General features: G+C 71.4%; 53 protein-coding genes, 1 tRNA gene and 1 pseudogene. 28 read left to right on the forward strand and 27 right to left on the reverse strand.

Features of this window, described 5'->3' with window-relative positions; all coding sequences use genetic code 11:
- A pseudogene (locus ACFYZL_RS17240) lies at positions 1-97 on the forward strand (lytic transglycosylase domain-containing protein); the annotation flags it as partial.
- Positions 98-232: 135 nt separating this feature from the next.
- On the opposite strand, the gene ACFYZL_RS17245 reads toward ACFYZL_RS17240, so the two are convergent.
- Positions 233-1,402, reverse strand: coding sequence for a steroid 3-ketoacyl-CoA thiolase (locus ACFYZL_RS17245; protein WP_384595042.1), 1,170 nt, complete (start codon positions 1,400-1,402; stop codon positions 233-235).
- A 242-nt stretch (positions 1,403-1,644) separates the two neighbouring features.
- Here ACFYZL_RS17245 and ACFYZL_RS17250 point away from each other — a divergent pair, with 242 nt between their 5' ends.
- Positions 1,645-2,889 carry a cytochrome P450 gene (locus tag ACFYZL_RS17250; protein WP_384752649.1) on the forward strand — a complete coding sequence of 415 codons (1,245 nt, stop codon included), beginning with the start codon at positions 1,645-1,647 and terminating at the stop codon, positions 2,887-2,889.
- A 279-nt stretch (positions 2,890-3,168) separates the two neighbouring features.
- Complete coding sequence (locus ACFYZL_RS17255) at positions 3,169-4,584, forward strand: FAD-binding oxidoreductase (protein WP_388679726.1); 1,416 nt, start codon at positions 3,169-3,171, stop codon at positions 4,582-4,584.
- Here ACFYZL_RS17255 and ACFYZL_RS17260 read toward each other — a convergent pair.
- Together ACFYZL_RS17260 and ACFYZL_RS17265 are read right to left on the reverse strand one after the other, a co-directional pair.
- The gene (locus tag ACFYZL_RS17260) at positions 4,571-4,990 is read right to left on the reverse strand and encodes a hypothetical protein (RefSeq protein ID WP_384746185.1); all 420 of its coding nucleotides are present in this window, start codon (positions 4,988-4,990) and stop codon (positions 4,571-4,573) included. The two genes, ACFYZL_RS17255 and ACFYZL_RS17260, sit on opposite strands and share 14 nt — an antisense overlap.
- 249 nt (positions 4,991-5,239) lie before the next feature.
- On the reverse strand, positions 5,240-7,258 hold the full coding sequence (locus ACFYZL_RS17265) for a bifunctional glycosyltransferase 87/phosphatase PAP2 family protein (protein WP_388679730.1): 2,019 nt from the start codon (positions 7,256-7,258) through the stop codon (positions 5,240-5,242).
- Between the two features lie 133 nt (positions 7,259-7,391).
- Here ACFYZL_RS17265 and ACFYZL_RS17270 point away from each other — a divergent pair, with 133 nt between their 5' ends.
- Positions 7,392-7,721: an antibiotic biosynthesis monooxygenase gene (locus tag ACFYZL_RS17270; protein ID WP_365179898.1), complete on the forward strand. Its 330-nt coding sequence runs from the start codon at positions 7,392-7,394 to the stop codon at positions 7,719-7,721.
- A gap of 93 nt (positions 7,722-7,814) precedes the next feature.
- Here ACFYZL_RS17270 and ACFYZL_RS17275 read toward each other — a convergent pair whose 3' ends face one another.
- Positions 7,815-8,210 (reverse strand): nuclear transport factor 2 family protein, encoded by a 396-nt coding sequence (locus tag ACFYZL_RS17275; RefSeq protein WP_384595026.1) that lies wholly within the window; start codon positions 8,208-8,210, stop codon positions 7,815-7,817.
- Between the two features lie 105 nt (positions 8,211-8,315).
- Between ACFYZL_RS17275 and ACFYZL_RS17280 the strand changes: the two genes are divergently transcribed.
- Positions 8,316-8,813, forward strand: coding sequence for a GNAT family N-acetyltransferase (locus ACFYZL_RS17280; protein ID WP_384746184.1), 498 nt, complete (start codon positions 8,316-8,318; stop codon positions 8,811-8,813).
- Between the two features lie 55 nt (positions 8,814-8,868).
- Here ACFYZL_RS17280 and ACFYZL_RS17285 read toward each other — a convergent pair whose 3' ends face one another.
- The gene (locus ACFYZL_RS17285) at positions 8,869-10,938 is read right to left on the reverse strand and encodes a DHA2 family efflux MFS transporter permease subunit (protein WP_388679735.1); all 2,070 of its coding nucleotides are present in this window, start codon (positions 10,936-10,938) and stop codon (positions 8,869-8,871) included.
- A 226-nt stretch (positions 10,939-11,164) separates the two neighbouring features.
- On the opposite strand from ACFYZL_RS17285, the gene ACFYZL_RS17290 reads away from it, so the two are divergent.
- Together ACFYZL_RS17290 and ACFYZL_RS17295 are read left to right on the forward strand one after the other, a co-directional pair.
- On the forward strand, positions 11,165-12,346 hold the full coding sequence (locus tag ACFYZL_RS17290; protein WP_388679738.1) for a peptidoglycan-binding protein: 1,182 nt from the start codon (positions 11,165-11,167) through the stop codon (positions 12,344-12,346).
- 165 nt (positions 12,347-12,511) lie between these two features.
- Positions 12,512-13,204, forward strand: a complete 693-nt coding sequence (locus ACFYZL_RS17295; protein ID WP_388679741.1) for an HAD-IA family hydrolase — start codon at positions 12,512-12,514, stop codon at positions 13,202-13,204.
- 735 nt (positions 13,205-13,939) lie between these two features.
- Here ACFYZL_RS17295 and ACFYZL_RS17300 read toward each other — a convergent pair.
- Entirely contained in the window at positions 13,940-14,521 is a 582-nt protein-coding gene (locus tag ACFYZL_RS17300; RefSeq protein WP_388679744.1) for a TMEM165/GDT1 family protein, read from the reverse strand.
- A 496-nt stretch (positions 14,522-15,017) separates the two neighbouring features.
- Here ACFYZL_RS17300 and ACFYZL_RS17305 point away from each other — a divergent pair, with 496 nt between their 5' ends.
- From ACFYZL_RS17305 to ACFYZL_RS17320, 4 genes are all read left to right on the forward strand, one after another.
- Positions 15,018-15,662 (forward strand): HNH endonuclease family protein, encoded by a 645-nt coding sequence (locus tag ACFYZL_RS17305; protein WP_388680005.1) that lies wholly within the window; start codon positions 15,018-15,020, stop codon positions 15,660-15,662.
- 105 nt (positions 15,663-15,767) lie between these two features.
- A complete protein-coding gene (locus ACFYZL_RS17310; RefSeq protein WP_388679747.1) occupies positions 15,768-17,435 on the forward strand; it encodes an alkaline phosphatase D family protein in 1,668 nt (555 codons plus the stop codon).
- Between the two features lie 161 nt (positions 17,436-17,596).
- On the forward strand, positions 17,597-18,220 hold the full coding sequence (locus tag ACFYZL_RS17315) for a DedA family protein (protein WP_384746179.1): 624 nt from the start codon (positions 17,597-17,599) through the stop codon (positions 18,218-18,220).
- A gap of 272 nt (positions 18,221-18,492) precedes the next feature.
- Positions 18,493-19,068 carry a hypothetical protein gene (locus tag ACFYZL_RS17320; protein ID WP_388679750.1) on the forward strand — a complete coding sequence of 192 codons (576 nt, stop codon included), beginning with the start codon at positions 18,493-18,495 and terminating at the stop codon, positions 19,066-19,068.
- 517 nt (positions 19,069-19,585) lie between these two features.
- On the opposite strand, the gene ACFYZL_RS17325 is transcribed toward ACFYZL_RS17320, so the two are convergent.
- Both ACFYZL_RS17325 and ACFYZL_RS17330 read right to left on the reverse strand, forming a co-directional pair.
- A complete protein-coding gene (locus ACFYZL_RS17325) occupies positions 19,586-19,819 on the reverse strand; it encodes a DUF2277 family protein (protein ID WP_384746177.1) in 234 nt (77 codons plus the stop codon).
- 7 nt (positions 19,820-19,826) lie between these two features.
- Complete coding sequence (locus ACFYZL_RS17330; protein ID WP_384746176.1) at positions 19,827-20,498, reverse strand: hypothetical protein; 672 nt, start codon at positions 20,496-20,498, stop codon at positions 19,827-19,829.
- A gap of 95 nt (positions 20,499-20,593) precedes the next feature.
- Between ACFYZL_RS17330 and ACFYZL_RS17335 the strand changes: the two genes are divergently transcribed.
- A complete protein-coding gene (locus ACFYZL_RS17335; RefSeq protein ID WP_388679754.1) occupies positions 20,594-21,844 on the forward strand; it encodes a TerD family protein in 1,251 nt (416 codons plus the stop codon).
- 46 nt (positions 21,845-21,890) lie between these two features.
- A complete protein-coding gene (locus tag ACFYZL_RS17340) occupies positions 21,891-21,965 on the forward strand; it encodes a 50S ribosomal protein bL37 (RefSeq protein WP_099895366.1) in 75 nt (24 codons plus the stop codon).
- Positions 21,966-22,037: 72 nt separating this feature from the next.
- Here the strand turns inward: ACFYZL_RS17340 and ACFYZL_RS17345 are convergent, their stop codons facing one another.
- The 3 genes from ACFYZL_RS17345 to ACFYZL_RS17355 form a co-directional block, all read right to left on the reverse strand.
- Positions 22,038-22,457: a DUF6578 domain-containing protein gene (locus ACFYZL_RS17345; protein WP_384746174.1), complete on the reverse strand. Its 420-nt coding sequence runs from the start codon at positions 22,455-22,457 to the stop codon at positions 22,038-22,040.
- 62 nt (positions 22,458-22,519) lie between these two features.
- Complete coding sequence (locus ACFYZL_RS17350) at positions 22,520-22,948, reverse strand: hypothetical protein (protein ID WP_384746173.1); 429 nt, start codon at positions 22,946-22,948, stop codon at positions 22,520-22,522.
- A 120-nt stretch (positions 22,949-23,068) separates the two neighbouring features.
- Positions 23,069-23,143: transfer RNA gene (locus tag ACFYZL_RS17355), tRNA-Val, on the reverse strand.
- Between the two features lie 65 nt (positions 23,144-23,208).
- Between ACFYZL_RS17355 and ACFYZL_RS17360 the strand changes: the two genes are divergently transcribed.
- The 3 genes from ACFYZL_RS17360 to ACFYZL_RS17370 all read left to right on the forward strand — a co-directional run bounded on the left by ACFYZL_RS17360 (position 23,209) and on the right by ACFYZL_RS17370 (position 25,649).
- Positions 23,209-24,501, forward strand: a complete 1,293-nt coding sequence (locus tag ACFYZL_RS17360; protein WP_388679758.1) for a hypothetical protein — start codon at positions 23,209-23,211, stop codon at positions 24,499-24,501.
- A 309-nt stretch (positions 24,502-24,810) separates the two neighbouring features.
- Entirely contained in the window at positions 24,811-25,350 is a 540-nt protein-coding gene (locus tag ACFYZL_RS17365; protein WP_384746189.1) for a DUF4383 domain-containing protein, read from the forward strand.
- Positions 25,351-25,427: 77 nt separating this feature from the next.
- A complete protein-coding gene (locus tag ACFYZL_RS17370) occupies positions 25,428-25,649 on the forward strand; it encodes a zinc ribbon domain-containing protein (protein WP_376659775.1) in 222 nt (73 codons plus the stop codon).
- Positions 25,650-25,671: 22 nt separating this feature from the next.
- On the opposite strand, the gene ACFYZL_RS17375 is transcribed toward ACFYZL_RS17370, so the two are convergent.
- The 4 genes from ACFYZL_RS17375 to ACFYZL_RS17390 are packed head-to-tail and all read right to left on the reverse strand — an operon-like array spanning position 25,672 to position 30,861.
- Positions 25,672-26,334 (reverse strand): O-methyltransferase, encoded by a 663-nt coding sequence (locus tag ACFYZL_RS17375; protein ID WP_388679761.1) that lies wholly within the window; start codon positions 26,332-26,334, stop codon positions 25,672-25,674.
- The gene (locus ACFYZL_RS17380; protein WP_384746170.1) at positions 26,331-27,152 is read right to left on the reverse strand and encodes an HAD family hydrolase; all 822 of its coding nucleotides are present in this window, start codon (positions 27,150-27,152) and stop codon (positions 26,331-26,333) included. The genes ACFYZL_RS17375 and ACFYZL_RS17380 overlap by 4 nt, the downstream gene beginning before the upstream one ends.
- Positions 27,149-29,677, reverse strand: a complete 2,529-nt coding sequence (locus ACFYZL_RS17385; RefSeq protein ID WP_384746169.1) for a phosphoribosyltransferase — start codon at positions 29,675-29,677, stop codon at positions 27,149-27,151. Before ACFYZL_RS17385 ends, ACFYZL_RS17380 begins: the two co-directional genes overlap by 4 nt.
- A gap of 8 nt (positions 29,678-29,685) precedes the next feature.
- Positions 29,686-30,861: an HpcH/HpaI aldolase/citrate lyase family protein gene (locus ACFYZL_RS17390; RefSeq protein ID WP_388679765.1), complete on the reverse strand. Its 1,176-nt coding sequence runs from the start codon at positions 30,859-30,861 to the stop codon at positions 29,686-29,688.
- Between the two features lie 194 nt (positions 30,862-31,055).
- On the opposite strand from ACFYZL_RS17390, the gene ACFYZL_RS17395 reads away from it, so the two are divergent.
- A complete protein-coding gene (locus ACFYZL_RS17395; RefSeq protein ID WP_388679768.1) occupies positions 31,056-31,802 on the forward strand; it encodes a TerD family protein in 747 nt (248 codons plus the stop codon).
- A 51-nt stretch (positions 31,803-31,853) separates the two neighbouring features.
- Here the strand turns inward: ACFYZL_RS17395 and ACFYZL_RS17400 are convergent, their stop codons facing one another.
- From ACFYZL_RS17400 to ACFYZL_RS17425, 6 genes are all read right to left on the reverse strand, one after another.
- Positions 31,854-32,594 carry a Tellurium resistance gene (locus ACFYZL_RS17400; RefSeq protein ID WP_384579683.1) on the reverse strand — a complete coding sequence of 247 codons (741 nt, stop codon included), beginning with the start codon at positions 32,592-32,594 and terminating at the stop codon, positions 31,854-31,856.
- Positions 32,595-32,693: 99 nt separating this feature from the next.
- Positions 32,694-33,815, reverse strand: a complete 1,122-nt coding sequence (locus ACFYZL_RS17405; RefSeq protein ID WP_384746166.1) for a DUF475 domain-containing protein — start codon at positions 33,813-33,815, stop codon at positions 32,694-32,696.
- Positions 33,816-33,840: 25 nt separating this feature from the next.
- Positions 33,841-34,416 carry a TerD family protein gene (locus tag ACFYZL_RS17410; RefSeq protein ID WP_384579681.1) on the reverse strand — a complete coding sequence of 192 codons (576 nt, stop codon included), beginning with the start codon at positions 34,414-34,416 and terminating at the stop codon, positions 33,841-33,843.
- Positions 34,417-34,624: 208 nt separating this feature from the next.
- Positions 34,625-35,200: a TerD family protein gene (locus tag ACFYZL_RS17415; RefSeq protein ID WP_384579680.1), complete on the reverse strand. Its 576-nt coding sequence runs from the start codon at positions 35,198-35,200 to the stop codon at positions 34,625-34,627.
- Positions 35,201-35,302: 102 nt separating this feature from the next.
- The gene (locus ACFYZL_RS17420) at positions 35,303-35,761 is read right to left on the reverse strand and encodes a peroxiredoxin (protein WP_384746165.1); all 459 of its coding nucleotides are present in this window, start codon (positions 35,759-35,761) and stop codon (positions 35,303-35,305) included.
- Between the two features lie 160 nt (positions 35,762-35,921).
- Complete coding sequence (locus tag ACFYZL_RS17425) at positions 35,922-36,350, reverse strand: DUF3052 domain-containing protein (RefSeq protein ID WP_384579678.1); 429 nt, start codon at positions 36,348-36,350, stop codon at positions 35,922-35,924.
- Between the two features lie 459 nt (positions 36,351-36,809).
- On the opposite strand from ACFYZL_RS17425, the gene aceE reads away from it, so the two are divergent.
- A complete protein-coding gene (gene aceE / locus ACFYZL_RS17430) occupies positions 36,810-39,542 on the forward strand; it encodes a pyruvate dehydrogenase (acetyl-transferring), homodimeric type (protein ID WP_384746164.1) in 2,733 nt (910 codons plus the stop codon).
- A 70-nt stretch (positions 39,543-39,612) separates the two neighbouring features.
- Positions 39,613-40,392, forward strand: coding sequence for a potassium channel family protein (locus ACFYZL_RS17435; RefSeq protein ID WP_388679775.1), 780 nt, complete (start codon positions 39,613-39,615; stop codon positions 40,390-40,392).
- On the opposite strand, the gene ACFYZL_RS17440 is transcribed toward ACFYZL_RS17435, so the two are convergent.
- Both ACFYZL_RS17440 and ACFYZL_RS17445 read right to left on the reverse strand, forming a co-directional pair.
- Positions 40,389-40,769 carry a peptidase inhibitor family I36 protein gene (locus tag ACFYZL_RS17440; RefSeq protein WP_384746162.1) on the reverse strand — a complete coding sequence of 127 codons (381 nt, stop codon included), beginning with the start codon at positions 40,767-40,769 and terminating at the stop codon, positions 40,389-40,391. The genes ACFYZL_RS17435 and ACFYZL_RS17440 overlap by 4 nt on opposite strands.
- A 209-nt stretch (positions 40,770-40,978) precedes the next feature.
- Complete coding sequence (locus ACFYZL_RS17445) at positions 40,979-42,571, reverse strand: MFS transporter (protein ID WP_384746161.1); 1,593 nt, start codon at positions 42,569-42,571, stop codon at positions 40,979-40,981.
- A gap of 119 nt (positions 42,572-42,690) precedes the next feature.
- Between ACFYZL_RS17445 and ACFYZL_RS17450 the strand changes: the two genes are divergently transcribed.
- The 3 genes from ACFYZL_RS17450 (at position 42,691) to ACFYZL_RS17460 (ending at position 45,891) form a co-directional block, all read left to right on the forward strand.
- Complete coding sequence (locus ACFYZL_RS17450; protein ID WP_384746160.1) at positions 42,691-43,344, forward strand: TetR/AcrR family transcriptional regulator; 654 nt, start codon at positions 42,691-42,693, stop codon at positions 43,342-43,344.
- 391 nt (positions 43,345-43,735) lie between these two features.
- Positions 43,736-44,965, forward strand: a complete 1,230-nt coding sequence (locus ACFYZL_RS17455; RefSeq protein WP_384746188.1) for an alpha/beta hydrolase — start codon at positions 43,736-43,738, stop codon at positions 44,963-44,965.
- Positions 44,966-45,054: 89 nt separating this feature from the next.
- A complete protein-coding gene (locus tag ACFYZL_RS17460) occupies positions 45,055-45,891 on the forward strand; it encodes a DUF4429 domain-containing protein (RefSeq protein ID WP_388679780.1) in 837 nt (278 codons plus the stop codon).
- A 343-nt stretch (positions 45,892-46,234) separates the two neighbouring features.
- On the opposite strand, the gene ACFYZL_RS17465 is transcribed toward ACFYZL_RS17460, so the two are convergent.
- Together ACFYZL_RS17465 and ACFYZL_RS17470 are read right to left on the reverse strand one after the other, a co-directional pair.
- Entirely contained in the window at positions 46,235-47,269 is a 1,035-nt protein-coding gene (locus ACFYZL_RS17465) for an aldo/keto reductase (protein WP_384746158.1), read from the reverse strand.
- The gene (locus ACFYZL_RS17470) at positions 47,266-47,649 is read right to left on the reverse strand and encodes a MerR family transcriptional regulator (RefSeq protein ID WP_384746157.1); all 384 of its coding nucleotides are present in this window, start codon (positions 47,647-47,649) and stop codon (positions 47,266-47,268) included. The genes ACFYZL_RS17465 and ACFYZL_RS17470 overlap by 4 nt, the downstream gene beginning before the upstream one ends.
- Before the next feature lie 79 nt (positions 47,650-47,728).
- On the opposite strand from ACFYZL_RS17470, the gene ACFYZL_RS17475 reads away from it, so the two are divergent.
- Positions 47,729-48,547 (forward strand): serine hydrolase domain-containing protein, encoded by an 819-nt coding sequence (locus ACFYZL_RS17475; RefSeq protein WP_384746187.1) that lies wholly within the window; start codon positions 47,729-47,731, stop codon positions 48,545-48,547.
- A gap of 15 nt (positions 48,548-48,562) precedes the next feature.
- Here ACFYZL_RS17475 and ACFYZL_RS17480 read toward each other — a convergent pair whose 3' ends face one another.
- A complete protein-coding gene (locus ACFYZL_RS17480) occupies positions 48,563-49,219 on the reverse strand; it encodes a pirin family protein (RefSeq protein ID WP_384746156.1) in 657 nt (218 codons plus the stop codon).
- Positions 49,220-49,299: 80 nt separating this feature from the next.
- Here ACFYZL_RS17480 and ACFYZL_RS17485 point away from each other — a divergent pair, with 80 nt between their 5' ends.
- From ACFYZL_RS17485 to fabF, 5 genes are all read left to right on the forward strand, one after another.
- Positions 49,300-50,520 (forward strand): PucR family transcriptional regulator, encoded by a 1,221-nt coding sequence (locus ACFYZL_RS17485; RefSeq protein ID WP_384579598.1) that lies wholly within the window; start codon positions 49,300-49,302, stop codon positions 50,518-50,520.
- 89 nt (positions 50,521-50,609) lie between these two features.
- Positions 50,610-51,527, forward strand: coding sequence for an ACP S-malonyltransferase (locus tag ACFYZL_RS17490; RefSeq protein ID WP_384746155.1), 918 nt, complete (start codon positions 50,610-50,612; stop codon positions 51,525-51,527).
- Positions 51,528-51,545: 18 nt separating this feature from the next.
- On the forward strand, positions 51,546-52,550 hold the full coding sequence (locus ACFYZL_RS17495) for a ketoacyl-ACP synthase III (protein WP_384746154.1): 1,005 nt from the start codon (positions 51,546-51,548) through the stop codon (positions 52,548-52,550).
- 56 nt (positions 52,551-52,606) lie between these two features.
- Positions 52,607-52,855 (forward strand): acyl carrier protein, encoded by a 249-nt coding sequence (locus ACFYZL_RS17500; RefSeq protein ID WP_376660493.1) that lies wholly within the window; start codon positions 52,607-52,609, stop codon positions 52,853-52,855.
- Positions 52,856-52,934: 79 nt separating this feature from the next.
- Positions 52,935-54,200: a beta-ketoacyl-ACP synthase II gene (gene fabF, locus ACFYZL_RS17505; RefSeq protein WP_384746153.1), complete on the forward strand. Its 1,266-nt coding sequence runs from the start codon at positions 52,935-52,937 to the stop codon at positions 54,198-54,200.
- A 72-nt stretch (positions 54,201-54,272) separates the two neighbouring features.
- Here fabF and ACFYZL_RS17510 read toward each other — a convergent pair whose 3' ends face one another.
- Positions 54,273-54,767, reverse strand: a complete 495-nt coding sequence (locus ACFYZL_RS17510; RefSeq protein WP_384746228.1) for a DUF3145 domain-containing protein — start codon at positions 54,765-54,767, stop codon at positions 54,273-54,275.
- Between the last annotated feature and the right edge of the window lie 156 nt (positions 54,768-54,923).

Below are 54,923 nucleotides of genomic sequence, written 5' to 3' on the forward strand. Positions count from 1 at the left end.
GGCCACCCAGATCAAGTGGGGCCTGGACTACATGAACTCCCGCTACGGCAGCCCCGTCGAGGCCTGGAACTTCTGGTCCGCCAACCACTGGTACTGAGCCGCCACAAGCAAATGCGCCACGCGGCAGCAGACATACGAAGGCCCCGGTGGCCGGCCTCCCCAGGTCCGGCCCCCGGGGCCTTCTGCATCCCATCCCACAGGGTTCGAGTGGCCCGCTCGCGGGCTCAGGCGCTCACAGCCGCTGGATGATCGTCCCGGTCGCGAGCGCACCGCCCGCACACATGGTGATCAGCGCGAATTCCTTGTCGCGGCGTTCCAGTTCGTGCAGCGCGGTGGTGATCAGCCGGGCGCCGGTGGCGCCGACGGGGTGGCCGAGGGCGATGGCGCCGCCGTTGACGTTGACCTTCTCCAGATCCTGGTCGAAGACCTGGGCCCAGCTGAGGACGACGGAGGCGAAGGCCTCGTTGATCTCGACGAGGTCGATGTCCTTGAGGGACATCCCGGCCTTGCCGAGCACGGCCCGTGTGGCGTCGATCGGCCCGTCCAGGTGGTAGTGCGGGTCGGCGCCGACCAGGGTCTGGGCGACGATGCGGGCGCGCGGCTTGAGCTTGAGGGCGCGGGCCATCTTGCGGGAGGCCCACATCACGGCGGCGGCGCCGTCGGATATCTGCGAGGAGTTCCCGGCCGTGTGCACGGCGGTCGGCATGACCGGCTTGAGCCGGGCCAGGCCCTCCATGCTGGTGTCGCGCAGGCCCTCGTCGCGGTCGACCAGGCGCCACATGCCCTGCCCGGCGGCCTGCTCCTCCTCGGTGGTGGGCACCTGCACGGCGAAGGTCTCGCGCTTGAAGCGCTCCTCCGCCCAGGCGGTGGCGGCCCGCTCCTGCGAGAGCACTCCGAGGCGGTCGACGTCCTCGCGCGTCAGGCCCCGGTTGCGGGCGATGCGCTCGGCGGCCTCGAACTGGTTGGGCAGGTCGACGTTCCACTCGTCCGGGAACGGCTTTCCGGGCCCGTGCTTGGATCCCGAGCCCAGCGGGACGCGGCTCATGGCCTCGACCCCGCAGGCGATGCCGATGTCCATGACCCCGCCGGAGATCATGTTGGCCACCATGTGGTTGGCCTGCTGGGAGCTGCCGCACTGACAGTCCACGGTCGTCGCGGCGGTCTCGTACGGGAGGCCCATGGCGAGCCAGGCGTTGCGGGCGGGGTTCATCGACTGCTCGCCGGCGTGGGTGACGGTGCCGCCGACGATCTGCTCGACGCAGTCGGGCTGGATTCCGGTTCGGGCGAGCAGTTCGCGGTACGTCTCGCCGAGCAGGTAGGCGGGATGGAGGTTGGCGAGCGCGCCCCCGCGCTTGCCGATGGGGGTGCGTACGGCTTCGACGATGACGGGTTCCGCGGCCATGAGCTCGTCCTCTCCTGCACTGTGCCGGCGCGGCGGGCCGTCCCGGCGGCCCCGCCCGAACTAGTACGCGTTCTAGTTCTCCCCGCAGTTTTATGACCTGCGGCCCCTCCACGCAAGGGTCTTGCACGCGGCCTGCACGGATTCCACACGCAACAGGTGCTGCGCCAAGCCTTGTCACTTCTAGAACTCGTTACTACCTTCAAGCCAACATCTGATGGGCCGTCAGACTTTGGAGTCGCCCGATGTCCTGCCCCGCGCTGCCCGAAGGCTTCGACGCCACCGACCCCGACCTGCTCCAAAGCCGGGTCCCGCTGCCGGAGTTCGCGGAACTGCGGCAGACCGCACCGGTGTGGTGGTGCCCGCAGCCCCGCGGCGTCACCGGTTTCGACGACGAGGGCTACTGGGTCGTGACCCGGCACGCGGACGTCAAGTACGTCTCCACGCACCCGGAGCTCTTCTCCTCGACCATCAACACGGCGATCATCCGGTTCAACGAGCACATCCAGCGTGATGCCATAGATGCCCAGCGTCTGATCATGCTGAACATGGATCCGCCGGAACACACCCGTGTACGTCAGATCGTGCAGCGCGGATTCACCCCGCGCTCCATCCGCGGCCTGGAGGACGCCCTGCGTGACCGGGCCCGGAAGATCGTCGAGGAGGCGGTGGCGGCCTCGGCGGACGGCAGCTTCGACTTCGTCACGCAGGTGGCCTGCGAACTCCCGCTCCAGGCCATCGCCGAGCTGATCGGCGTGCCGCAGAAGGACCGCGCCAAGATCTTCGACTGGTCGAACAAGATGATCGCGTACGACGACCCGGAGTACGCGATCACCGAGGAGGTCGGCTCCAACGCGGCGGTGGAGCTGATCGGTTACGCCATGAACCTCTCCGCCGAGCGCAAGGAGTGCCCCGCCCAGGACATCGTCACGCAGCTCGTGGCGGCCGAGGGCCAGGGCAACCTGGGCTCCGACGAGTTCGGCTTCTTCGTGCTGCTGCTGGCGGTCGCGGGCAACGAGACCACCCGCAACGCCATCAGCCACGGCATGCACGCCTTCCTCACCCACCCCGAGCAGTGGGAGCTGTACAAGGCGACCCGGCCGTCCACGGCCGCGGAGGAGATCGTGCGCTGGGCCACCCCGGTGGTGTCGTTCCAGCGCACCGCCACCCAGGACACCGAACTGGGCGGCCAGAAGATCAAGGCGGGCGACCGGGTGGGGATGTTCTACTCCTCCGCCAACCACGACCCCGAGGTCTTCGAGAACCCGGACGTCTTCGACATCACCCGCGACCCGAACCCGCACCTGGGCTTCGGCGGCGGCGGTCCGCACTTCTGCCTCGGCAAGTCCCTGGCCGTCCTGGAGATCGACCTGATCTTCAACGCGCTCGCCGACGCCCTGCCCGACCTGCGCCTTACCGGTGACGCCCCGCGGCGACTGCGCGCGGCGTGGCTGAACGGCATCAAGGAGCTCCGGGTCAGCCACGGCTGACCCGTGAACCAGGACGGCAGGGGCCTCCTCCTCCCACGCCCCGGCCCCTGCCGTCCGTCGGCACCGCGATCCGCACCGGCTCCGGAATCCGCTTCGACTGCGGAATCCGCTTCGACTCCGGATCCGCGCCCGCCCCCGAGTGGCGGCGCCGTCACGACCGGCGGATCCTGACAGCACGCGGCGATCCACCGACGGGGTGCCGGGGCGGACTGCCAGTCGCCCCGGCACCCCGTCGGCGTTCGGCCGCCACCCGCCGTCACTCCAGGCGAGGGAGCCGCCATGTCAGCCGTCATCTCCAACACCGCGTACGACGAGCTCGCCAAGGCCTTCCGGGGACCGCTCGTGCGGCCCGGCGACGACGGTTACGAGGAGGACCGCCGGGTCTGGAACGGCTCCGTTGACCGCCGTCCCGCCCTCATCGCCCACTGCACCGGCGCCGCCGACGTGATCGCCGCCGTCCGGTGCGCCGGCCCCTCCGGACCCGCGGCCGGACTGCCCCTGGCGGTGCGCAGCGGCGGTCACAGCTTCCCGGGGCAGTCGGTGTGCGACGACGGCATCGTCATCGACCTGTCCCTGATGAAGGGGATCCGGGTCGATCCCGAGGCCCGGACGGTGCGGGCCCAGGCCGGGGTGCTGCTCGGCGAACTGGACCACGAGACGCAGGCCTTCGGGCTGGCCGTGCCCGCCGGGATCGTCACCCACACGGGGCTGGCGGGACTCACCCTCGGCGGCGGCATCGGCTGGCTGATGCGCAAGTACGGCCTCACCATCGACCAGTTGCTCTCCGTCGACCTGGTCACCGCCGACGGCACCCTCTTGAAGGCGAGCGCGGACGTCGACCCGGACCTCTTCTGGGGGGTGCGGGGCGGCGGCGGCAACTTCGGCATCGTCACGGAGTTCGAGTTCCGGCTCAACCCGGTCGGGCCCGTCGTACTGGCCGGCCCCGTCGCCTGGCACATGGCGGATTCGGCGCGCCTGCTGCGCTTCTACCGCGAGTGGATCACCGACGTACCGGACGACCTGACCACGGCGGTGGTGCACCGCAAGGCGCCGTCGCTGCCGTACGTCCCGCCCGAGCTGCACGGGAAACCGGTGGTCATGGTGGTGTGCTGTTACGCCGGGCCGGTGGAGGAGGGCGAGCGGGTGCTGCGGCCGCTGCGCGCGTGGGGGCCGCCGCCGGTGCTGGACCTGTGCGCGCCGAAGCCGTTCGTCCAGCACCAGGCGATGTTCGACCCGTCGTTCCCGCACGGCCGCTGGTACTACTTCAAGTCCTGCGACGTGGACCGGCTCGGCGACGAGGTCATCGACGTCACCGCCGAGCACGCGGCGCGGATCGTGTCTCCGCTGACCGCCTTCCCGATCTTCCAGCTGGGCGGAGCGATCGGCCGCGTCGGCGAGGAGGAGACGGCCTTCGGCAGGCGCACCGCCGGCCACACGTTCAACATCAACGGAACGTGCGAGGGCGCCGAGGGCTTCGAGCGGGAGCGGGAGTGGGCGCGCGGCCTGTGGTCGGCGCTCGCCCCGCACCAGACCGGCGTGTACGCGAACTTCCTGATGGAGGAGGGCGAGGACCGGGTGCGCGAGGCGTACGGGCCCGAGAAGTACCGGCGGCTGCGGGAACTCAAGCGCCACTACGACCCGGGCAACCTCTTCCGCCTCAACCAGAACATCCCGCCGGCCGTCAGGGGCAGTTGACGGGCGGGTTGCCGGAAGCCACCCGGCACAGGTCGATCCCGGTTCCGCCGTCGACGAGTCCGGCGTTCGGGCCGACGCGGACGAGGTCGTTGTCATCGCCGCCGAGGACCTGGCCGGTCGGGGCGACACCGATGTCGGCCGTGATGTGGTCGCTGCCCGCACCACCGGCCACGGTGCCCGCGACGGTGCCGGTGATGACGATGTAGTCACTGCCGCCCAGGCCGTCGACCCGGTCGCCCGGAGCGAGGGCGCCGCAGCGGATGAGGTCGGCCCCGGCGGTCCCGAGGACGGTCGTACCGGTCACGGGACGGCCGTTGACCGTGCAGGAGGCCACGGCGTGGGCGGGCGTCACGGTCAGGGCGAGGGGAGCGATCGAGAGGGTGGCGGCGCAGAACGCACGCGTCATGTGTCTGATCATGCGATGAGTGACACACGGTTGCCATGCGGTCGCAATCCGGCACGGGCGACGACTCTTCCGACGGGGTCGACAAGCCACCCGGACGGGCCACGGGCCCGTGCCCTCGCCCGGGCCTGCCCTCGCCCGGGGCACGGGCACGGGCCCCGGACGCCGCACGGGTCCGGCCGTCCGTTGCCCGCACCGTCACCGAACGGCCCCCAAACCTCGTGCCCCCGGCACCGGCGCCCGGCCAGAGCACTAGCTCCGGGCGGCGGCCTTGACCTGCGTATCCGTACCTTCCAACGCTCCGGTCCGCTGCGCCGGCACCGTCAGCTGGAGCCGGCGCGGCCCCGACAGCACGTACACGAGCCCGAAGCCCGCGCAGACCACGACCGCGCCGCCCACGGCGTCCAGCACCCAGTGGTTGGCCGTGGCCACGATCGCGCACACCGTGATCAGCGGGTGCAGCACGCCGAGCAGCTTCTGCCAGCCCTTCGGCGCCAGCACCACGATCACGATCCCGCACCACAGCGACCAGCCGAAGTGCAGCGAGGGCATCGCCGCGTACTGGTTGGAGATCGCGGTCATCGCCCCGTACGACGGGTTCGCGAGGTCCTGCGGCCCGTGCACGGTGTCGATGAAGCCGAGCCCGGGCATGAGGCGCGGCGGTGCGAGCGGGTAGAGCCAGAAGCCTATGAGCGCGAGGACGGTGGCGAGGCCGAGGGAGGCCCTGGCCCAGCGGTAGTCCCCGGGGCTCCGCCAGTACAGCACCGCCAGGATCGTCAGCGGGATCACGAAGTGGAAGGAGGTGTAGTAGAAGTTGAAGAACGCCTCCAGCCAGGGCGTGTTCACCACGGCGTGGTTCACGGCGTGCTCGATGTCGATGCCGAGCGCCTTCTCGATGCCGTGGATCTGGCTGCCGTTGCCCTCGGCGAGCGAGCGGCTCGTGGGCGCGGCGGCCCGGATGTGGGAGTACAGGGAGTATCCGACCCGTATCAGCAGCAGTTCCAGCAGCAGGTTCGGGCGGGACAGCACGCGCCGCCAGAACGGCAGCAGCGGCACCCGCGCCCACCGGGCGGCCGCCGGGCGGCCGTAGCCGGTGGGGACGGGCTCGCGCCAGTACGGCGAGGAACGCGGCAGGAACGGCACGGCGCAGGCCGCCGCCAGCGCGGTCAGGAGCAGCACGTTGTCCCGTACGGGCGCCAGCGCCACCAGGTTCGGCAGCAGCACGTCGCTCGGCAGGGTCAGGGCCAGGACCACGGCGACCGGCCACACGGGCCGGTCGGCGGCCCGCTTGCCGACCTTGCCCGCCACCGCGAGCAGCACCCACAGCATCTGGTGGCGCCAGCCGGTCGGGCACACGGCGACGGCCACGCAGCCGGTGATGGCGACGGCGAGCAGCATCTGGCCGTCGCGCGCGTAGCGGGCGGCGCGGCGCAGCCCGAGGTAGCCGACGGTGCCGGCGAGGGCGAGGTAGAGCAGGATCTCGACCGGGCCGGTCAGGCCGAAGCGCAGGAGCGCGCCGTGCAGGGACTGGTTGGCGAGCCCGTCGGGGGCGCCGCCGAGGCCGGTGCCGGCCAGGTGCCTCACCCAGTACGTCCACGAGTCGCGCGGCAGGGCCGCCCAGGACAGCGCGGTGGCTCCGGCGAAGGTCAGGGCGGCGGAGCTCGCGGTCGGGCGCCGCCCGGCGAGCCACAGCAGCGGGGCGAACAGCAGCAGGGCGGGCTGGAGGGCGGCGGCGAGGCCGAGGAGGAATCCGGCCGGGCGCTCGCCGGGCACGCGGAACACGGCCAGGAGCACCAGCAGCACGGGCAGCACGGCCGTCTGCCCCGGCGAGGCGGCCTCGCGTACGGGCAGCGAGACCATCAGCAGCGCGGTCAGCACAGGCGCGGCCAGCAGCGCGGTGCGGCGCGGCACGGGATCGGGCAGGCCGCGCGCGGCAACGAGCCCGATGGCGGCCACGAACAGCAGCGTCACGGTCGTCCAGGCCAGCTCCAGCGAGGGCGCGGCGAGGGCGGTGAACGGCTTCAGCACCAGCCCGGCGAAGGGCGTGCCGGTGAACTGGCCGGCGTCGTACAGGGTGCCGGGCAGGCTGCCGGGGAGGTGGACCCCGCTCAACCACTCGCCCGGTGGCACGCGCAGCACGGCGGCGGCCTGTCTGACGGCGAGCACTCCCGCCAGCATCCACAGGAGGAGGCGAGCGGCCGCGAGCCTGCCACTACCGCCTATGACTCCGGCATGTCCGTGTCCACCACTGTGCTCCGCCGCGTTAGCCACGCCTCGCCGGCCTCCCGCCCAATTGACCGCAACCCCGACTTCGCCTGGCTGCCGCGTTTCATACCGCGTTTCATACCGCGCTGTTCATTACCCGGACGACGATATCCCGGGTCGGATACCTAGGATGGCCCGCATGAGCATCGTGAAGATCAACGCGCTGACCGTACCTGCCGAACAGCGGGAGGTGCTGGAGCAGCGGTTCGCCTCCCGGGCCGGGGCCGTGGAGTCCTCGGACGGGTTCGAGTGGTTCGAGCTGCTGCGCCCGGTGGAGGGCACCGACCAGTACCTCGTGTACACGCGGTGGCGGTCCGAGGAGGACTTCCAGGCGTGGATGGAGGGGCCGATGAAGGCGGCTCACCAGGGCGGCGGCGAGGGCGGCGGCGAGCGTCCGAAGCCGGCGGCTTCCGGGTCCTCGGTGTGGTCGTTCGAGGTCGTGCAGCAGGCTGCTCCGAAGAAGGCCTGAAGCCGGCGCGCAGTGAGGCCCGGGGCGCCCGCCCCGGGCCTCACTCCTTTGATCCCTTCTCTTCTCTCTTCTCTCCGCTCTCCGCCCTGCCGCTCAGCTCCAGAAGGCGTCTTCCTCGTCGATGTCCTGGGTGCACTCGTCGATGTCGGTGATCTTGCCGCCGACGATCGTGAAGAAGAGGCCTTCCTGGACCTCGATGCCCCGGTCGCCGCGGTCGGCCTTCAGCGTGTGGAACGACATGACGTGCCCGCGCCCGTCCGCCAGCACCGCGTGCAGGTCGATCGTGAGGGTTCCTTTCGTCTCCTCCCCGAGCCGGCGGTAGAGGTCGAGGACGGCCTCACGCCCCTTGTGGTGCCCGGACAGCGGGTTGTCCCCCGGCACGTGGTGGATGACGTCGGCCGTGAACAGGGTGCTCATCGTTTCCAGGTCGCCCTTGGAGAAGGCTTCGTAGCCTCGGCGGACCAGGACGGCGTCGGGATGCTTGGACATGGCTTACACACCCTCCATGTGGGCGATTTTCCCTTTTTCACATCATCGGTCCGTGCCTGTGGATATTCCACGCGGGAGATCCGCCGGCCGCTCCACAATGGCGCCATGAACAGCAACACGATCAAGACGTGGACCGTGGCCCCCGAGCCGTATGACACCCCTGACGCCGTCGTCCTGCTGCGCGCGTACTACGCGGAGGTCGCCGGTCGGTACTGGAAACGGTCCGTGACCGAGGCCGAGATCGACCAGGGCGTCCTCGATTTCCCGGCCGACGGGCTGGCCCCGCCGACGGGCCAGTTCGTCGTCGGCCGGCTGGCGGGCGAGCCGCTGGCGTGCGGCGGATTTCGACTGCTGGACCCGGTGACCGCCGAGCTCACGAGGGTGTACGTCGACACGCGCACCCGTGGTACCGGCGGCGGGGCGGCGCTCCTGGAGGTGCTGGAGTCGGAGGCCCGCGCGCTGGGCGCGGAGCGCGTCCGGCTGGACACCCGGTCGGACCTCGTGGAGGCGCGGGCGCTGTACGCGCGGCACGGGTACCGGGAAATACCCGCGTACAACGACGGCCCGTATGCCGAGCACTGGTTCGAGAAGCGACTCGTCTGAGTCCGGCCCGTGTGGCCGCCGCGGCCGGTGCGGGCGGCGCGGGCGGCGGTACGGCCTAGGGAGCGGCGTGGTCCCGCCGCGGAAGGCCTTCGTGGGGCTCCTCGGCGTCGCATCCGCACAGCTCCGCGTTGATCTCGCGCACCAGCTTGTCCAAGTCCGTCGGGCGGTCCGGGCTCCACCAGTCGCCGAGCAGTTCGGCGAGGGATTCCTGACGGGCGGCGGAGAGCTTGACGGCGGCTTCACGACCCTGGTCGGTGAGGACGAGCGGCAGTCCGTCGCGGACGGCGAAATGTCGTTCCTCGACCTGGCGGGCCGCGTCCGTGATGGTCGCCAGGGGGACGCTGGTGCGCTCGGCGAGGAGCGCGGGCTCGGCGGAGCCGTATTTGTTGATCCGCAGCAGCAGCCAGCTGGAGGCGGGCAGCAGGTCGTAGCCGGCCTTCTCGGTGATCTTCTCGTAGACGTGGCGGCGACCTTCCCGGGTGCCGAGGACCGACAGTGCGCGGGCCACCTCGTCGCGGGATGAGCGCTGCACCGGGTTGGAGGCGAGGGTCTCGGAAACGTCGGGCGCGGTCACGGATGCGCGGAGCTTGTCCTCCTTCAGGAACCAGGAGATGAGGAAGGCGACGAGGACGACAGGCACGGCGTACAGGAACACGTCCGTGATGGCGGAGGCGTAGGCGTCGAGCACCCTGGGTTGCAGGTCGGCGGGGAGGCCGGCTATCGCCCGGGGGTCGGCCTCCAGCCGTTCGGCACTGGCGCCGGGCGGCAGCGGAATCCCGGCGAGGGTGGTGACCAGTTTCCCGTCGAGCCCGTTGGTGAAGACCGTGCCGAAGATCGCGACGCCGAAGGAGGCGCCGATGGAGCGGAAGAAGGTGGCACCGGAGGTGGCGACGCCGAGGTCGGCGTAGCTGACGGCGTTCTGCACGACCAGGACGAGTACCTGCATGACGAGGCCGAGTCCGACGCCGAAGACGAAGAAATAGGCGCTCGTCTCCCAGGTGGAGCTGGTCCGGTCCATCTGGTGCAGCAGGAGCAGGCCGATCGCGGTGACGCCGGTGCCGGCGATCGGGAAGACCTTCCAGCGCCCGGTGCGGCTGACGATCTGGCCGGAGCCGGTGGAGGCGATCAGCATGCCTATGACCATCGGCAGCATGTGGACCCCGGACATGGTCGGTGACACGCCCTGGACGACCTGGAGGAAGGTCGGCAGGTAGACCATCGCGCCGAACATGGCGAAGCCGACGATGAAGCTGATCACCGAGCAGAGGGTGAAGGTGCGGATGCGGAAAAGCTTCAGCGGCAGGACCGGTTCGACGGCCTTCCGCTCCACGAGGACGAAGGCGACGAGCAGCACGGCGGCGAGGACGGCGAGGCCGATGATCCGGGCCGAGCCCCAGCCCCAGGTGCCGCCGAGGGAGGCGACCAGCACGAGACAAGTGGCGACGGAGGCGATGAGGAAGGTGCCGAGGTAGTCGATGGTGTGCTTCGAGGGGCGCGCCGGGATGTGCAGGGCGGCGGCGATGACGACGAGCGCGACGAGACCGATGGGGAGGTTGATGTAGAAGACCCAGCGCCAGGAGAGGTTGTCCACGAACAGGCCGCCGAGCAGCGGGCCGAGCACGCTGGTCGCGCCGAAGACGGCGCCGAACAGGCCCTGGTACTTGCCGCGTTCACGGGGAGGGACGATGTCGCCGACGATCGCCATCGACAGCACTATCAGCCCGCCGCCGCCCAGGCCCTGCAGGGCGCGGAAGCCGATGAGCTGCGGCATGTTCTGGGCGAGACCGCAGAGGGCGGAGCCGATGAGGAACAGGACGATGGCGTACTGGAAGAGCTTCTTGCGGCCGTACTGGTCACCGAGTTTGCCCCACAGCGGGGTGGCCGCGGTGGAGGCGAGCAGGTAGGCGGTGACGACCCAGGACAGATGGGCCATGCCGCCGAGGTCGCTGACGATGGTGGGCAGGGCGGTCGAGACGATGGTCTGGTCGAGCGCGGCGATGAGCAGGCCCAGGAGGAGGGCGCCGATGGAGACGAGTACCTCGCGGGATGCGTGCTCGGCTGCGGGTCCGGGGTTCTGCGGGCCGGGACCGGGGTCCCTGGACTCCTTGGTCACATCCTGAGTCATCGACTCCTCCTCAGGGCCGGAGCAACATCTCCATCGTGAGCGGTGTGTCCGGTTATGGCCTCTCGGGCGCTTGGGAGGGCCTTGACGCATCTGGATAATCGCTGGCAGTGGCCAGGGAGGGATTCCAGTGAGCGGTGAACACTGTCCGGATTGCGGCGCCGTAGTCGGCGGCGGCTGCCGGTGTGCGCCGGATGTGGGGTTCAACCCCTTGCGCATCCGCCCGTACGTGACGTTGCCGAACCCGGGCGAGCCGGAGCCCACCGTGCCGCCACAGCCGGTGACGGGCGTGGTCGCCCCGGAACCCCATCACGACACCCCGGCGTACGGCACGCCCGCGTACGCCACGCCTGAGGCGATGCCGGGGGCGATAACGGGGGCGACACCCTCGCCGATACCGGCGGCACCGTTGGCACAGACGTGGCCGGACGCCACGCAGCCGCAGCCGCAGGCGCAGGCGCAGGCGCAGGCGCAGCCGCAGGCGGACGCTGCGGAGACGGTCCAGCTGCCGGCGGTGCCGGGAGCGGAGGCGGGGGCGACCCCGGCAGGAATGCCGGGCGGGGCCGAGCCGGGTGCCGGAACACCGCCGACTGCCGGGGCGGTGCCGGTGAACGGACCGCTCCCGGGGGTGGCGCCCGGTCCTGCGACGCCGCTTGGGGCTGGAGTGCCCACGGCCGGGGCGGCCGCGGAAACCGCGGCCTTCCCGATGGCACCGGACGCCGAGGCATTCCCGGGCGCGCCGGCGACCGCCGCGTACCCGGCTTACCCGGCGTACCCGGCGTTCGCGGACACCGCCGGCGACTCGGAAGCGGGATGGGGAGGGGGTGGGGGCGGGGACCCGGAGAAGCGTGGCGGCGGTTCGACTCCCCGGCGCCTGTTGCCGCTGCTGCTGGGTGCCGCGGCGGTGGTGGCCGTCGGCGGGACGGCCCTCGCGGCGTTCGTGCTGCCGGAGTCCGGCAGCGGTGACACCGCCCTGATGGACGCGAAGGCGTCGGCGCCCGCGGCCGTCGCCGCGTCCCCGTCCACCTCGCAGTCATCGGCCGCGCCGAGTGCGTCGGCGTCGCCTTCGGCCTCGCGTTCCGCGTCGCCGAGTCCCTCGAAGTCTCCGTCACCGAGTGCGTCGCGTTCGGCGACGTCCGCCCCGCCGAGCCCGTCGGCGAGTGCGAGCCGGTCCCCCAGCCCGTCGAAGCCGCCGGCCCCCTCGGGTCCGACGCTGCGCTACGGCGACTCGGGGCCGGAGGTGGAGAAGCTGCAGCGGTTGCTGGCGGCGCAGGGGCTGTTCTCGTCCAAGTTCAACGGCAAGTTCGACTGGCGCGTGGAGAACGCCGTGTCGACCTTCCAGTTCAACAACGACATCAACGAGGAGTGGGGCGTCTACGGTCCGCTCACCCGCCGGGCCCTGGAGGGCTGAGGGCAGCGCCGTCGCCGTCGCCTGCGATGGCGACGGCGCCGGCCGGTGATTGGCGTCGACCGCCCTTGTTTTGTATCGTGGAGGAACAAAGTGGTTCCGTCCGCACTCCCTGACCGGTGGACGGAACCGCTTGTTCTCTTTTCCCGCCCGTCTGGAGCCCAGTCGATGCCGGCCAGCACCACCGCCACCACCACCGCACCCGTAGTCCTGACCGCCAAGGCCCTGCTCTTGGACATGGACGGGACGATCGTCAACTCGGACGCGGTGGTCGAGCGGTGCTGGCGCGACTGGGCGGTGTCCCACGGGCTGGACCCACAGGAGGCCCTCAAGGTGGTCCACGGCCGCCAGGGCTACGCCACCATGGCGGTACTCCTGCCGGACCGTCCGATGGAGCTCAACCACGCGGAGAACGCGGTGATGCTCGCCCGCGAGACCGCCGACGTCGACGGCGTGGTGCCCGTGCCGGGCGCCCCGGAGTTCATGGCCGCACTCGCCGACCTGCCGCACGCCCTGGTCACCTCGGCCGACGCGGCCCTGGCCACGGCCCGGATGACGGCTGCGAACCTCCCGATGCCGGAGGTCCGGGTCACGGCCGAGTCCGTCCGGGCCAGCAAGCCGGACCCGGAGGGCTTCCTCATGGGCGCCTCAGCACTGGGTGTGACCCCGGCCGACTGCCTCGTCTTCGAGGACTCGGCCGCCGGCATCGCCGCGGGCCGGGCGGCGGGCATGCGCGTGATCGGCATCGGCCCCCGCGCGGCCGCCCACACCCCGACGGCCCACGCGGAAGACCTTCGCTCTCTGCGGGTGACGGCGACCGCGGACGGATCGATCGAAGTAACGGTGGGCACGGCGGCCTGAGAGGGTCCGACGGCCTGACAGGGTCCGACGGCAGCGAGCGGCCCGTGCGGGGGTGGCGGCTGGAGTTTGGCGGTGCCTCGGTCGGTCGGGGCCGGGAAGGGTTGGGGCTTTCCCGTCGGTCCCACTGTCCTTCCGCGTCGGGCCGCCCTGTCAAGGGCGCTCCTCCTTCGTCGTCGCGTCGCTGCGCGATCGCCTACGGCGACCCTTGACAGACCGACCCGCCACGGAAAAACAAGGACCAACGGGAAACCCCCAAAAGAACGGGCCGGGAGGAACGGCAACGACCGGGCCGGGCAGGGATGTCCGACCCGGCTTCGCGCCGGCAGGCTCCCAAATGTCGACCGCAAGAGCCCCGACGGGGGGAAGGGCGCGTCACATCGCTACGCGCTCCTCATTTCTCAGCGTCCGGCCCCCGCCTGGGGCTGATCTCGCCTCAGATCGCTACGCGCTCCGCGTTGACGGCGTGCGACGGCTGTTTGGGGCTGGACATAAGCCGCCCAAGGCCGCGATTCCCCTTCCCTGACCGCGTCCGACGGCCGTCGAGAGGGAAGACGGAGCCAAACAGCGCCCAAGGCGCAGGTCCAGGCCAGGGGCCGGGCCGGGAGGCCGGGGCGCAGGCCCGGGCCGGGAGGCCGGGGCGCAGGCCCGGGCCGGGAGGCCGGGGCGCAGGCCCGGGCCCCGCAGGCCCGGGACGGGGTCCGCCTCGATCCGTCCGGCCCGCCGCGAGGCGAGACGTCAGCCCGTGATCGCCTCGTACAGCGAGAACACCGCCAACGCCGCCATGACCGCCGCCGCCACCTTGGTGATCAGCCGCAGCGGCACGTACTTCATCAGCGTGCGACCGCCCAGGATGCCGATGCCCGCGACCGCCCACAGGGCCAGCACGGCGCCGAGGCCCACCGACACGGGGTTGTCGTAGCGGGCCGCGAGGTTGGCGGTCATGATCTGCGTCAGATCACCGAACTCGGCCACCAGGATCAGCATGAACCCGGCCCCGGAGACCTTCCAGAACGACTGGTCGGCGGGCGCCTTGACCTCCTCCTCCCCGTCGCTCTTCTTCAGGAGCAGCATCGCCGCACCGGCCAGGAAGAGGAGGCCCACGACCGCCTGGACGAGCCGGTGCGGGAGCAGGGTCAGCACGCTGCCCGCGGCGATGGCCAGCGCGACGTGCACGGCGAAGGCGGCGGCCACGCCGGCGAAGACGTACGAGGCGCGGTAACGGGTTCCGAGCATCAGACCGGCGAGGGCCGTCTTGTCGGGGAGCTCGGCGAGGAAGACGACGCCGAAGGCGATCGCCATGACGGTGAAGCTGAACACGGAGGAGGAACCTCAATCGGTCGGGCAGGACGCCATCGGCACCGAGAGACCTGGGCTGTGTCAGGGGTCGCTTCGGCTCGGCGGCGCCCTGATCGCGTACGCGCGCAAGAACGCGCTTCCGCATGGACAGGACACTGCGGCCGAAGGTCTCGCTGGCCTGTCACCTGCGGTGACCTGCCTCCGGGCGCCGGCTGGGATGACCCAGCAGTATGTCGACGGTCCGGCGAAGAGCTACTCCCCTTCTGCTCCGTACAGAGTACGCGACGCCCACCAGCGCCCGGAATAGGCCTTTGGTCCCGAAGGGGACGGCCCCACAGCCGGAATCTCAACTTCCAGTTGAAGCAAGGGACTTGCACGACTTGATGTGACGTGCACATGTCGCCAAGCTGTCACCTGGCGCCCATCCCCGCGAAACCCGGCGCCGACAGCATGGCCGCGCCCCGCCGGGGTGCCGCACGACCACACCCCCCCACCCAGGGAGCCCCTCATGGCACTCATACCCAATGTCTACGCGCGTCGACTCGGCGTGCTCGCCTCCACGGCGGCGCTCGCCGCGCTCACCTCCCTCGTCAGCGCCCCCGCCGCCCAGGCCGCCCCGCCCACCCCCATCAGCGCCGCGGCCGCCCGCGCCTACCTGGCGACGGTCACCCCGCAGGCGGAAGGCTCCAACGCCGGCTACAGCCGCGACCTCTTCCCGCACTGGAGCACCGTCTCCGGGACCTGCAACACCCGCGAGACCGTCCTCAAGCGGGACGGCGTGGGCGTCGTCACGGACTCCTCCTGCGCCTCGGTGAGCGGCAGCTGGTACTCCGAGTACGACGGCGCCACGTGGACCGCCGCCTCCGACCTCGACATCGACCACGTCGTGCCGCTCTCCGAGGCCTGGCACTCCGGCGCCGGCTCCTGGACCACCAGCAAGCGCCAGCAGTTCGCCAACGACCTCACCCGCCCGCAGCTCATCGCGGTCACGGACAACGTCAACCAGGCCAAGGGCGACCAGGACCCCGCCGAGTGGCTGCCCTCTCGGACCGCCTACCGCTGTACGTACGCGCGGATGTGGGTCCACGTGAAGCAGTACTGGGGCCTGAGCATGGACTCCGCGGAGAAGACGGCACTGGTGAACGTCCTGAACGGCTGCTGACCGTTCCCCCTCCCGGCCCTCCCGCCTCTCCCCCGTCAGGGGGAGGCGCGGCTCCCCCTCCCCGTCGTACCGTGATCCAAGGGGATATGGAGGAGGGGGAGTTGCATGGCCGGATTGCGTCTGGGGCCACTGCTGCGCCATGTCGACTGGGACACGGGCCGGTCGGCGACCATATGGGTCGAGGCGGACCGCCCGTGCACGGCCGAGGTGAGGTGCGCGGACGGGGCGGGCGGCAGCGCGCGCACCTTCCAGATAGCCGGCCATCACTACGCGGTCGTGCCGGTGACGGGCCTGAGCCCGGGTGCGGTGACGGAGTACGAGGTGCTGCTCGACGGGGTGCGGGTGTGGCCGCTGCCCGACAGCCGCTTCCCGGCGAGCACGATCGGCACTCCGGCCGTGGCGGGCCCGGGCTCGGCCCGGCCCTCCCCTGGTGTGCGGATCACCTTCGGATCCTGCCGTCAGGCCGCACCGCCGGCAGGACGGCACGGGAGGCACGGCCCGGACGCCCTCGACACCCTCGCGGCGCGCCTGGCCGCGGACCCGGAGGCGGAGCGCCCGGACGTACTGCTGCTGCTCGGCGACCAGGTGTACGCGGACGCCCTGTCGGCGGAGACCCGGAAGTGGCTGGCCGCCCGGCGGGACCTGCGGGAGGCGCCGGGCGCGCAGGTCGCGGACTACGAGGAGTACACCCGGCTCTACTACGAGTCCTGGCTCGATCCGGAGATCCGCTGGCTGCTGTCGACGGTGCCGAGCCTGCACATATTCGACGACCACGACGTCATCGACGACTGGAACACGAGCGCGGCCTGGCTGGCGGAGATGCGAGCGACGCCGTGGTGGCAGGAGCGGGTGCTCAGCGGGCTGATGTCGTACTGGGTGTACCAGCACCTGGGCAATCTCTCGCCCGCCGAGTTGGAGGCCGACGCACTCTACGCGGCGATACGGCAGACGCCTGACGGCACGGACGCGCTCCGGGCCTTCGCGGCGGCGGCCGATGCCGATCCGGGCACGGTGCGCTGGAGCTACCGGCGCGACTTCGGCCGGACCAGGCTCCTCATGGTGGACACCCGCGCGGCGCGGGTGCTGGCGGAGGACGGGCGGGCGATGCTCGATCCGGCGGAGCGGGACTGGCTGCGGGAGAACGCCCTGGCCGGGCACGGCGGTTACGACCACCTCCTCATCGGGTCCTCGCTGCCGTGGCTGATGCCGCCGCTGATCCACGACGCCGAGACGTGGAACGCGGCGGTGTGCCGTGGGGATCGCGGTCCGCGGTGGGCGCGGATCGGGGAGAACCTGCGGCGGCGCAGCGATCTGGAGCACTGGGCCGCGTTCCCGGCCTCGTTCGCGATGCTGACGGATCTGATCGAGGAGGTGGCGACGGGGCCGCGGGCGCCGGCGACGGTGGCCGTCCTGTCCGGGGACGTGCACCACGCGTATGTCGCCGAACCTCGAATACCCAGTACGGCGCGGGTGTTCCAGCTGACGTGCTCGCCCGTGCACAACTCCATCCATACCGCCGTGAAGTGGGGCTTCCGGTTGGGCTGGTCGCGCACGGGTCGGTGGCTGGGCCGCGGCTTCACCCGCCACGGGCGCACGGGCCGCCCGCCGCTGAGCTGGCGTCGTACGGCCGGTCCCTGGTTCGGAAACCAGCTGATGACCCTGACGCTCTCGGCGCGCACGGCGCGGCTCCAACTGCACCAGGCGCGCAAGAAGAGCAGGACCGGCGCCGAACTGGCGACCCTGCTGGACCGGGAGCTGACGGAGGTGGTGTAACGGGCGACACGGCTGACACACCTGAGGTCAGGGGCGGCCCCGGGGGTTCAAGGGGTGGACTCCGGGCGTACGCTGTATGGCTGTCAGCCGCTCCTGCCGCTCCCCCGCGACGTCGCGGCGCTTCATGCCGCAGCACGTCAACCGGACTGGGGAGTCCCGCTTTGTTTGAGACTCTGGGGTCGCTGACCGCGAGCCCATGGATCTACGCCGTGGTGGCCGTGTCCGTCGTGCTCGACGTCTTCCTTCCGGTGCTGCCGAGCGGGGTTCTGGTGATCACCGCGGCGGCTGCGGCGGCGGCCGCCGGGGCGGCGGGGCCCGTGCCGGTGCCCACGCAGGTCCCGGACATCCTCGCCCTGCTCGTGATCGCCACGACGGCGTCGGTGCTGGGTGACATGGCGGCGTTCCGGCTGGCCCGGCGCGGCGGGGCCCGGCTGGACCGGGCCATCGCACGCTCCCGCCGGCTGACCCGTGCCCACGAGCGTCTGGGCACGGCCCTGGCCCGCGGCGGGGGCGCCCTCGTCGTGATCGCCCGCTTCGCCCCGGCGGGGCGCTCGGTGGTGTCGCTGGGCGCGGGCAAGACCCACCGCAAGGTGAAGGACTTCCTCCCCTGGTCGGTCCTGGCCGGCATGGCCTGGGCCGGCTACAGCGTGGCCCTCGGCTACTTCGGCACCCAGTGGCTGGGCACCCAATGGCTCGGCACCGCCGTCTCCCTGGTGGCCCTCTTCGCGGCGGGCGCCCTGGCCGCCTTCCTCCTCCGCCGCCCCCATCCCACCCCGGCCACGTAACCCGCCGGGGGACGGCAGCAGCGCGATCGCGCCCCTCCGGTGTTTGAGGAACGGGGTCCGGCGGAGCCCCGGTTTCGGAAACGGGCGGGGTGGGGGGAAGGCCCGCGCAGCGGATCGACTCCCCCGACCGGAGCAGCGGCTCACCCGTTCACCCGACCCCGCGCGCCGTGCCCGAGCCGGGCTCCTAGCGTCCGAAGGACGGTGCGCAACCGAATCCGCGTCACATCCGTGCCCTGGCCGCGCCGTTTCGAGGAGCCCGAGGAGTTCTCTCCATGCACGCCACGCCGCCGCACGCGACACCGCCGCACGCCAAGCCCCCCGCCCAACCCCTCGGCCGCGGACACGGCCCCGGCACCCGCACCCGCACCCGCACCCGCACCCGCCGCGTAACGGCCGTCGCCGCCGCGACCCTCGCGGTCGCCGCCGTCACCCCCGTCACGCTCGCCTACGCATCCCCCTCCGCCACCGTCTCCCCCAGCACCGTCGCCCCCGGCGGCCGCGTGGCCCTCAACCTCGAAGGCTGCGGCACCAAGACCGGCCGGGCCTCCTCCACCGCCTTCGGCGAGGTGCTCCTGACACCGGGCAACCTCCAGGCCACCAACCTCTTCGCCAACGCCACCATCTCCCGCAACGCCTCCACCGGCACCCATCGGGTCCTTTTCGAGTGCGGCAACCCCCGCGGCGAGCAGGTCACCATCTCCATCCAGGTGATCTCGGGCGCCGCCCGCGGCGGGATCGGCGGCAGCTTCGCCTCCATGAGCACGGGGCAGATCGCCGCGGGCGGAGCGCTCGCCGCCGGCGCGCTCGGCACCGGCGTGTGGCTGCTGCGCCGCCGTTCGGCCGCCTGAGCCCACAGCGCCCCGCAGCGGAGGTTGCCTTCGGTCCCGCCTGCTCGGGACCTTCCCCGCTCCCGCACCACTCCCGCGCCGCGCGCGCCTCCGCAAGGCCGAACCGCCCTCGTCCGGGTCCGCGCGGCCCTGGAGGCGCGCTCCGGCATGCCCCCGGTCACGTACGTCTCCCATCCCGGTATCCCCGACCAAGGTGCTCCCGGGCCGCGGCGGGGGCGCCCGCTTGACGGTCCTCGGGGCGCGCCACCGCCTGCGGGTGCACGACGGGACGGCCGGGGGCTCACCTGAGTCCGTACGCGGAGCGCTGCCCCGAGCTGGATGTCGAGAGCCGGTGACGGCTCCGGACGACACCGCCGGCCAACTGGTCGCGCCCGCCCTCCCGGCACCTGAGCCCGGTCACCCACACGGGGCTGCCGCACACGGGCTGCCGCACACGGGCTGCCCCGTCGCGGTCGGTCCCCTGGCGGAGGACGCCGCCCAGGCCGCGGCCTCGTGGCGGGCCCGCACGCCCCCGGCGTCACGCCGAGGCGGCGGCGGAAGCCTGCCCCCGTACCTGGAGGCCGTCGAGCAGCGCCGCCGTGGCCTCGGCGACGGCCTCCACGGCCGCCTCGAAGACCTCGTGGTTGTGCGCGGCGGGCGCTCTGAATCCGGACACCTTCCGTACGTATTGCAGCGCGGCGGCGCGGATCTCCTCCTCCGTGGCCTTCTCGGGGAGGGCGGGTGGGCGCAGGGTCTTGATGGAACGGCACATACCTCCACTATGCCGGGGGCAGTTCCGCCCCGGACAGCTTCATGATGAGCCCGGCCTGTATCCGTGCCCGCAGTTGCCGGTCCTCGACCGCGTCGAGCAGCCCGATGGCCTGCCGCATGGTCTCGGCGGCCCGTCGGTCGTCGCGCAGCGAGGCGGTCTGGTCGGTCATGTGCCGCAGTGCGATGTCGGCCCGGCGGTGGAACAGCTGCCCGACGAGGGTGACGACCAGTCCCACGGAGCCGGTCACGATCCCGAGGTACAGGTCTCCGGTGCTCTCGGCCTTCCACACGGCCGACCCCACCCCGAAGAGCAGGATCGCCGCGCCCGCGGCGGCGAACCGCTGGCCGGCCGCGAAGCTGCTCCGGGCCTGCGTCAGCCCGTACGCGTAGTACTCGACGAGCAGCGGCGTGAACTCGTCGCGCCGGGCCTCGGGCTGCCCCGCCGGTGGCCGTACGGCGCCCACGTCCTGGAACTTCGGCGCCCCGGTCCGCGCCTCGGGCACGACGGCGGTGACGGTAGCGACGGCAGCGACGGCTCCCGACTCGCCGAGCCCGGCGAGCAGTCGCGCCCGCTCCTCCTCGCGCCGCCGCTCGAACCCGGTCCCCCGGACCCGCTCCAGCACCACCAGCACCGCCGCGACGACCCCGGCAGCCCCACCCCACGCCAGCCACTCGCCCATCCCCCGACGATCCCACGACCTCCGTACGCCGCCAAGGGGCCGGAGTCCGTGTGGCACAGTGGCGCCATCGATCACGACGCGCGGGGGGCACGGACATGACGACGCTCGAAAAGGGCGGAAACGCGCCCATCGCCACCCATCCGATCACCGCTTCGCTCCATTGCACGGGCGCGCCGGTGGACCTCAGCGCCCTCCTCGTGACGGCGGACGGCAGGGTCCGGTCGGACGACGACATGGTCTTCTACAACCAGCCGTCCGCCGAGTCCGGCGCGGTCCGCCACCTCGCCGCCGACGCCTCGGGGCCCGAACGCGTCGAGGTGGACCCGTCCGCGCTGCCCGCCGAGGTGGACCGGGTGGTCCTGATCGCGAGCTGCGACCCGGACGACGCGGCCCGCACCTTCCGCGAGGTGAGCGACGTACGGGTGCTGTCCGCGCAGGCCGGTACGGCGCCGGTGGAGTTCCGCGTTCCGCCCCTCGCCGACGGCGAACGGGCCGTACTGCTGATGGAGATCTACCGCCGCGGCCCCGGCTGGAAGCTCCGCGCCATCGGCCAGGGCTACGCGGACGGCCTGGCGGGCCTGGCGACGGACTTCGGCGTGACGGTGGCGACCCAGCCCTCGCCCCCACCCGCGACCCCGACGCCGACCCCGCCCCCGATCACGCCCCCGCCCGCGTCCGGGCCCCGCCCCCTGGGCAAGATCAGCCTGGCCAAAGGCGGCGCGGCCTCGATCAACCTGGACAAGCAGGACCGCGAGCTGGTGGTCACCGCCACCCTGGAGTGGGACGGCGGCAGCGAGCAGCGCCGCGCACGCGGGGCCGACCTGGACCTCTACGCCCTCTTCGTGCCGGCCTCCGAGGCCCGGCGCGGCACGGAAGAACCCGGCACCCTGGTCAAGTCCGGCCCGACCTCCGCGAAGCAGTCCAAGGCCGTCTACTACAAGAACCGCGGCTCACTCGACCAGGCCCCGTTCATCAAGCTGGACGGCGACGCCCGCAAGCCCGGCCGTGAAACCGTCCGCATCACCCGCCCGGAGCAACAGGGCTACGTCCTGCTCTGCGCGTACTCGGCCCTCAGCAACGGTTTCGGCTCGTTCCGCAGTTTCGGCGCCCACGTGATCGTCACCGACGGCCGCGGCTCCACGGTGACGGTCCCCCTCTACGAGAACACCAAGACCCGCTACTGGGTGGCCATGGCCCTCGTCGACTTCACCGGCCCGCACGGCGCGGCCATCCGCCACATCGAGGCGTACAGCGGCCGCATGACCGAACGCCGCCCGGTCCTCCACCCGGATGGAACCATCCAGATGAACGCCGGCCCTGTGGAGTTCAAGCGCTCCGGAACCTAGACTGACGGGGCCATGAAAGATCCCCGAATGCAGGGAGATGTCCCGTATGGCCAAGCGAGGTAACAAGAAGCGCGCCCGCAAGAAGAAGAAGGCCAACCACGGCAAGCGCCCCAACGCCTGACACGAAAGGCCCCCCGCCACGACCGGCGGGGGGCCTTCGCACCCGAGGGGCGCGGACGGCGGGGGCGACGCCTCATCGACCGCGAGCACCCGCACCTTCCGGCAGGTCCGTGACCCGCCGAGCGGTCACCAGATAGCCCGCGAAGCGCACGTCCGGCCGGGCCTTCGCCCACCCGTCCGCCTTCTCGACCGGAACCATCACGGTGGTGCCCGGAACGGGCCGGTTCACCTTGTCCGTCGCGCCCGGGAGCACCCCGAAACGGCAGTGCACCTCGACGATCGACACCACCCCCACCGAGGTGGGTACGCGCCCCTCCCCCTGGCCGTGGTGCTCCTCGCGGAAATCGATCGCAGCCGCACGTTCGCCACCGACGAGGGCGACGTAGTCCTCCGGATCGACCTCCAGCAGCGTCCACGAAACGACGTCCCCCGGCGCGAACGCCTCCCCGCAGCACTGCATCTGCCAGTCGTCGACCCAAACCGTGAACGTCATGCCGCCATTGTCCGCCGCCCGCGAACGGCTACCGCTGCAAGCCCCGCGCAGCGGCACGTCCCCTACCGGCGTTGCGGGTAGGGCGTATGGATCGTCTGGGGTTCAGACGGATGTGACTGGCCCGGATCGAGCCGTGGCAGTTCGTACTCGGGAACGAGGAAGCTGCCGTACGTCTCCCGAGCAGAGGACTCGCCCCAGAACACGGCGCCGGCGACTACGAACCCGCCCAGCAAGCGCTCACCGAGGACGAAGGCCCGCGCATCGTGCCAAGGACCCGGAACCGCTTCGCGTAGTTCCGCCTCTTCCTCGCCCGACGCATCGCGGATGGTCAACGACGGGTAGTGCGCCCGAACGGAAAGGGCGCTGACGTTCTTGAAGAGGATCTCCAGTGTTGTCGAGAGGCCCCGCTCGCCGTCCTGATGCCCTCTGAGCAACAGCTGACTGTGTCCGACGATGTAGGTGACCAGCCCGACGGGCCGCGCAAAGGTCACGGGCAGACGGGCCAAACCGACGTGCCGAGTCACCACTTGGTCCCCCCGACCCTCGTGCCCGTTGCCGTCAGATGTGGATGTCAAAGGCCCCCCGCCAAGATCGGCGGGGGGCCTTTGCACTGGTGGGCGCGGACGGTTTCGAACCGCCGACATCTGCTTTGTAAGAGCAGCGCTCTACCCCTGAGCTACGCACCCGTGGATGAGTGGACAGCCTACATGCCGGGCACACCCCCCACGCAAACCCGTTCCCGTGGGGGAGAATGGACCGGGGCAGGGCTGGCGCGGACGCGTACGGGAGAGGGATTGTGACGACGGCATCCCGGCGGTGGTTCGGCGGGCGGGACGAGAGTCGGCGGGCGGACGCGCAGGCGGCGAAGGACGCCGCCGCCGCGGCGTTCTACGAGCTGGACACCGCGCAGCGGGATCTGCGGATCTCCATCGAGACGATCGCGGCGGCGGACGGATCGCCCGCCGCGCGGCAGGCGAGCGAGGGGTTCGCCGCGCTCGGGCAGCGGATCGACCAGGTCAGCCACGTGTACATCGACGCGGTCGACGCGCACGACCTCGACCGGCCCGAGCTGGAGGCCTCGGTCGCCGCGCGGGCCCGGGAGCAGCTGACGCGGGCCCGGGACGAGCTGGTGCGGGTCAAGGGGGAGCTGGACCGGTTCGCGCAGGGGCTGCAGCCGCTGCTGGACAAGGCGGAGACGCAGCTGGCGCGGGTCGCGCCGGCGCGGGAGCGGGCGAAGGCGGCGCTGCTGGCGGCGAGTGACGCGCTGGACGCCGTACGGGCCGAGGGGATGCGGGCCGATGACCTGGCGGCGCGGCTCGCGGCGCTGGGGCCGGAGCTGACCAAGCTGAACCAGGGCGCGGCCCTGCACGGGGTGCAGGAGACGGTGCAGCGCGCGGACCGGATCCTGCGGGACGCCGAGGCCATACGGGCCGAGGCCGCGCGGCTCCCGGAGCGGGCGGCGGAGATCGACCGGCGGCTGGTGAGCCTGCGCACGCGCGCGCAGGCGTTGCGCAACCGGGCGGACCGGGTGGATCCGGTCTTGAGCGAGCTGCGGAGGAGGTTCTCGGCCGCGTGCTGGCAGGACCTCCAGCACGTGCCTGACCAGGCGGTACGGGACGTCGCCGAGGCGGAGGACCGGTTGTTCGAGGCCGGCCGGGCGCGGGACGAGCAGCGCTGGGCCGATGTGTCGGCGCTGATCGAGGCGGTTCGTACGTCCCTGGACGCGACCGACGAGGCGGTGTCGGCCGCGCAGGACCGGCTGACGCGGCTGGAGGCGGTGGCGCGGGATCCGCAGACGGAGGTGGACCGGACCCGGTTCGCCATCCGCGACGCCCAGCGCCTGGCGATGGCGGGCCGCAGCGTGCCCGATCCGCGGCACGCGGGGCCGCTGGACCAGGCAGTGGCCCGGGTGGAGCGGGCGCTGGCCGGGCTGGAGGGGAGGCACCCCGACTACTGGCACTTCCTGCGGGAGATGGAGGAGGTGCGGCTCGCGGTGGGCCGGGTGGTGTCGGACATCCGGGACGGCCGCGCCGCCGCCCAGTGAGACGTCGCCCGACAAGTCTCCGTTTCTCGGTTTGTCGCGGGGTGCTCGGCGGCGGATGCTGGAGGTGCCCGGGTTGCCGGGAACGGAGTAGAGGAGGGCGGTATGGCTGCCCACGCTTTCCACTCGTCCCATCGGTCTCGCGCGTTGCGGCGGGAGCGGCGGGCGCCCGTGCCCTTGCCCGACGGGAAGGCTCGCGAGGGTTACGAGGCGCACGCGCTCTACGGGTGCACCGAGCCCCACGAGAACTACGCGCCGTACGTACCCCACGAGCCCTACGAGCCGAGCACGCCGCCGGTCTCCCACCACTGGGTGCAGCGCGCCCTGCACCCGGTCAACGCCAAGCTCGACGATCACCTGCCCGCCGACCACAAGCTCAGCCAGGTCTACCGGGTCGGCGCCGGTCTGACCGGGCTGCTGCTGGTCGTCTTCGGGATCCTGGGGCTCATCGACGAGATCGGGTTCTTCGACACAGGCGGCGACACGGTGCTCGCCCTGAACACCAACGGCGCGCTGAGCGTCCTGTCGATCTGCATCGGCGTGCTGTTGTTCGTCGGAATGGTGATCGGCGGAACCTTCGCGTCCACGCTGAACATCGTGCTCGGGGTGGCGTTCATCCTGAGCGGCTTCGTCAATCTGGCCCTGCTGGACACCGGGTTCAACTTCCTCGCCTTCGAGATCCAGAACGTGCTGTTCAGCTTCGTCGTCGGCGTGATGCTGATGTGGTTCGGGATGTACGGGCGGGTGGGCAGCGCCCTGCCGCACGACAATCCGTACTGGCGCGCCCGACACCCCGAGCAGGCCGCCCGGGAGGAGCGCGTCGCGCACGCTCGTCCCCGAGTCGGAATGTGAGCCGGTCGTCGTGGGTCCGGACGTGAGCCGGTCGTCCTGAGCCGGACGTGGGGGCGTGCAGGACCTAGTCTGTCCGCATGCCTCGATACGAGTTCCGCTGCCGCACCTGTGACGACACCTTTGAGGTCAGCCGACCCATGGCCGAGTCGTCCGCCCCCGCCGACTGTCCCGCGGGGCACGCCGACACCGTCAAGCTGCTCTCCGCCGTGGCCGTCGGCGGAACCAGCAGCGCCCCCGCTCCCGCCATGCGCGGCGGAGGCGGGGGCGGCGGCTGCTGCGGTGGCGGTGGCTGCGGCTGAGCCACCCCGCCCCCTGGGGGGCCTAGCGCTTGCGCGAGAGCGTCAGGCCGTCCGAGATCGCCAGCAGGACCGACTCCATGCGGGTGTCCGCCGAGACGTGGTCGTTGAAGGCGCGGACGCCCGACGCGGCGGCGCTGTGGTCGGACGTGTCGACGACCGTGCCGTGGAACAGGGTGTTGTCCGTGACGATCAGGCCGCCGGTGCGCAGCCTCGGTACGAGTTCCTCCCAGTACGCGATCTGGCTCTGCTTGTCGGCGTCGATGTAGGCCAGGTCGATGTGCGGTTCGGCCGGCATGGCCCGCAGGGTGTCCAGCGCCGGGGCGATCCGCAGGTCGATGCGGTCCGCGACGCCCGCCTGCTCCCAGGCCTCGCGGCCGTACGCCGTCCACTCCTCGGAGACGTCGCAGGCGATGAGCCGGCCGTCCGCGGGGAGGGCCTGCGCCATGGAGAGGCTGGAGAAGCCGGTGAAGGTGCCGATCTCCACGATGTGACGGGCTCCGGTCAGCCTGACGAGGAAGGCCAGCAGCGGCCCCTGCTCCTCCGCGGACTGCATCCCGGCGACATCGGGGAACTTGGCGTACGTCGTCGCCACCAGCCCCCGCTGGACCGCGTCCAGCGGGGGGTTGTGGTCGAGCATGTACTGGTACAGCTCGTCCGTGATCTTGGTCGAATTGCCCTTGGTCATGCGGTCAGTGTCGCAACCGTCCGGCCGAATTCGCGGACGATTTCCTCGCCCGCCTCGACACCGACCGTCGTCAGGGCCGTCACGTTCGGGGCCGTCCACCCCGCGTCCGCCAGTTCTCCGTGCCCCGGCCGCCAGGCCCGGTCCGCCGCGAGCAGCAGGTCCGCGTCCAGCAGCGAGTCGCCGGCGGCGAGGGTGGTCGTGGCGCCGGTGCGGCGGGCCACCTCGCGCATGGCCGCGCTCTTGGTCAGCGGGCGCGGGACGGCGTAGATCTTCCGGCCCTGGAGGGAGATCGTCCAGCCGCGGGCCTCGGCCCACTCCGTCAGCGCCTTCAGCCACTCGTCGGGGACCAGCGCCCGCTCGACGACCAGGTACGCGAACAGGTCCTCCGCCACCCGCGCCTTGCGCAGCCACGCCGGGTCGGCCGCGGCCAGCAGGTGGCCGTGGACCTCCTCCAGCGACGCGCACTCCCGCGCGAGCCGCTGGGCCACCGCCCGCCTCCAGTCCCGGTCGGGCGCCCCGTCGACCAGCAGCTGGCCGCCGTTCGCGCAGATCGCGTACGGGGCGGGGCGGCCGGGGAAGCTGATGCGCTGGTACTGCTTGCGGGTGCGGGTCGTGGTGGGGACGAAGACGACCGCCGGGTCCTCCTTGATTCCCGCCAGCAGCTCGGCCGCCGTCTCCGTCATGTAGGACAGCGGCTTGCTCTCGTGCACCTCGACGCACAGCAGCCGCGGGGCCACCGGGTCGGGCATGCTCAGGGCCAGGGCGGCCGTCGAGTAGATGAGCGTACGGTCGAGATCACTGGCTACGAGGACAGTCACTTCGAGGCCACAGCCTTTCCGTCGGCGCCGGTGGCGCCGCGCGTGTATCGGGGGTGGATGAGTCCCACACACGTGTAGGGGAGCCCGTCCACTTCTTCCACCGGGACCCCGCGCTGCTCGGCGAGCAGCCGTACGTGGTCCAGGTCGGCCCCGGCGCCGCGCTGCGCCAGGATCTTCCACGGAACCCGGCGCAGGAGCACGCGGGTGGTCTCGCCGACGCCCGGCTTGACGAGGTTCACGTCGTGGATGCCGTACTCCTCGCTGATCCGTTCCACCGCCGCCCAGCCTTCCCAGGTCGGGGTGCGGTCGGCCGCCGGCAGCTCCTTGACCTCGTCGTCGACGGCGTCGGCGACCTCGTCGAAGTGGGCGGCGACGGTGTCGACGAAGTCGACGGAGACGTCCGCCCCGGCGAGCTCGCGGTAGTACTTGGCGCCGTGGAAGTCTGCGGGACCGACCAGGTCGGACCTCAGCACCGTACGCGAGATCAGACCGGAGACCGTGGAATTGAGACAGGCGGAGGGGATCAGGAAGTCCTCGCGGGTGCCGTACGTCTCCACGCAGGAACCCGGGTCGGCCAGGACCACGATCTCCGGGTTGAAGCCCTCGAACTCGGCGAGGGCGGCGCGCAGCTCGCGGGTGATGGCGCCCTTGCCCGTCCAGCCGTCCACGAAGACGACGTCGGCCGGGTCGTGGTGGGCGGCCAGCCAGCGCAGGGCGTTGGCGTCGATGCCGCGGCCGCGGACGATGGAGACGGCGTAGTGCGGCAGGTCCAGGCCGTGGCGCGCCCGGGCCCAGCGGCGCATCAGCACGCCGACGGGGGTGCCGGCGCGGGCCAGGGACACCAGGACGGGCGAGGGGGTGCGCTCGGCGAGGACGGTCTCGGTGACCGTGCCGACGGCCTTGGCCATACGGACGGCGGAGGCCTTGAGGGCGCTGCGGTAGAGCTCCTGGTACTGCGGGGACGGCTGGTATTCGACGGGCAGGGACTCGGCGTAGTGCGCGCCGCCCGCCTGGATGGCCTCCTCGCGTTCCTCGGTCGGGGCCTCCAGTTCGACGTCGGAGAAGTCCTGGAGCAGCCAGCCGACGTCCTCGGGGGCGTACGAGGAGAAGGCGGGGCCGCGCAGGGGCTCGGGCATGATCGGCTCCTGCCGGTCGGGTACGCGGTCGGGCGCGTAGGAGGGGACGACGGCCAGGACGACGCGGCCCGTGTGCGGGGCGAGGGCGTCGAGGAGCCCGGTCCGGAGTTCGGGGGTGTCGCCGGCCGAGTCGACGACGGCGACGACGACGTCGAAGCCGGCTCCGGCGACGTTGTAGGCGTACCGGTCGCCGGGACCGTCGGCGGGGGTGTCGTGGGCCGGGAAGACGAGCCGGGTGCGGATGGCGTAGCCGGGGTCGTCGACGGCGAGCACGGGCGAGCGGGTGGTGGTCGAGAAGCGGACCTCCGCGGCCGCGCCGGTGGCCTCCAGGGCCTTGGCGAGGCGCAGGGGCGCGTACATCAGCTCTTCGTTGCCGAGTACGAGGACGCGGCCGGGTCGTTCGCCCAGCGCAGCGGTGAGTTCGCCCGTCATCGCGGGGAGGGCGGCCTCCAGCTCCGCTCGGTGGGCTGCGGTGAAGCCGTGGCGGCCGCCGTCCGGGACGCCCTTGGGCCAGTCGAGGGCGACGCGGGTGATCGGCTGCGGGTCGTCCGCCGGGGCTCCGCTCCTCAAACGCCGGAGGGGCTGCGTTCGCCCTGCGGCCTCGTACTGCTCCACCAGTGCCTGGCCCTTGGCCAGGACTCCCTCCGGGAGGCTGACCGTGCCCGAGGCGAGGGATATGAGGTCCACGCGGGCGCCGAGCTCGGCGGCGAAGGCCGTGAGGCGGTCGCGGTCGGCCGGGGAGCGCATGTCGACCAGGGCCACGACCACGTAGTGGGTGCGCGGGTGGCGGGCGTGCAGGTCGCGGATGGTGTTCAGGACCGTGTTGCCGGTGGAGAACTCGTCGTCCACCAGGACCAGCACCCCGGAGCCCGCGAGCAGCGCGGCGTCCTCCGGCAGCAGCAGGTGCGAGGTGGCGTGCGAGTGGGACTCCTCGAAGCCGCCCGCCGGCTCCACGCCCGGGACGGGACGGCGGGTGGAGTGCAGGTAGGGGGCGGGGCCCAGTCCGTCGGCCACGCAGTGGCCGAGTCCGGTGGCGGTCTCCGCGTAGCCGAGGACCACCGCGGAGGCGGCCGCCTCCTCTCCGAGCAGCGCCCGTACCCGCAGGCCGAGGCCGTACCCGGCGTCGTACACCGTCTTCGGGGACTGCGGGACGTGCTTGCCCAGCACCTGCGAGACCAGCAGGTGCGCGCGCTTGGGGTTGCGCCGCAGGGCGAGCCCGAGGAGTTCACCGAGCCGCGGGCCGGCGGCCGCCTCGCCCACGGCCGCCTCGCCCACGGCCGCCTGGGCCTCCTCGGCGTCCTCCAGGCGTACTCCCAGACGGTCCGCGACCCACGTTCCCGACCACACGCTGTCTATCTTCTTGCCCTTCCTCGTCGTCGGCCTCGTCACCGGCCCGCTCACACCTGGAGCCCGGCCGTGAGGAGGTCGACGAAGCCGACCTCCTCCTTCGCCACACCGAAGACCTCGGCGCGCAGCATGGTGCGCTCGGCCCAGGCCCGGTGGGGCTTCACCTCGTTCATCTTGTTCGTGTAGGCGGAACGCATCACTCCGCCGCCGCCGCACTCGGGGCGCAGGATGTCCTGGGCGTCGCTGAACTCCTCGTGGGAGACCACGGACAGCGCGTGCACGGGCGTGACGTGGGCGGGGTGGATGCAGGTCTTGCCGAGCAGTCCGTTGGCCCGGTCGAGTTCGATCTCGCGCAGCAGCCCGTCCAGGTCGTGCTCGATGAGTGCGGTGCGCAGTTCCTCGACGCCCTCCTCCAGGAAGGGGCTGCGGCGCAGCTGGGGCTTGAAGAGGCGCTGCTGGCTGCGGAAGTACTCCCAGACCGGTCCGGTGACGGTGAAGCCGGTGCCGTCGGCGCGGCTCAGTACGTTCACCACGTCCGCGATGACGCCGGCCACGATCTGGACGTCGTACGCGGTCATGTCGGGGGTGCGGCGCAGGCCGTAGGCGGAGCAGAAGTCGGTGACGCCGAGCCGCAGGGCGAGGACGCGCTCGCGGTGGGCGTTGACGGTGCGGGAGATGCCGGCGAGTGCCTCGATGCGGGTTTCGAGGTGGAGGAGGTCGGGGGTCTCCAGGACGGGCATCGCGTACAGCCGGGGCAGTCCGCTCGCGGCTTCGGCCTCGGCGACGGCGTCGAGGAAGGCGGTGCCGGTGCTCTCGGTGAACTTGGGCAGCACGAATCCGGCCAGGTGCCGCACCGTGCCTCCCAGGCGGCGCACGAGGTCGGGTATCTGCTCGGGGGTGCGGACGCGGACGAAGAGCAGCGGGTGCTCCGCGCCGTCCGGGCCGTCGGCGTCGAGTGCGGCGAACTGCCGGACGAGGTTTTCCTCGGCGCCGAGGACGTCGGCGTCGCTGATGGAATCCTCCAGGCAGAGGACCATGGAGACGACCCCGCGGCCGGCCTGCTTGCGGATGTCCGCGGCGAGGGCGGGGCGGGTCGCCGGGCTGTACAGGGTGGCGCCGAGCGCCGCCGCGAGGATCCGGGCGGGCGAGGCCTTGGTGAACTCCGCGGGCTCCTGGTGGAAGAGGTCCTTACGGACGCTGGGCGATATGTGCCCAAAGTGACGCATGTGCTTCCCCCGTACTGCCTCGGCGGCCCAACTGGCGTGGCCGGTAATAGTACGTACGAACGCGAGTCAAAAATTCCCCAAGCACATGAAATTCAGGTAACCCTCTTGCACCATGCCCACGTCTTTCGATTGAGACAAGGCCTTACGGGGGGCCGCATTGTCGTGCTCCACCCCGGGAAGGCAGGATGACGGGCATGACGCACTCGATGCAGAAGGGCTCGAACATCCCGGTGACCGCGGTGGCGGTCCGGGCGGTGCTGCGCTGGACCGGCGGCCCGGAGGTTCCGGACGTGGACGCTTCCGCGCTGCTCGTGGGCCCCGACGGCCGGGTGCGTTCGGACGAGGACTTCGTCTTCTACAACCAGCCCCGGCACCCCTCCGGCGCCGTCTGGCGGCTCGGCAAGAAGCAGCTCGGCGACGCGATCACCGACGCCGTCCAGGCGGACCTGCGCTCGGTGACCCCGGGCGTGGACCGGATCCTGGTGGTCGCCTCCGCCGAGGACGTGCCGTTCCACCGGGTGCGCGACCTGCGGATCCTGCTCTACGACGCCTCCCCCGGCGGCAGCTCAGATCCGCTGGCCTACTTCGACGTACGGCCCGAGACCGGCGCCGAGACGGCCCTGATGTGCGGGGAGCTGTACCGGCGGGGCGAGGGGTGGAAGTTCCGCGCACTGGGCGAGGGCTACTCCAACGGGCTCGTGGGGCTCGCGACCGACCACGGGATCTCGGTCGACGAGAACGCCGCCGAAGCCGAGGCGCAGCCCGCCGCCGGGCCCACCTCCGAGCAGACCGCCGCGATGGCCCCGCCCACGCAGGCCCCGCCGGCCGTCCAGCCGGCCTACGGGTACCCGCAGCCGGTGTCCCCGGCACCGGTGCCGGGTCCGGGCGGGGACCCGACGTTCCGGCTGCCGGTGCAGGGCCCGCAGTTCATCCGGCGCTGACCCGCCGGGCCGCCCGTGGTGGGGCGCCGGGGCCCTCGTCGGGCCCCGGCGTCAGTTCTTGGCGCTCTTGTAGCCGCGTCCCCACTGGAGCCCCCAGCCGTACAGCCGGTCCAGCTCGGCCTGGAACCCGTAGACGAACTTCACCTCGCGCCGCACGATCAGCTCGCCCTTGACCTTCTCGAAGGACACCACCGCGCAGGAGCGGGCCTCCGGGTGGCGTTCCTCCAGCGCGATCTCGATGCGCGGTCCGGCGCTCGGGAAGAGGGTGACCAGGGCGTGCGTCCGGTCGAACGCCGGGGTCTGGTCGTAGATGTAGACGAAGAACAGCAGCCGCTTGATCTCGTCGGCGTGGTCGAGATTGACGTAGAGGGTCTCGCCCGAGGCCGATCCGAAGCGGTCGTCGCCGCTGAGTTTGACGTACGGCGGGTCGTTGATGTCGCCGAGCAGGTTGCCGAGCGGCTGCACGGCGCCCCGGCTGCCGTCGGTGAGCTCGTAGAGGCAGCCGAGGTCCAGGTCGACGTTGACCATGCCCTGGGTGTGCGCCTGCACCATGTCCGGCTTGAAGAGCTTGAACGGGTGCCTGAAGAGCTGCCCGCTCTGGCCCGAGCGGCCGCCGATGTCCGAGGTGCGCATCCGCCAGGACAGGTTGACGCGCAGATTGCCGTGGACCGCCCCCTGTTTGGTGAGCGACACCGTCGGATGTCGCCTGGTCAGCTCGATCGCGTTCGACGAGGCGTTGCCCGACTGGAACTGGCCGGACCGGCTGCCCAGGATGCCGTCGAAGAATCCCATCCCCTACCCCCCTGATACGTACGGAAGCGGGGCGGCCCGCCGGGTCCGTGGACCCGCCCGGCCGCCCCGCAATGGGAGCGTTCCGCATTACCGCGGAGGTCATGCCTCCACGGCGGAACCCTCCGGTTCCAGTTCCAGCTTCTTGTTGCGTCGCACCGAGGACCAGAAGGACCAGGCGATCAGCACCACGCCGATGAGGCCGGTGATGACCTCGTTGATCTCGTACTGGATGGTGATGAGCAGGAGCACCGCGAGCGCGCCGATGGCGTAGTGCGCGCCGTGCTCCAGGTAGACGTACTCGTCGAGGGTGCCCTGGCGGACCAGGTAGACCGTCAGCGAGCGGACGTACATGGCACCGATGCCGAGGCCGAGGGCCATGAGCACGATGTCGTTGGTGATGGCGAAGGCGCCGATGACCCCGTCGAAGGAGAAGGAGGCGTCGAGGACTTCGAGGTAGAGGAACATGAAGAAGGCGGCCTTGCCGGCCATGGCGACGGCCGAGACGGGCTTGCCGCTCTTCTTCGCCTCCTCCTCGGCCTCGTGCTCGGCCTCCTCCTCTTCCTCGAGCCGGTTCTCGAAGTAGCCGGAGAGGCCGCCGACGATCATGTAGGTGATCAGACCGAGGACACCGGAGACCAGGACGGTCTGCGCCTTGTCCACGTGGACGCCGCCGTGCTGGTGGGCCTGGGTGGCGACGGTCATCGAGGCGACGACCAGGACGATCAGCGCGACGCACGCGGACAGCATGTCGATCTTGCCGAGCTTGGCGAGCGGACGCTCCAGCCAGGCGAGCCACTTGATGTCACGGTCCTCGAAAATGAAGTCGAGGAAGATCATCAGCAGGAACATGCCACCGAACGCGGCAATGGACGGGTGAGCGTCCGTGACCAGCTGCTGGTACTGCTCCTTGTCGTTCAGCGCCAGCTGGACGGCCTCGATGGGACCGATCTTGGCGCTGATGGCAACAATGACGACGGGGAATACCAGTCGCATGCCGAAGACCGCGATGAGCACGCCGACCGTCAGGAAGATCTTCTGCCAGAAGGCATTCATCTTCTTCAGGATTCCGGCGTTGACCACCGCGTTGTCGAAGGACAGCGAGATCTCGAGGATCGTCAGGATCGCCACGATGCCGAAAGCGGTCCACCCCCCGTAGATCACCGCTGCGGCCAGACCGAGCGCAGTGACTGCGAACGACCAGCCGAAGGTTTTCAGAACCACTGGCACCCCATCGTCTTGTACGGCTTTACGAAACGTTGACCCCGAAGTCTAGAGCGATGCCCCGGAGGCCCGACGCGTACCCCTGCCCTACCGCCCGGAACTTCCATTCGCCCCCGTAGCGGTAGACCTCGCCGAAGATCATCGCGGTCTCGCTGGAGGCGTCCTCGGAGAGGTCGTAGCGGGCCAGCTCCTGACCGTCCGCCTGGTTCACCACGCGGATGAAGGCATTGCTGACCTGGCCGAAGCTCTGCCGGCGGACGTCCGCTTCGTGAATGGAGACGGGGAAGACGATCTTGTCCACCATTTCCGGCACCTTGGTGAGGTCGATGATGATCGACTCGTCGTCGCCTTCACCCTCGCCGGTGAGGTTGTCCCCCGTGTGTTCGACGGAGCCGTCGGGGCTCCTGAGGTTGTTGTAGAAGACGAAGTAGTCGTCCCCGAGCACGCGGCCGCTGTTGCACAGCAGCGCGCTGGCGTCGAGGTCGAAGTCGGCTCCCGTGGTGGAGCGCGCGTCCCAACCGAGGCCGATCAGAACCCGGGTGAGGTTCGGTGCGGCCTTGGAGAGAGAGACATTGCCCCCCTTGGCGAGTGTGACGCCCATGTTGTGGTCCTCCCCGGACGACGGTGTGACGGCGGTGCGGTGGCGGCGGTGCGGTGGTGCCGTGGTGACGGTGGTGCCGTGGTGACGGTGATGCGATGGTGACGGTGATGCGATGGCGGTGCCGGGCCGGCGGGTGGTCCGCCGGCGCAAAGCCGGTCCGGCGCCGTACACACAGTGCACGGCGCCGGACGGTGGACTGCTCTCGGGGTCAGACGTTGACGCCGAAGTCCTGCGCGATGCCGCGCAGGCCCGAGGCGTAGCCCTGGCCGATGGCGCGGAACTTCCACTCCGCACCGTTGCGGTAGAGCTCGCCGAAGACCATGGCGGTCTCGGTCGAGGCGTCCTCGGAGAGGTCGTAGCGGGCGAGCTCCGAATTGTCGGCCTGGTTCACGACGCGGATGTACGCGTTGCGGACCTGGCCGAAGCTCTGCTGGCGGGCCTCGGCCTCGTAGATCGAGACGGGGAAGACGATCTTCGCGACGTCGCCCGGGACGCCGGCGAGGTTCACCTTGATCGCCTCGTCGTCGCCCTCGCCCTCACCGGTGGTGTTGTCACCGGTGTGCTCGACCGAGCCGTCGGGGCTCTTCAGGTTGTTGAAGAAGACGAAGTTCGCGTCGGTGGCGACCTTGCCCTGGTCGTTGGTCAGGATCGCGCTCGCGTCGAGGTCGAAGTCGACGCCGGTGGTGGTGCGAGCGTCCCAGCCCAGACCGACGATGACCGCCGTCAGGTTAGGCGCGGCCTTGGTCAGCGAGACGTTGCCGCCCTTGCTGAGGCTGACTCCCACTGGTCCTCCATTGGGTTCTGTGTGGGGCGGTGCCCCGTCGTGCGGTTGCAATCGGATCAACGTTTCGATCCTAGTGACGGGTTCCCGACCCACAGGGGGTTTTTAGAGGCTGTCGAGCGCCTTGATGTACTCGTTCAGGTCACGGGCGTCGGGCAGTCCGTTGACCACGGTCCAGCGCACGACGCCGTCCTTGTCGATGATGAAGGTGCCGCGGACCGCGCAGCCCTTCTCCTCGTCGAAGACTCCGTAGGCGCGGGAGGTCTCGCCGTGCGGCCAGAAGTCCGACAGCAGCGGGTAGTCGAGGCCCTCCTGCTCGCCGAAGACCCGCAGGGTGGGCACGGAGTCGTTGGAGACCGCGAGGAGCTGCACGTCGTCGTTCTGGAAGCGGGGCAGCTGGTCGCGCAGCTCGCACAGCTCGCCCGTGCAGACGCCGGTGAAGGCGAACGGGTAGAAGAGCAGCACCACGGCCTTCTCTCCCCGGAAGTCGGAGAGCCGCACCACCCGGCCGTGGTTGTCCTTGAGCTCGAAGTCCGGGGCCTTGTCGCCGACCTCGATCGCCATCTCTCGCATCCCTTCGTTCCGCATCCCTGCGTTGGGCTGTTCGGGTGAGTCAAAGACTAGGCCCTGGGGCCTCCGGAGCCGGGAACGCACACACCCCGCCGACCGGGGGTCACCTGGTCGGCGGGGTGTGGCTGCGTCTCCGCTCGGCTGCGGGTGCGTCTCAGCGCTTGGTCTTCGCCGCGGTCTTGGGCGTCGCCAGCTTGGTGGAGGTCCACTCCTTGCCGACGGGCAGGCCCTTGGCCAGCGAAAGACCGGCGGTCTCGGCTGCCTCGCTGATGTCGCTGGCCTCGACGTAGCCGTCGCGGCCCGTCTTGGGCGTCAGCAGCAGGATCAGTGCGCCGTCCTCGACCAGCTCGGTCGCGTCGACCAGGGCGTCCGTCAGATCGCCGTCCTCGTCGCGGAACCACAGCAGCACGGCGTCGGCGACGTCGTCGTAGTCCTCGTCGGCAAGCTCATTGACGAGTGCCTCGACGGAATCACGGAATTCCTGATCGACGTCGTCGTCGTAGCCGATCTCCTGGACCACCTGTTCGGACTGGAAACCCAGCCGGGCGGCCAGGCTCTCCGCGTGGTCCGCGGTCGCGCTCACGGGGTGCCTCCTGCTCATGTTCGGTGAATGTCTTCGGCGGCGCGCGTACGCGCAGCATTGGGCGTAGTCCACACGGGAGCGGCGGATCGCGCAAGTACCCGGCCGCCGAGACCGTCGAAACGGTGACGATTGCGGCCGTCTCGCCGCAACTTTCAGCCTTCCCGCATGGGCCTCTGGTGATTCATCCCACACCATTCCAGCTCATTCGGCATTGCATGAGGACTTTCCTACCTGTTTGAGGGACGAACGGCCTTGCGAAGGAGCCGCCCGGTTTGGGCGTAGGGTTGCGATTTGACCGGCTCTGCCGCCGATCCCACCGGCGCCCACCCCTACGTTTCCTGCCGACGCCCGGGGTTACCCGGTGGTACAGATGACGATCTCGGCCGAGAGTAAGACCATGGGAGGCGGCGAACCCCAGTTACGGCCCCAGCACGACTCCCCCGACAGCGAAGGAACAGCGTGGCTTCCGCATCCGATCGCAATCCGATCATCATTGGCGGCCTCCCGAGTCAGGTCCCGGACTTCGATCCGGAGGAGACGCAGGAGTGGCTCGACTCCCTGGACGCAGCGGTCGACGAGCGGGGCCGCGAACGCGCCCGCTACCTCATGTTGCGCCTGATCGAGCGGGCCCGCGAGAAGCGCGTGGCCGTGCCCGAGATGCGCAGCACGGACTACGTCAACACGATCGCCACCAAGGACGAGCCGTTCTTCCCCGGCAACGAGGAGATCGAGCGCAAGGTCCTGAACGCCACCCGCTGGAACGCGGCCGTCATGGTCTCCCGCGCGCAGCGTCCGGGGATCGGCGTCGGCGGTCACATCGCCACGTTCGCCTCCTCCGCCTCTCTCTACGACGTGGGCTTCAACCACTTCTTCCGGGGCAAGGACGAGGGCGACGGCGGCGACCAGATCTTCTTCCAGGGCCACGCCTCCCCCGGCATCTACGCCCGCGCCTACCTCCTGGACCGGCTCACCGAGCAGCAGCTCGACGCGTTCCGTCAGGAGAAGTCGAAGGCCCCTTACGGCCTTTCGAGTTACCCGCACCCGCGGCTGATGCCGGACTTCTGGGAGTTCCCGACGGTCTCGATGGGCCTCGGCCCGCTCGGTGCGATCTACCAGGCCCGGATGAACCGGTACATGGAGGCGCGCGGGATCGCCGACACCTCCAAGTCCCACGTTTGGGCGTATCTCGGCGACGGCGAGATGGACGAGCCGGAGTCGCTCGGCCAGCTGTCGATCGCCGCCCGCGAGGGCCTGGACAACCTGACCTTCGTCGTCAACTGCAACCTGCAGCGCCTCGACGGCCCGGTCCGCGGCAACGGGAAGATCATCCAGGAGCTGGAGTCGCAGTTCCGCGGCGCCGGCTGGAACGTCATCAAGCTGATCTGGGACCGTTCCTGGGACCCGCTGCTGGCCCAGGACCGCGACGGCATCCTGGTCAACAAGATGAACTCCACCCCGGACGGACAGTTCCAGACGTACGCCACCGAATCGGGTGCGTACATCCGTGAGCACTTCTTCGGCGGCGACCAGCGGCTGCGCGCGATGGTCGAGAACATGACCGACTACCAGATCCAGCACCTGGGACGCGGCGGCCACGACCACAAGAAGGTCTACGCGGCCTACGCGGCGGCCAAGGCCCACAAGGGCCAGCCGACGGTGATCCTGGCGCAGACGGTCAAGGGCTGGACGCTCGGCCCGAACTTCGAGGGCCGCAACGCGACGCACCAGATGAAGAAGCTGACGGTCGACGACCTCAAGCGCTTCCGCGACCGCCTGCGCATCCCGATCACGGACCAGCAGCTGGAGAGCGGCGCCCCGCCGTACTACCACCCGGGCCGCAACTCGCCCGAGATCCAGTACATGCACGACCAGCGCAACGCCCACGGCGGCTACGTGCCGACCCGTGTGGTGCGCGCCAAGCCGCTGCAGCTGCCGGACGACAAGACGTACGCGGCCGCCAAGAAGGGCTCGGGCCAGCAGTCGATCGCCACCACGATGGCCTTCGTACGCATCCTGAAGGACCTGATGCGGGACAAGGAGATCGGCAAGCGGTTCGTGCTGATCGCGCCGGACGAGTACCGCACCTTCGGCATGGACGCGTTCTTCCCGAGCGCCAAGATCTACAACCCGCTGGGCCAGCAGTACGAGGCGGTCGACCGCGACCTGCTGCTCGCGTACAAGGAGTCGCCGACCGGCCAGATGCTGCACGACGGCATCTCGGAGGCGGGCTGCACGGCCTCGCTGATCGCCGCGGGTTCGGCGTACGCGACGCACGGCGAGCCGCTGATCCCGGTCTACGTCTTCTACTCGATGTTCGGTTTCCAGCGCACGGGCGACCAGTTCTGGCAGATGGCCGACCAGCTGGCGCGCGGTTTCGTGCTGGGTGCGACCGCGGGCCGGACCACCCTGACGGGTGAGGGCCTCCAGCACGCGGACGGTCACTCCCAGCTGCTGGCCTCGACGAACCCGGGCTGCGTCGCCTACGACCCGGCCTACGGCTACGAGATCGCGCACATCGTCCAGGACGGTCTGCGGCGCATGTACGGGCCCGAGGCCGAGGACGTCTTCTACTACCTGACCGTCTACAACGAGCCGATCCAGCACCCGGCGGAGCCGGCGGACGTCGACGTGGACGGCATCCTCAAGGGCATCCACAAGGTGTCCACGGGCACGGCGGGCGCGATCGGGGCGCAGATCATGGCCTCGGGCGTGGCCGTGCCGTGGGCCCTGGAGGCGCAGCGGCTGCTCGCCGAGGACTGGAACGTCCGGGCGGACGTCTGGTCGGCGACCTCCTGGAACGAGCTGCGCCGCGAGGCCGTCGAGGTGGAGGAGCACAACCTGCTCCACCCGGAGGAGGAGCAGCGCGTCCCGTACGTGACGCGGAAGCTGTCGGGTGCGGAGGGTCCGTTCGTCGCGGTCTCCGACTGGATGCGCTCGGTCCCGGACCAGATCTCGCGGTGGGTGCCCGGCACGTACACCTCGCTGGGCGCGGACGGCTTCGGCTTCGCGGACACGCGCGGTGCGGCGCGGCGCTTCTTCCACATCGACGCGCAGTCGGTGGTCTTGGCGACGCTGACCGAGCTCGCCCGTGACGGGAAGATCGACCGCTCGGTGCTGAAGCAGGCGGTCGACCGGTACCAGCTGCTGGACGTGACGGCGGCGGACCCGGGCGCGGCCGGCGGCGACGCGTAGTTTCACCCTTGCGTGGGGGTGCCGGGACACGTGTCCCGGCACCCCCTTACGTGTTCTTTACGATGCTGGCATGAAGGAACCCACACGTCAGGCGCGCTGGGAGCGGTGGACCCAGACCCCGCTGCTGGTCCTCGCCCTGGCCTTCGCCGTCGCGTACGCCGTGCCCATCGTGGCGCCGGACGCGGATCCGGCGGTGCACCGGGCCTGCACCCACGCGGAGTGGGTGGTGTGGGGGGCCTTCGCCCTCGACTACCTGGTACGCCTCTCCCTGGCCCCGGCCCGGATGCGGTTCGTCCGGACCCACTGGCTGGACCTGGCGGCCGTGGTGCTGCCGCTGGTGCAGCCGTTGCGGCTGCTCCGGCTGGTCGCCACCCTGATGCTGGTGGGGCGGCGGGCCCGGATGGCCCCGCAGATCCGGCTGACGACGTACGTGGCCGGGGCGGTGGTGGGGTTGCTGATGTTCGGCTCCCTGGCGGTGCTGAGCGTGGAGCGGGACGCGCCCAACGGGAACATCAAGAACCTGGGCGACGCGGTGTGGTGGTCCTTCACCACCATGACGACCGTCGGGTACGGGGACCACTCCCCCACCACCGGCCTGGGCCGGGTGCTGGCCGTCGGGCTGATGCTGTCGGGGATCGCCCTGCTCGGTGTGGTCACCGCGAACATCGCCGCCTGGTTCATCGCGCGGTTCGAGCGGGACGACCAGGTGGAGCGGCTCCAGCTGGTCGCCCTCCAGGAGCTCCAGGCCGAGGTACGGGCGCTGCGCGCCGAAGTCGCCCGGCTGGGCGGCGGTGAGGCCGACCAGCCGGCTGCCCCGGCGCCGCGCGAGCCCGCGCCCGAGACGGCCTAGTGCTCCCACACCTTGAACGCCCGTACCTGGTACGGCGACTGGGGCAGCCAGACCCCGTCCCCGGAGTAGGTCTGGAACTCGCCGGTCTCCGCGCATTCGGCTGACTGGTAGGTGGTGACGGGGCGGCCGGTCCGGTTGGCGAGGGACTGTGCGCTGGTCCCGGCGGGCAGTGCGGTGCAGCTCTCGATGTCGATGCCGCTCAGCTCGAAGGTCTGCCGCTTGCCCTTGAACTCGGCCTTGCCCCACAGGCACAGCTGCCCGGTGGCGCAGCCGTTCAGCGTCGGCGGGCCGGCCGCGTGTGCGGGGCCGGCTGTGCTGGGGATCAGGGCGGTCAGGGTGAGGGCGAGGACGGCGAAAGCGGTGTTCCACGTACGCATGACGGGTCAACTCCTTGATGACGGGCGGCACCCGGACCGTTTCCGGGGCTTCGCCGACACCACGCTGACCTGCGAGGACGGGCGGACGGAAGAGGGCGAGGCCGGCTCCACCCGGATAGGCGACAGCCCCGCCGGAACCGTCCGGCGGGGCTGTCGTGCGTATGGAGTTGACGCCTCCGGTGCCCCGGAGGGCGCTCGGGGGCGGCGGCTCAGATGTGGGCCGCGCCGGCCCCCTGGGCGGCGTTCTCGCCGCGCTTGGTGAAGCAGGCGACGACGGCGGCGAGGACCGCGACGACGCCGGCGACGGTGAAGGCGGTGCCCATGCCGTCGACGAACGTCTCGTGGGCGACGTCGGTGATCTTCTGCGCGATCTCGGCCGGGACGCCCGGGGGCACCGGGGCGATGCCCACCTGGACCCCCTTCTCGGCGAGCTCGGTCTGCTCCGGGGTGAGCGGGGGCAGTTCCGCGGCCCGCCAGTTGTCCCCGAACGAGTTGCCGACCGTGCTCGCCATGACCGCTCCGAGGACGGCGGTGCCGAGGCTGCCGCCGACCTGCATGGCGGCCTGCTGGAGCCCGCCGGCCACGCCGGACAGCTCCAGCGGGGCGTTGCCGACGATGACCTCGGTGGCCCCGACCATGACGGGCGCGAGGCCGAGGCCGAGCAGGGCGAACCAGAGCGACATGGTGAGGGTGCCGGTGCCCGGGGTGAGTCGCGCCATCCCGAAGCAGGCGGCAGCGGTGGCGACCATGCCGGCGACGAGCGGGATGCGCGGGCCGACCTTGGTGATGGCGGCGCCGGCCAGCGGGGAACCGATGATCATCATGCCGGTCAGCGGGAGCAGGTGCAGGCCGCTGTCGACGGGGCTCATCCCGTGGACGTTCTGCAGGTAGAAGGTGACGAAGAACAGGCCGCCCATGAAGGCGAAGGCCATCAGCACCATCAGCACGGTGCCCGCGGACAGCGGCAGCGAGCGGAACATGCCCAGCGGGATCAGCGGCTCGGAGACCCTGGTCTCCCAGAACGTGAAGAGGAAGAAGCCGAGCACGGAGCCGGCGAGGAAGAGCAGTGTCCGGGAGTCGCCCCAGCCCCATTCCGCGGCCTTGATCAGGGCCCAGATCAGGGAGAACATCGCCCCCGACAGCAGCAGGATGCCCAGCAGGTCGAAGGAGCGCGGGGCGTTCTCCGCACGGTGATCGACCAGGATGAACAGGCCGAAGAGCAGCGCGACGATCCCGACGGGCACGTTGATGAAGAACACGGACTGCCAGTTGACGTGCTCGACGAGCAGGCCGCCGACGATGGGGCCGGCCGCGGTCGAGGCGCCGATGACCATGCCCCAGATGCCGATGGCCATGTTGAGCTTCTCGGCGGGGAAGGTGGCGCGCAGCAGGCCGAGCGCGGCGGGCATCAGCAGTGCGCCGAACAGGCCCTGGGCGACGCGGAAGCCGATGACGAGCTCGACGCCGGAGGACAGGCCGATCGCGGCGGAGGAGAGCGCGAAGCCCGCGATGCCGATGAGGAAGGTCTGGCGGTGGCCGAAGCGGTCGCCGAGCTTGCCCGCGGTGATCAGGGAGACCGCGAGGGCCAGCAGGTAGCCGTTGGTGATCCACTGGACCTCGGCGAGCGAGGCGCTGAGGTCCTGCTGGATCGCGGGGTTGGCGACGGCGACGATCGTGCCGTCGAGGGTGACCATCATGACGCCGATCGCCACGGCGAAGAGGGTCAGCCAGGGGTGGCCGCGCAGCCCGGGGCGGGCCGCGGCGGGCTCCGATTCCTTGGCCAGGGTGATCTGACTAGTCATGCCGACAGGTTAGTGACAGCGACTGACACTTCACAGACGGGTTAACGAGACAGTAACTGTCAGGTCTGTCACAGGTAGCCTGACCCCTCACTCAGCGTCAGAGAGGACCCCCTGCGGTGATGACCGACTCGGACGCCGGAGCCGCCGGCGGACTGCGCGAGCGCAAGAAGCGGCGTACCAGGGACGCTCTGCTGCGCGCCGCCCTGCTGCTCTTCCTCGCCCGGGGGTACGAGCGGACGACCGTCGACGAGATCACCGACGCCGTGGACGTGTCCCAGCGCACCTTCTTCCGCTACTTCGCGAACAAGGAGGAGGTGGCCTTCGCCGTCCAGGACCTCGTCGAGTCGCACTTCGTGGCGGCGCTGGAGTCCCGGCCGGCCGGGGAGGGCCCCTTCGAGGCGATGCGGGCGGCGGTGCTCGACGCGTGGGACACCCTCGACGAGGCCATCTCGGAGGTGGTCCCGGTCGACCTCTACATGCGCACGTACCGGATGATCGAATCGACGCCGGCCCTGCTCGCGGTGCACCTGCGTCGCTCGACGGAGCTGGAGGAGCGGATCGCCCGGCTGATCGCGGAGCGCGAGGGACTCGACGTCGACGCCGATCCGCGGCCGCGGGTGGCCGTCGCCGCCTTCACCGGAGTGATGCGGGTCACGGGGCGGCTCTGGGGGCAGGGCGAGGACACCAGCGTGGCCGCGATCCGCCGGATGACCGAGAGCTACCTCGACCAGATCGGCCCGGCCCTGTCGGCCCCTTGGCGCACACCGGCCTGACCGTCCCGTAGGCCGCACCCCCCACGGCTCGCCCGCCGCACCACGCCTCGCCGCACACCTCCGGCTCGCCGGTGCCGCGGGTGGCGGGTGCGGCGTGCGGCGTGCGGCGGGTCGCGGTGGGCGGCGGGTCGCGGCAGCGCGCGGCCGGTCCGCCACGCCCGGTCGATCGTGAGTCGCGTCACCAAAACCCTTGATCCCTCCCGGCGTTCACCGGTACGGCGCGACGGGCCCCGGCGGCCGCGCGGCCCGCGCCGGACCTGGCCGGACGGTCGGCGGGGCCCTTCTTCCGATCGGCCGTACCGCGGTCGGCCCGGCTTACCCGGACGGCCGTGAGGAGCGTCACCCGGAGCGTCCTGGCGGGAAGACGTCTCATACGCTGGTCGTAGTGAACGTGCCCGGCCTCGCCCACCCCACCGCCCCCGGCGCCGACCCGCGCCCTGCCGCCCTGCGTGCCCTGCTCGCGCTCGCGGTGGTCTTCGTCCTGCTCGCGACCACCGGCTGGACCGCCGTGCACCGCCCCGAGGGCGGGACCCCGCTGCGGGCGGCCTCGCTGGCCGCCTGGAAGAGCGCGCGGATCGACGGCCGCCCGGTGCCGCCCGCGGACGCGGACGCCGCCACCGTGGCCCACTTCTTCGCCGGCCTCGACTCCGCCCAGCGGTCCGACCTCGCCGAGAGCTACCCCCTCGTCGTCGGCAACCTCGACGGGGCCCCGGCCACGACCCGCTACCGGGCCAACCTCCTCGGCCTGCTGCAGGCCGTGCAGGTGGAGGAGGCGCGCAGCCGCGACGTCGCCCTCACCCCCGCCGACCGTGCCACGGCGATCCGCCGCTCCCACCGCTTCGAGTCGCTCGCCGCACCCGGCCGGCAGATCCTCGCCTTCGACCCGACCGGCAACGGCCTGGTCGCCGAGGTCTTCGGCGACCTCGACCGGGCCCGCCGGGTCTCGGTGATCGTCCCCGGCGTCGACACCGACGCGCTCACCTTCGAGCGCACCCAGCGCCACTTCACGGCCCCCGTCGGCATGGCCGAGTCCCTGTACGAGGCCGAGCGCGCGGCCTCGCCCGACAGCCGGACCGCGGTCATCGCCTGGGCCGGCTACACCGCCCCCACCGGGGTCGGCATGGACGCGGCCACCGGCCACATGGCCTTCGACGGCGCCGTCCGCCTGAAGGCGCTGACCGGGGCCCTGCCCGGGGAATCGAGCGTGGCCCTGTTCTGCCACAGCTACGGATCGGTGGTGTGCGGGGTCGCCGCGCGCGAACTCCCCGCCCGGGTCACGGACATCGTGGTGGCGGGCAGCCCCGGCATGCGCACGCAGAACGTCGCCGGACTGCACACCTCGGCCCGGGTCTGGGCCACCCGCGACCAGGGCGACTGGATCGCCGACGTACCGCACCTGGAGGTCGGCGGGCTGGGCCACGGCGCCGACCCGGTCTCCCCGGACTTCGGCGCACGGCTGCTCTCCTCGGCCGGGGCCAAGAGCCACACCGGCTATTTCACGCCAGGCACGGACTCGCTGCGCAACTTCGCCGAGGTCGGAACCGGCGCGTTCCGTTCCCTCGTCTGCGCGACCGGTGCGGACGCATGCGGACGCGGAGTCTCCGCAACGGATCAGGACTAGACGCAGGCGGGGGGCCGGGCACGGGGCCTGAAAAACGGGCCCCGCAGCGAGGGGGACGCACGGGGTCGCCTCCCTTTACGATGTGCCGCATGGGTGACGTACTGGCCGGAAACCATGCCGTCTGGGAGTTCGACTCGGACTCGGTGCTCATCCGCTTCGCACGGGGGATGCGAACGCCAAGGCTCTTTCACGCGCTCGGCCCGCGCCGGATCCCCCTGGAAGCGGTGTCCGGGGTGAGCCTGGCCCCCGGGAAACGGGACACGTTGGTGCTGCGCGCCGTCCCGCGGCTCGGCGCGGATCCGCTGATGGAGGCCGCCGCGGGGCAGCTGCGGGAGGTCTGCGACCCGTACCGGCTGGTCCTGCCGGGCGAACGGGCCCCGCAGGCCGCCGCCTTCGCCGACGCCCTGCTGGCCCGGCTCGGTCCGGACGCGGCCGAGCCGGCCGAGCGCTTCCTGGTCGACGTGCCTCGCCCCGCGCTGCTGAAGGCGTACGACGCCCGGGTGGGCTTCGACGGGTCCGCGATCACCTTCCACTGGTCCCGTACGGGTGCCACGAGCACCAAGTGGAAGGCGTGCGACCAGCGTTACCCGCTGTCCGCGGTGACGGGGGTGGAGTGGCGCTCCCCCGAAGGACCCGGCGGGCACCTGCGGCTGCTGCTGCGGGACGCCACCGGGGATCCGCGGCCGGACCACGACCTGGCGGCGGCCGTGTTCGGCATGGGGTACGGGGCGGTGCACGAGTCCCTGCCGTTCGCGGCGGGGGTGCTGGCCGCGGTGCGGGGGCGGGCCGCGGTGCCGTCCGTGCCGCACCGGGCCGGGGACTCGGGCGAGCGGCTCCACCACCTGAGCGAGCTCCACAGTGCGGGGCTGCTGACGGACGCGGAGTACGTCGCACTGCGGGATCGTTTCACCGCGGAGTCCCTGTAGCCCGCTTCGCCGCGGGCCGGGCGGCGTGCGGCATGCCGCTGCGGGCGGGCGGGGGCGGCGGGCCGTTGCCGGCGGGGCTGCCGGGCGACGTGCCGCTGCGGGCCGGCCGACCGCGGAGCCGCTGCGCGGGGCCTGTCCCCTACCCGCCCTTCCACCGTTCCCCGGGCTCCGCCCGGACCCTGCCCCGGCTACCGCCGGGAGGTGCCCCCGTCCTCGAACGCCGGACAGGCTGGATGTGGTCGACGTCGGCCTGCACGTGCAGCGCCGTTACCGCCGCCCGGAGGCGATGGAGGCGCGGGATCCGGGGCGGGGCCCCGGCGGCGGCGCCGCACCCCGACCGGGGTCAGGACTCCCGGACCACCGACGTGAACGTCATGTCCGGGTAGCGGTCGCCCGCGACCCCGGCGGCGATGGGTTCCAGGAGGGCCAGTTCCTCCGCCGTGAGGGTGATACCCGCCGCGGCGGTGTTCTCGCGGAGGCGAGCCGGCTTGCGGGTGCCCGGGATCGGAACCACCGTCAGGCCGTGCACCTGCGCCCGCTGCTGCACCCACGCCAGGGCGATCTGCGCCGGTGTGGCCCCGCGCCCGGCCGCCACCTCCCGGATCGGGGCCAGCAGCGCGGCATTGGCCTTCGCGTTGTCCCCGCTGAACCGCGGCTGGCGGAGCCGGAAGTCGCCCTCCGACAGCTCGGCGGCGGCATCCGCGAACGCCCCCGCCAGGAAGCCCCGCCCCAGCGGCGAGTACGGCACGAAGGCGACGCCCAGCTCCGCCGCCGCGCCGACCGCGCTGCGCTCCACGTCCCGGCTGAAGAGCGACCACTCCGACTGGAGGGCCGCGATCGGGTGGACGGCGTGGGCCTCGCGCAGCTCCGCGCCCGTGACCTCGCTCAGCCCGAGCCGGCGGACCTTGCCCTCGGCCACCAGCTCCGCCATCTCGCCGACCGACTCGGACAGCGGGACGGCCGGGTCGCGCCGGTGCATGTAGTAGAGGTCGATGACGTCCGTGCCGAGCCGGCGCAGGCTGCCCTCGACGGCCCGGCGGATGTAGGTGCGCTCGTTGCGGATGCCCCGGTAGGTCGGGTCCTCGTTGCGTTCGATGCCGAACTTCGTGGCGAGGGTGATCTCGTCCCGGTGCGCGGCCACGAACGGGGCGAGGAACTCCTCGTTCTTCCCCTGCCCGTAGACGTCCGCCGTGTCGATGAGGGTCACCCCTGCGGCCAGCGCCGCTTCCAGCGTCTCGCGGGCCACGGCCTCGTCGGTCGCCCCGTAGTGCTCGCTCATGCCCATGCAGCCGAGGCCCTGGATGCCGACCAGGGGCCCGTCCTTGCCGAGTTCCACCTGGGCGAGCCGGTCGGTGGTGGTGTGCTTGTGCTCCGTCATGATCGTGCCTTCCCCGAGTAAATGCCGATCTTGTAGTCCAGTACGGCGAGCGCGTCGGTCAGCTCCGTGAGCCGCGCCCGCACCTCGCTCCGCGTCCGTTCCAGCAGCGCCCGGCGCTCGTCGAACGTGTGGTCCCCCTCGCGCACCAGTTCCGCGTAGCGGACCATGTCCGCCACCGACATCCCGGTGGCGCGCAGCTTGCCCACGAAGGCCAGCCAGTTCAGGTCCTGGTCGCTGAAGCGGCGCTGCCCCGAGTGGGAGCGGTCCACGTGCGGCATCAGCCCGATCCGCTCGTACCAGCGCAGGGTGTGCTGGGTCAGACCGGTGCGGGCCTCGACCTCGCTGATCGTGTACCGCGTCTGCGTCAGGCTCTGGCTCATGGCCCCCACGCTAAAACCCTTGAGTGCACTCCAAGCAAGTAGGCTCGGCGGCATGGAGAGCGTGGAGGGCGTGAACAGCATGGAAAGCCTGCGGATCATCGAGACCTGGCCGGTGGGGACCGCCGCGGCGGCCGTCGTGCGCGCCGACGGAACACCGGCCGGTTCCCACGGTCCCGTCGACCACCGTTTCCCGCTGGCCTCGGTGACCAAGCCCCTCGCCGCGTACGCCGCCCTCGTCGCGTACGAGGAGGGGGCCGTCGAGCTGGACGAGCCGGCCGGGCCCGAGGGGTCGACGGTCCGTCACCTCCTCGCGCACACCAGCGGCCTGGCCTTCGACGAGCACCGGGTGACCGCCCCGCCCGGGGACCGCCGGCTGTACTCGAACGCCGGATTCGAGGTGCTCGGCGACCACATCGCCAAGGCCACCGGGATCCCCTTCGCCGAATACCTCCACCAGGCGGTCTTCGAGCCGCTCGGCATGACCTCCAGCAGCCTGGAGGGCTCCCCCGCCAAGGACGGCGTGTCCACCGTCTCCGACCTGCTGCGGTTCGCCGCCGAGCTGCAGGCGCCCCGGCTGCTCGACGTCCGTACGGTCGCCGAGGCCACCTCCGTCGTCCACCCCGGCCTCAAGGGCGTCCTGCCGGGTTACGGGCACCAGTCCCCCAACGACTGGGGACTCGGCGTGGAGATCCGTGACGGCAAGTCCCCGCACTGGACGGGCACTTCCTCCTCACCGCGCACTTTCGGCCACTTCGGACAGTCGGGCACCTTCCTGTGGGTGGACCCGGACGCCCGCGCCGCGTGCGTGGCGCTCACGGACCGCGCCTTCGGCCCGTGGGCCGTCGCGGCCTGGACTCCGTTCACCGACGCGGTCCTGGCCGAGCTGCGCTCCCGGTAGGAGGCGCCATCGGCTTCAGGCGGGCAGTTCGAAGATCAGCAGTTCCCCCGGGGAGCCCGCGGTGACCTCCAGGCCCTTCTCGCCGGTGATCCGCACCGAGTCCCCGGGGCCGAGTTCGGCCCCGTCCAGCCGCAGGTCCCCGCGCACCACGTGCAGGTAGATCCGCTCCGCCTCCGGTACGGGGATCCGCTCGCCCGCGCCGGGCCGCCGGACGTGCAGGACGGCGCCGGCCGCGGGGATCCCGTACGGCGTGGCGTCGTCGATGTCCGCGACCACCTCGTACGAGGGCTCGCCGCCGGCGGCGAGGGGCGCGAGCCAGATCTGCACGAAGCGCAGACGCTGCGCGCCGTCGTTGCGCTCGACGTGCCGCGCCCCGGAGCCCGCACTGAGCCGCTGGACGTCCCCGGGGCGGACCACGCCCTGCTCGCCGGTGCTGTCCTGGTGGGTGAGCTCGCCCTCGACGACCCAGGTGACGATCTCGGTGTGGCTGTGCGGGTGCTCGTCGAATCCGGCGCCGGGCGCGAGGGTTTCCTCGTTGCAGGCCAGGACGGGTCCGAAGCGCAGGTTGTCCGGGTCGTAGAAGGACCCGAAGGAGAAGGCGTGGCGGCTGGTGATCCCGGCGTCCGGGTCCCCGCCCTCGTACCGGTCCGTACCGCGTCGCACATCAATCATGGGGGCCACCGTAGCGCCGGGGCGGCGCCGTGCACGGGACCGGACTCCGCGCAGCCCGGTCGATAAGGCAGTCTTGTCCCGTGCCCCAACCCGAACGTGAGCATTCCCCCGCGACACAAGCCGCGCACCCCGTGGCTCCCGCCCATCCGCACGCCGCGACGCTGCGCCGGCTGGAGAAGTCATCCGGCCGGCTCGCCGCGAACGCGATCGCGCGCATGGACGAGACCTTGCCGTGGTACCGGGCGATGCCCCCGGAGAACCGGTCCTGGATCGGCCTGGTCGCGCAGGCCGGCATCGCCGCGTTCACGGAGTGGTTCCGGCACCCCGAGACCCCGCAGGCGATCTCGACCGACGTCTTCGGTACGGCTCCGCGAGAGCTGACCCGGGCGATCACGCTGCGCCAGACGGTGGAGATGGTCCGCACCACGATCGAGGTCATGGAGACCGCGATCGAGGAGGTGGCGGCCCCGGGCGACGAGTCGATCCTGCGCGAGGCGCTGCTGGTGTACGCCCGGGAGATCGCCTTCGCGACGGCCCAGGTGTACGCGCAGGCCGCCGAGGCGCGCGGCGCGTGGGACGCCCGGCTGGAGTCCCTCGTCGTCAACGCGGTGCTGTCCGGCGAGGCGGACGAGGGCGCCCTGTCGCGTGCGGCGGCGCTCGGATGGAACTCGCCGGAGCACGTGTGCGTGGTGCTCGGCACCGCCCCGGAGGGGGACAGCGAGCTGACGGTCGAGGCGATCCGGCGTGCGGCCCGCCACCACAAGCTCCAGGTCCTGACGGGTGTGCTGGGCGACCGGCTGGTCGTCATCGCGGGCGGCAGCGACAATCCGCTCCAGGTCGCGAAGTCCTTGATCGGACCGTTCGCGGCCGGTCCGGTCGTGGCCGGTCCGGTGGTGCCCGACCTGCTGAACGCGACGAAGTCGGCGCAGGCCGCGGCGGCCGGGCTGAAGGCCTGTACGGCCTGGCAGGACGCCCCGCGACCGGTCCTGGCGGACGATCTCCTGCCGGAGCGGGCGATCGCCTCGGATCCCGCTGCCCGCGAGCAGCTGGTGGAGGAGATCTACAGACCGCTGGAGGAGGCGGGGTCGGCGCTGCTGGAGACGCTGAGCGTCTACCTGGAGCAGGCGAGCAGCCTCGAAGGGGCCGCCCGCATGCTGTTCGTGCACCCGAACACGGTGCGCTACCGGCTCCGACGTGTGACCGACGTCACCGGCTGGTCGCCTTCGGATGTCCGCTCGGCGTTCACGCTGCGGATCGCCCTGATTCTGGGGCGCCTGGCCGACGGAGATCCTCAGTCCTAGACTTTTGTCGGACATCAACAATTACCCCGACCGTTCTTGGTCCCTGTCCCCACGGGCGGCAGGGACCATCCACAAGAGAGAGTGTGAGGGTGCTCGTACTCGTCGCTCCCGGCCAAGGCGCTCAGACGCCCGGCTTCCTGACTCCCTGGCTGGACCTTCCCGGTGCCGCCGACCGCGTTGCCGCGTGGTCGGACGCCATCGGGCTGGACCTCGCCCACTACGGCACGAAGGCTGACGCCGACGAAATCCGCGACACGGCCGTGGCCCAGCCGCTGCTGGTCGCCGCGGGTCTGCTGTCCGCGTCCGCCCTGGGTTCCCCTGCTGTCTTCGGCGCCGTCTCGGGCCACAGCGTCGGTGAGATCACCGCCGCCGCGGTCGCGGGCGTGCTGTCCGACGACGCCGCGCTGTCCTTCGTACGGAAGCGCGGTCTGGCCATGGCCGAGGCCTCGGCCGTGACCGAGACCGGCATGGCCGCCGTCCTCGGCGGCGACCGGGACGCCGTCGTCGCCCACCTGGAGAAGCTGGGTCTGACCCCGGCCAACATCAACGGAGCGGGCCAGATCGTGGCCGCCGGCACCATGGAGCAGATCGCTGCCCTGGAGGCCGACAAGCCCGAAGGCTCCATGAAGGTCGTCGCCCTCAAGGTCGCGGGCGCCTTCCACACGCACCACATGGCCCCGGCGGTCGCCACGCTGGAGGAGGCCGCCAAGGCCCTTTCCCCGGCGGACCCGGCGCTGAAGTACGTCTCCAACAAGGACGGCGCGGTCGTCGCCTCGGGTGCCGATGTCGTCGCCCGCCTGGTCGGCCAGGTCGCGAACCCGGTCCGCTGGGACCTGTGCATGGAGACGTTCGGCGAGCTGGGCGTCACCGGAATCATCGAGCTCTGCCCCGGCGGCACCCTGACGGGCCTGGCCAAGCGCGCGCTGAAGGGCGTTCCGAGCGTGGCCCTGAAGACGCCGGACGATCTCGACAAGGCCGCGGCGCTCGTCGCCGAGCAGTCGGCCTGAGCGAAGGAGCCCCACAGCATGTCCAAGATCAAGCCGGCCAAGGGCTCCCCGTACGCCCGCATCCTCGGTGTCGGCGGTTACCGCCCGGCCCGTGTGGTGCCCAACGAGGTCATCCTCGAGACGATCGACTCGTCCGACGAGTGGATCCGTTCCCGGTCCGGCATCGCGACGCGCCACTGGGCCTCGCCCGAGGAGACCGTCGCCGCGATGTCGGTGGAGGCCTCCGGCAAGGCGCTGGCCGACGCCGGTGTCTCGCCCGAGCAGATCGGTGCGGTGATCGTCTCGACGGTCTCGCACTTCAAGCAGACCCCGGCCGTCGCGACAGAGATCGCGCACCGGGTCGGCGCCGTCAAGCCGGCCGCCTTCGACATCTCCGCCGGCTGCGCCGGGTTCGGCTACGGCCTGACCCTGGCCAAGGGCATGGTGGTGGAAGGTTCGGCAGAGTACGTACTTGTCATCGGCGTGGAGCGGCTCTCGGACCTCACCGACCTGGAGGACCGCGCGACGGCCTTCCTGTTCGGTGACGGCGCCGGCGCCGTGGTCGTCGGTCCCTCGAACGAGCCGGCCATCGGCCCCACGGTGTGGGGTTCGGAGGGCGACAAGTCCGAGACCATCAAGCAGACCGTGCCGTGGGACGAGTACCTCGGCAAGGACGCCGGCGAGAAGTTCCCGGCCATCACGCAGGAGGGTCAGGCGGTCTTCCGCTGGGCCGTCTTCGAGATGGCCAAGGTGGCCCAGCAGGCGCTCGACGCGGCCGGGATCACCGCGGACGACCTGGACGTCTTCATCCCGCACCAGGCAAACATGCGGATCATCGACTCGATGGTGAAGACTCTGAAGCTGCCGGAGCACGTGACGGTCGCCCGTGACGTGGAGACCACCGGCAACACCTCGGCCGCCTCGATCCCGCTCGCAATGGAGCGGCTCCTGGCGACCGGAGCGGCGAAGAGCGGCGACACCGCGCTCGTCATCGGCTTCGGGGCGGGACTCGTCTACGCCGCGACGGTCGTTACCCTCCCCTAGGGCCGGGATCCGTTTCCAGCCCTGTTCCACCTCAGTAGCTATAGAAGGAGCGCCACATGGCCGCCACGCAGGCAGAGATCGTCGAGGGTCTCGCGGAGATCGTCAACGAGATCGCGGGCATCCCGGTCGAGGACGTCGAGATCGACAAGTCCTTCACCGACGACCTGGACGTCGACTCGCTGTCCATGGTCGAGGTCGTCGTCGCCGCCGAAGAGCGCTTCGACGTCAAGATCCCGGACGAGGACGTCAAGAACCTCAAGACGGTCGGCGACGCTGCCGACTACATCCTGAAGCACCAGGCCTGAGCCTGACGAGCGTTTGTCGCCACCCGGCGGTGGCGCCGTGACAATTCAGCACCCCCTGAGACGTGGAGAAAGAATTCCTGTGAGCCCGACCAATCGCACCGTGGTCGTCACCGGTATCGGCGCAACCACTCCGCTGGGTGGCGACAGCGCTTCGACCTGGGAAGGTCTGCTTGCCGGCCGTTCCGGCGTGAAGCCCCTGGAGGGCGAGCGCTTCGCCGAACTCCCGGTCCGCATCGCCGCCCCGGTCGCCGTGGACCCGAGCGAGGTCCTGCCCCGCCCCCTGGCCCGCAAGCTGGACCGCTCGGCGCAGTTCGCCGTCATCGCGGCCCGTGAGGCCTGGGCCGACGCGGGTTACACCGCCCCGGCCGGCGAGGACGAGTCCATCGTCCCCGAGCGCCTGGGCACCGTCATCGCCTCCGGTATCGGCGGCGTGACGACCCTGCTCGACCAGTACGACGTACTGAAGGAAAAAGGTGTGCGCCGGGTCTCCCCGCACACCGTCCCGATGCTCATGCCGAACGGCCCCTCGGCCAACGTCGGCCTGGAGGTCAACGCCCGTGCGGGCGTGCACACTCCGGTCAGCGCCTGCGCCTCCGGCGCCGAGGCCATCGGCTACGCCGTCGAGATGATCCGTACCGGCCGCGCCGACGTGGTCGTCGCGGGCGGCACCGAGGCGGCGATCCACCCGCTGCCGATCGCCGCGTTCGCCAACATGATGGCGATGTCCAAGAACAACGAGAGCCCGACCACGGCCTCCCGCCCGTACGACAAGGCCCGTGACGGCTTCGTGCTGGGCGAGGGCGCGGGCGTCGTGATCCTGGAGTCCGCGGAGCACGCCGCCGCGCGTGGCGCCCGCGTCTACTGCGAGGTGCTGGGCCAGGGCCTGTCCGCGGACAGCCACCACATCGCGCAGCCGGAGCCGACGGGTCGCGGTGTCGCGGCCGCCGTGCAGAACCTGCTCGACAACACGGGCCTGGACCCGGCCGAGCTGGTCCACCTCAACGCGCACGCCACGTCCACCCCGCAGGGTGACACGGCCGAGCTGAAGGCCCTGCGCAAGGTTCTGGGCGACGACCTGGACCACATCGCGATCTCCGCGACCAAGTCGATGACCGGTCACCTGCTCGGTGGCGCCGGCGGCATCGAGACCGTCGCGACCGTGCTGGCCCTGTACCACCGGCTGGCCCCGCCGACGATCAACTGCGACGACCTGGACGACGAGGTCGACGCGGACATCGTGCGCGGCGAGCCGCGCAAGCTGCCGGCCGACGGCCCGATCTCCGCGATCAACAACTCCTTCGGCTTCGGCGGTCACAACGTGACGCTCGCCTTCCGGAGCGTCTGATCCTGTAGGACATGCGAAAGGGGCCCCGCCCGGCGACTGCCGGGCGGGGCCCCTTTCGCATGTCCTACAGGATCAGACCACCTGGTGGAGCCAGCGGACCGGCGCGCCCTCGCCCGCGTAGCGGAAGGGCTCCAGTTCGTCGTCCCAGGGCTTGCCGAGCAGTTTGGCGATCTCCGCCTCCAGGTCGGTCTCGCCGAGCGCCGACCGGGCGAGGGCGGCGCGCAGCCGGTCCTCCGGGATGAGGATGTCACCGTGCATGCCGGTGACGGCGTGGAAGATGCCCAGTTCCGGGGTGGAGCTGTAGCGCTCGCCCTCGGCGGTCGGGCACGGCTCCGAGGTCACCTCGAAGCGCAGCAGGTGCCAGCCGCGCAGCGCGGAGGCGAGCTTCGAGGCGGTGCCCGCTTCGGCCTGCCAGGAGAACTCGGCTCTCCAGGTGCCGGGGGAGGCGGGCTGACGGATCCAGTCGAGGTTCACCCGCACCCCGAGCACTCCCGCAACAGCCCATTCCACGTGCGGGCAGAGCGCACGCGGTGCGGAATGCACGTACAGAACTCCACGTGTCGTCACCGGGACCTCCAGTGTGGGACGAGGTCGGGAATAAACTCCAGAAAACGGACAGTATGTGACGTGATGTAATGTAACGGAAATTATTTGACATTGCGCTACGGGACTTGCGGCCGAAACGCCACGGGAAAAAGCTACCGTGCGCCAGGGGTCGTGGTG

Origin of the sequence: Streptomyces sp. NPDC001717, assembly GCF_042892775.1 — a bacterium.
Taxonomy (GTDB): domain Bacteria; phylum Actinomycetota; class Actinomycetes; order Streptomycetales; family Streptomycetaceae; genus Streptomyces.

What these genes read in the sequence shown, in the direction of transcription:
- ACFYZL_RS17245 (WP_384595042.1), bottom strand. Translation starts at nt 1,402, where the DNA reads ATGGCCGCGGAACCCGTCATCGTCGAAGCCGTACGCACCCCCATCGGC.
- ACFYZL_RS17250 (WP_384752649.1), top strand. Translation starts at nt 1,645, where the DNA reads ATGTCCTGCCCCGCGCTGCCCGAAGGCTTCGACGCCACCGACCCCGAC.
- ACFYZL_RS17255 (WP_388679726.1), top strand. Translation starts at nt 3,169, where the DNA reads ATGTCAGCCGTCATCTCCAACACCGCGTACGACGAGCTCGCCAAGGCC.
- ACFYZL_RS17260 (WP_384746185.1), bottom strand. Translation starts at nt 4,990, where the DNA reads ATGACGCGTGCGTTCTGCGCCGCCACCCTCTCGATCGCTCCCCTCGCC.
- ACFYZL_RS17270 (WP_365179898.1), top strand. Translation starts at nt 7,392, where the DNA reads ATGAGCATCGTGAAGATCAACGCGCTGACCGTACCTGCCGAACAGCGG.
- ACFYZL_RS17275 (WP_384595026.1), bottom strand. Translation starts at nt 8,210, where the DNA reads ATGTCCAAGCATCCCGACGCCGTCCTGGTCCGCCGAGGCTACGAAGCC.
- ACFYZL_RS17280 (WP_384746184.1), top strand. Translation starts at nt 8,316, where the DNA reads ATGAACAGCAACACGATCAAGACGTGGACCGTGGCCCCCGAGCCGTAT.
- ACFYZL_RS17285 (WP_388679735.1), bottom strand. Translation starts at nt 10,938, where the DNA reads ATGACTCAGGATGTGACCAAGGAGTCCAGGGACCCCGGTCCCGGCCCG.
- ACFYZL_RS17295 (WP_388679741.1), top strand. Translation starts at nt 12,512, where the DNA reads ATGCCGGCCAGCACCACCGCCACCACCACCGCACCCGTAGTCCTGACC.
- ACFYZL_RS17310 (WP_388679747.1), top strand. Translation starts at nt 15,768, where the DNA reads ATGGCCGGATTGCGTCTGGGGCCACTGCTGCGCCATGTCGACTGGGAC.
- ACFYZL_RS17320 (WP_388679750.1), top strand. Translation starts at nt 18,493, where the DNA reads ATGCACGCCACGCCGCCGCACGCGACACCGCCGCACGCCAAGCCCCCC.
- ACFYZL_RS17325 (WP_384746177.1), bottom strand. Translation starts at nt 19,819, where the DNA reads ATGTGCCGTTCCATCAAGACCCTGCGCCCACCCGCCCTCCCCGAGAAG.
- ACFYZL_RS17330 (WP_384746176.1), bottom strand. Translation starts at nt 20,498, where the DNA reads ATGGGCGAGTGGCTGGCGTGGGGTGGGGCTGCCGGGGTCGTCGCGGCG.
- ACFYZL_RS17335 (WP_388679754.1), top strand. Translation starts at nt 20,594, where the DNA reads ATGACGACGCTCGAAAAGGGCGGAAACGCGCCCATCGCCACCCATCCG.
- ACFYZL_RS17345 (WP_384746174.1), bottom strand. Translation starts at nt 22,457, where the DNA reads ATGACGTTCACGGTTTGGGTCGACGACTGGCAGATGCAGTGCTGCGGG.
- ACFYZL_RS17360 (WP_388679758.1), top strand. Translation starts at nt 23,209, where the DNA reads ATGGACCGGGGCAGGGCTGGCGCGGACGCGTACGGGAGAGGGATTGTG.
- ACFYZL_RS17370 (WP_376659775.1), top strand. Translation starts at nt 25,428, where the DNA reads ATGCCTCGATACGAGTTCCGCTGCCGCACCTGTGACGACACCTTTGAG.
- ACFYZL_RS17375 (WP_388679761.1), bottom strand. Translation starts at nt 26,334, where the DNA reads ATGACCAAGGGCAATTCGACCAAGATCACGGACGAGCTGTACCAGTAC.
- ACFYZL_RS17390 (WP_388679765.1), bottom strand. Translation starts at nt 30,861, where the DNA reads ATGCGTCACTTTGGGCACATATCGCCCAGCGTCCGTAAGGACCTCTTC.
- ACFYZL_RS17395 (WP_388679768.1), top strand. Translation starts at nt 31,056, where the DNA reads ATGACGCACTCGATGCAGAAGGGCTCGAACATCCCGGTGACCGCGGTG.
- ACFYZL_RS17400 (WP_384579683.1), bottom strand. Translation starts at nt 32,594, where the DNA reads ATGGGATTCTTCGACGGCATCCTGGGCAGCCGGTCCGGCCAGTTCCAG.
- ACFYZL_RS17410 (WP_384579681.1), bottom strand. Translation starts at nt 34,416, where the DNA reads ATGGGCGTCACACTCGCCAAGGGGGGCAATGTCTCTCTCTCCAAGGCC.
- ACFYZL_RS17420 (WP_384746165.1), bottom strand. Translation starts at nt 35,761, where the DNA reads ATGGCGATCGAGGTCGGCGACAAGGCCCCGGACTTCGAGCTCAAGGAC.
- ACFYZL_RS17435 (WP_388679775.1), top strand. Translation starts at nt 39,613, where the DNA reads ATGAAGGAACCCACACGTCAGGCGCGCTGGGAGCGGTGGACCCAGACC.
- ACFYZL_RS17440 (WP_384746162.1), bottom strand. Translation starts at nt 40,769, where the DNA reads ATGCGTACGTGGAACACCGCTTTCGCCGTCCTCGCCCTCACCCTGACC.
- ACFYZL_RS17445 (WP_384746161.1), bottom strand. Translation starts at nt 42,571, where the DNA reads ATGACTAGTCAGATCACCCTGGCCAAGGAATCGGAGCCCGCCGCGGCC.
- ACFYZL_RS17450 (WP_384746160.1), top strand. Translation starts at nt 42,691, where the DNA reads ATGACCGACTCGGACGCCGGAGCCGCCGGCGGACTGCGCGAGCGCAAG.
- ACFYZL_RS17460 (WP_388679780.1), top strand. Translation starts at nt 45,055, where the DNA reads ATGGGTGACGTACTGGCCGGAAACCATGCCGTCTGGGAGTTCGACTCG.
- ACFYZL_RS17465 (WP_384746158.1), bottom strand. Translation starts at nt 47,269, where the DNA reads ATGACGGAGCACAAGCACACCACCACCGACCGGCTCGCCCAGGTGGAA.
- ACFYZL_RS17470 (WP_384746157.1), bottom strand. Translation starts at nt 47,649, where the DNA reads ATGAGCCAGAGCCTGACGCAGACGCGGTACACGATCAGCGAGGTCGAG.
- ACFYZL_RS17475 (WP_384746187.1), top strand. Translation starts at nt 47,729, where the DNA reads ATGGAAAGCCTGCGGATCATCGAGACCTGGCCGGTGGGGACCGCCGCG.
- ACFYZL_RS17480 (WP_384746156.1), bottom strand. Translation starts at nt 49,219, where the DNA reads ATGATTGATGTGCGACGCGGTACGGACCGGTACGAGGGCGGGGACCCG.
- ACFYZL_RS17495 (WP_384746154.1), top strand. Translation starts at nt 51,546, where the DNA reads ATGTCCAAGATCAAGCCGGCCAAGGGCTCCCCGTACGCCCGCATCCTC.
- ACFYZL_RS17500 (WP_376660493.1), top strand. Translation starts at nt 52,607, where the DNA reads ATGGCCGCCACGCAGGCAGAGATCGTCGAGGGTCTCGCGGAGATCGTC.